The organism is Leisingera sp. JC1 (assembly GCF_001679925.1).
Classification (GTDB): Bacteria; Pseudomonadota; Alphaproteobacteria; order Rhodobacterales; family Rhodobacteraceae; genus Leisingera.
In genome coordinates this window covers 1-43,315 of record NZ_LYUZ01000096.1, presented here as the reverse complement: position 1 = coordinate 43,315, position 43,315 = coordinate 1, and the positions used below count along the sequence as shown (strand labels likewise).

The 43,315-nt window shown below is 61.7% G+C and carries 37 protein-coding genes, 1 tRNA gene and 2 pseudogenes; 22 read left to right on the top strand and 18 right to left on the bottom strand.

What is annotated here, in order from left to right:
* Nucleotides 1-1,620, top strand: a pseudogene (locus tag A9D60_RS14735) (hypothetical protein); the annotation flags it as partial.
* Nucleotides 1,617-2,453: a glycosyltransferase family 2 protein gene (locus tag A9D60_RS14730; RefSeq protein ID WP_065268289.1), complete on the top strand. Its 837-nt coding sequence runs from the start codon at nucleotides 1,617-1,619 to the stop codon at nucleotides 2,451-2,453. The pseudogene A9D60_RS14735 and the gene A9D60_RS14730, both read left to right, overlap by 4 nt.
* 132 nt (nucleotides 2,454-2,585) lie before the next feature.
* Here the strand turns inward: A9D60_RS14730 and A9D60_RS14725 are convergent, their stop codons facing one another.
* Nucleotides 2,586-3,794, bottom strand: a complete 1,209-nt coding sequence (locus A9D60_RS14725; protein ID WP_065268288.1) for a glycosyltransferase — start codon at nucleotides 3,792-3,794, stop codon at nucleotides 2,586-2,588.
* A 236-nt stretch (nucleotides 3,795-4,030) separates the two neighbouring features.
* Here A9D60_RS14725 and A9D60_RS14720 point away from each other — a divergent pair, with 236 nt between their 5' ends.
* Nucleotides 4,031-5,401, top strand: coding sequence for an oligosaccharide flippase family protein (locus tag A9D60_RS14720; RefSeq protein ID WP_065268287.1), 1,371 nt, complete (start codon nucleotides 4,031-4,033; stop codon nucleotides 5,399-5,401).
* A 107-nt stretch (nucleotides 5,402-5,508) separates the two neighbouring features.
* Here the strand turns inward: A9D60_RS14720 and A9D60_RS14715 are convergent, their stop codons facing one another.
* The 3 genes from A9D60_RS14715 to A9D60_RS14705 form a co-directional block, all read right to left on the bottom strand.
* Complete coding sequence (locus A9D60_RS14715) at nucleotides 5,509-6,750, bottom strand: DUF874 domain-containing protein (RefSeq protein WP_065268286.1); 1,242 nt, start codon at nucleotides 6,748-6,750, stop codon at nucleotides 5,509-5,511.
* A gap of 117 nt (nucleotides 6,751-6,867) precedes the next feature.
* On the bottom strand, nucleotides 6,868-7,794 hold the full coding sequence (locus A9D60_RS14710) for a CpsD/CapB family tyrosine-protein kinase (RefSeq protein ID WP_141117931.1): 927 nt from the start codon (nucleotides 7,792-7,794) through the stop codon (nucleotides 6,868-6,870).
* 74 nt (nucleotides 7,795-7,868) lie between these two features.
* Nucleotides 7,869-8,564 (bottom strand): sugar transferase, encoded by a 696-nt coding sequence (locus tag A9D60_RS14705; RefSeq protein WP_141117932.1) that lies wholly within the window; start codon nucleotides 8,562-8,564, stop codon nucleotides 7,869-7,871.
* Nucleotides 8,565-9,352: 788 nt separating this feature from the next.
* Between A9D60_RS14705 and A9D60_RS14700 the strand changes: the two genes are divergently transcribed.
* Nucleotides 9,353-10,204 carry a 2-dehydro-3-deoxygalactonokinase gene (locus A9D60_RS14700; RefSeq protein WP_065268284.1) on the top strand — a complete coding sequence of 284 codons (852 nt, stop codon included), beginning with the start codon at nucleotides 9,353-9,355 and terminating at the stop codon, nucleotides 10,202-10,204.
* Between the two features lie 131 nt (nucleotides 10,205-10,335).
* Here the strand turns inward: A9D60_RS14700 and A9D60_RS14695 are convergent, their stop codons facing one another.
* Nucleotides 10,336-11,145, bottom strand: coding sequence for a TIGR03084 family metal-binding protein (locus A9D60_RS14695; RefSeq protein ID WP_065268283.1), 810 nt, complete (start codon nucleotides 11,143-11,145; stop codon nucleotides 10,336-10,338).
* A gap of 98 nt (nucleotides 11,146-11,243) precedes the next feature.
* Complete coding sequence (locus A9D60_RS14690; protein ID WP_065268292.1) at nucleotides 11,244-12,362, bottom strand: THUMP domain-containing class I SAM-dependent RNA methyltransferase; 1,119 nt, start codon at nucleotides 12,360-12,362, stop codon at nucleotides 11,244-11,246.
* A gap of 267 nt (nucleotides 12,363-12,629) precedes the next feature.
* Between A9D60_RS14690 and A9D60_RS14685 the strand changes: the two genes are divergently transcribed.
* The 9 genes from A9D60_RS14685 (at nucleotide 12,630) to A9D60_RS14645 (ending at nucleotide 21,182) form a co-directional block, all read left to right on the top strand.
* A complete protein-coding gene (locus A9D60_RS14685; RefSeq protein WP_065268282.1) occupies nucleotides 12,630-14,363 on the top strand; it encodes an ABC transporter substrate-binding protein in 1,734 nt (577 codons plus the stop codon).
* 155 nt (nucleotides 14,364-14,518) lie between these two features.
* On the top strand, nucleotides 14,519-15,583 hold the full coding sequence (locus tag A9D60_RS14680; RefSeq protein ID WP_065268281.1) for an ABC transporter ATP-binding protein: 1,065 nt from the start codon (nucleotides 14,519-14,521) through the stop codon (nucleotides 15,581-15,583).
* A gap of 7 nt (nucleotides 15,584-15,590) precedes the next feature.
* A complete protein-coding gene (locus A9D60_RS14675; protein WP_065268280.1) occupies nucleotides 15,591-16,691 on the top strand; it encodes an ABC transporter ATP-binding protein in 1,101 nt (366 codons plus the stop codon).
* The gene (locus A9D60_RS14670; RefSeq protein ID WP_065268279.1) at nucleotides 16,691-17,554 is read left to right on the top strand and encodes a carbohydrate ABC transporter permease; all 864 of its coding nucleotides are present in this window, start codon (nucleotides 16,691-16,693) and stop codon (nucleotides 17,552-17,554) included. The genes A9D60_RS14675 and A9D60_RS14670 overlap by 1 nt, the downstream gene beginning before the upstream one ends.
* 13 nt (nucleotides 17,555-17,567) lie before the next feature.
* Nucleotides 17,568-18,365: a carbohydrate ABC transporter permease gene (locus A9D60_RS14665; protein WP_019298163.1), complete on the top strand. Its 798-nt coding sequence runs from the start codon at nucleotides 17,568-17,570 to the stop codon at nucleotides 18,363-18,365.
* Complete coding sequence (locus tag A9D60_RS14660; RefSeq protein WP_039150888.1) at nucleotides 18,365-18,643, top strand: DUF2160 domain-containing protein; 279 nt, start codon at nucleotides 18,365-18,367, stop codon at nucleotides 18,641-18,643. The genes A9D60_RS14665 and A9D60_RS14660 overlap by 1 nt, the downstream gene beginning before the upstream one ends.
* A 323-nt stretch (nucleotides 18,644-18,966) precedes the next feature.
* A complete protein-coding gene (locus tag A9D60_RS14655; protein WP_019298165.1) occupies nucleotides 18,967-19,383 on the top strand; it encodes a BlaI/MecI/CopY family transcriptional regulator in 417 nt (138 codons plus the stop codon).
* Entirely contained in the window at nucleotides 19,373-20,515 is a 1,143-nt protein-coding gene (locus A9D60_RS14650) for a M56 family metallopeptidase (protein WP_065268278.1), read from the top strand. Before A9D60_RS14655 ends, A9D60_RS14650 begins: the two co-directional genes overlap by 11 nt.
* A gap of 418 nt (nucleotides 20,516-20,933) precedes the next feature.
* A complete protein-coding gene (locus A9D60_RS14645) occupies nucleotides 20,934-21,182 on the top strand; it encodes a calcium-binding protein (protein WP_065268277.1) in 249 nt (82 codons plus the stop codon).
* A gap of 118 nt (nucleotides 21,183-21,300) precedes the next feature.
* Here A9D60_RS14645 and A9D60_RS14640 read toward each other — a convergent pair whose 3' ends face one another.
* From A9D60_RS14640 to A9D60_RS14620, 6 genes are read right to left on the bottom strand one after another with little or no spacing between them, the layout of a single operon-like run.
* Nucleotides 21,301-21,525 (bottom strand): NnrT protein, encoded by a 225-nt coding sequence (locus A9D60_RS14640; protein ID WP_065268276.1) that lies wholly within the window; start codon nucleotides 21,523-21,525, stop codon nucleotides 21,301-21,303.
* The gene (locus tag A9D60_RS26625) at nucleotides 21,522-21,695 is read right to left on the bottom strand and encodes a hypothetical protein (RefSeq protein WP_175392968.1); all 174 of its coding nucleotides are present in this window, start codon (nucleotides 21,693-21,695) and stop codon (nucleotides 21,522-21,524) included. The genes A9D60_RS14640 and A9D60_RS26625 overlap by 4 nt, the downstream gene beginning before the upstream one ends.
* 1 nt (nucleotide 21,696) lies before the next feature.
* Nucleotides 21,697-23,577, bottom strand: a complete 1,881-nt coding sequence (locus A9D60_RS14635; protein WP_065268275.1) for a nitric oxide reductase activation protein NorD — start codon at nucleotides 23,575-23,577, stop codon at nucleotides 21,697-21,699.
* A 4-nt stretch (nucleotides 23,578-23,581) separates the two neighbouring features.
* Entirely contained in the window at nucleotides 23,582-24,376 is a 795-nt protein-coding gene (locus A9D60_RS14630; RefSeq protein ID WP_065268274.1) for a CbbQ/NirQ/NorQ/GpvN family protein, read from the bottom strand.
* A gap of 3 nt (nucleotides 24,377-24,379) precedes the next feature.
* Nucleotides 24,380-25,723 carry a cbb3-type cytochrome c oxidase subunit I gene (locus A9D60_RS14625; RefSeq protein ID WP_065268273.1) on the bottom strand — a complete coding sequence of 448 codons (1,344 nt, stop codon included), beginning with the start codon at nucleotides 25,721-25,723 and terminating at the stop codon, nucleotides 24,380-24,382.
* A gap of 13 nt (nucleotides 25,724-25,736) precedes the next feature.
* Complete coding sequence (locus A9D60_RS14620) at nucleotides 25,737-26,189, bottom strand: c-type cytochrome (RefSeq protein ID WP_065268272.1); 453 nt, start codon at nucleotides 26,187-26,189, stop codon at nucleotides 25,737-25,739.
* Nucleotides 26,190-26,312: 123 nt separating this feature from the next.
* Here A9D60_RS14620 and A9D60_RS14615 point away from each other — a divergent pair, with 123 nt between their 5' ends.
* On the top strand, nucleotides 26,313-26,522 hold the full coding sequence (locus tag A9D60_RS14615; protein ID WP_065268291.1) for a hypothetical protein: 210 nt from the start codon (nucleotides 26,313-26,315) through the stop codon (nucleotides 26,520-26,522).
* 196 nt (nucleotides 26,523-26,718) lie between these two features.
* The gene (locus A9D60_RS14610; protein ID WP_254656703.1) at nucleotides 26,719-28,065 is read left to right on the top strand and encodes a methyl-accepting chemotaxis protein; all 1,347 of its coding nucleotides are present in this window, start codon (nucleotides 26,719-26,721) and stop codon (nucleotides 28,063-28,065) included.
* Between the two features lie 49 nt (nucleotides 28,066-28,114).
* Here the strand turns inward: A9D60_RS14610 and A9D60_RS14605 are convergent, their stop codons facing one another.
* Entirely contained in the window at nucleotides 28,115-28,810 is a 696-nt protein-coding gene (locus tag A9D60_RS14605) for a Crp/Fnr family transcriptional regulator (protein ID WP_065268270.1), read from the bottom strand.
* 241 nt (nucleotides 28,811-29,051) lie between these two features.
* Here A9D60_RS14605 and A9D60_RS14600 point away from each other — a divergent pair, with 241 nt between their 5' ends.
* The 5 genes from A9D60_RS14600 to A9D60_RS14580 all read left to right on the top strand — a co-directional run bounded on the left by A9D60_RS14600 (nucleotide 29,052) and on the right by A9D60_RS14580 (nucleotide 36,447).
* Nucleotides 29,052-30,260, top strand: a complete 1,209-nt coding sequence (locus tag A9D60_RS14600) for an NnrS family protein (protein WP_065268269.1) — start codon at nucleotides 29,052-29,054, stop codon at nucleotides 30,258-30,260.
* A gap of 99 nt (nucleotides 30,261-30,359) precedes the next feature.
* The gene (locus A9D60_RS14595; protein ID WP_083194211.1) at nucleotides 30,360-31,355 is read left to right on the top strand and encodes a cytochrome-c peroxidase; all 996 of its coding nucleotides are present in this window, start codon (nucleotides 30,360-30,362) and stop codon (nucleotides 31,353-31,355) included.
* Between the two features lie 25 nt (nucleotides 31,356-31,380).
* A complete protein-coding gene (locus tag A9D60_RS14590; RefSeq protein ID WP_065268268.1) occupies nucleotides 31,381-33,744 on the top strand; it encodes a response regulator in 2,364 nt (787 codons plus the stop codon).
* Between the two features lie 372 nt (nucleotides 33,745-34,116).
* Nucleotides 34,117-36,051, top strand: coding sequence for an acyl CoA:acetate/3-ketoacid CoA transferase (locus A9D60_RS14585; RefSeq protein WP_065268267.1), 1,935 nt, complete (start codon nucleotides 34,117-34,119; stop codon nucleotides 36,049-36,051).
* Between the two features lie 321 nt (nucleotides 36,052-36,372).
* Nucleotides 36,373-36,447 (top strand) — tRNA-Gln (locus A9D60_RS14580).
* A gap of 610 nt (nucleotides 36,448-37,057) precedes the next feature.
* On the opposite strand, the gene A9D60_RS14570 is transcribed toward A9D60_RS14580, so the two are convergent.
* Nucleotides 37,058-38,578, bottom strand: a complete 1,521-nt coding sequence (locus A9D60_RS14570) for a primase-helicase family protein (RefSeq protein WP_065268265.1) — start codon at nucleotides 38,576-38,578, stop codon at nucleotides 37,058-37,060.
* A gap of 671 nt (nucleotides 38,579-39,249) precedes the next feature.
* Nucleotides 39,250-39,867: a hypothetical protein gene (locus A9D60_RS14565; RefSeq protein WP_065268264.1), complete on the bottom strand. Its 618-nt coding sequence runs from the start codon at nucleotides 39,865-39,867 to the stop codon at nucleotides 39,250-39,252.
* 249 nt (nucleotides 39,868-40,116) lie between these two features.
* Between A9D60_RS14565 and A9D60_RS25540 the strand changes: the two genes are divergently transcribed.
* The gene (locus tag A9D60_RS25540; RefSeq protein WP_254656702.1) at nucleotides 40,117-40,299 is read left to right on the top strand and encodes a helix-turn-helix domain-containing protein; all 183 of its coding nucleotides are present in this window, start codon (nucleotides 40,117-40,119) and stop codon (nucleotides 40,297-40,299) included.
* Between the two features lie 69 nt (nucleotides 40,300-40,368).
* Nucleotides 40,369-42,009 carry an AAA family ATPase gene (locus A9D60_RS14560; RefSeq protein ID WP_083194212.1) on the top strand — a complete coding sequence of 547 codons (1,641 nt, stop codon included), beginning with the start codon at nucleotides 40,369-40,371 and terminating at the stop codon, nucleotides 42,007-42,009.
* Between the two features lie 120 nt (nucleotides 42,010-42,129).
* Here the strand turns inward: A9D60_RS14560 and A9D60_RS26620 are convergent, their stop codons facing one another.
* From A9D60_RS26620 to A9D60_RS26870, 3 genes and pseudogenes are all read right to left on the bottom strand, one after another.
* Nucleotides 42,130-42,303, bottom strand: coding sequence for a hypothetical protein (locus tag A9D60_RS26620; protein ID WP_175392967.1), 174 nt, complete (start codon nucleotides 42,301-42,303; stop codon nucleotides 42,130-42,132).
* Nucleotides 42,300-43,157, bottom strand: a complete 858-nt coding sequence (locus tag A9D60_RS14555) for a tyrosine-type recombinase/integrase (protein WP_254656701.1) — start codon at nucleotides 43,155-43,157, stop codon at nucleotides 42,300-42,302. Before A9D60_RS14555 ends, A9D60_RS26620 begins: the two co-directional genes overlap by 4 nt.
* Nucleotides 43,135-43,315, bottom strand: a pseudogene (locus A9D60_RS26870) (AAA family ATPase); the annotation flags it as partial. The pseudogene A9D60_RS26870 and the gene A9D60_RS14555, both read right to left, overlap by 23 nt.

Below are 43,315 nucleotides of genomic sequence, written 5' to 3'. Positions count from 1 at the left end.
GCCGCAGCCCGCCAGCCCATTGCCATCAACCTTGCGGGCATTGCCGACTGGAGCACCCAAGCACCGTTCCTTGATCATTTTAAAACCGCCCGCCCCTGGATCGGCCATCTGCCTGGACAATGGGGCGGTGTTGATCATGCCAGCCTGATGGCCGCAGGCTATCTGGACCCGGCAGGCTGGCCCACAGCGATCCCACCGGAGCTCAGCTCGATCGGCACGGTGATCCTGACTGATCTGCCCGAGCAGGCGGTGTCGCTGGCGGGCCGCTATGTGCTGCGCTTCGAGGGTGATGGCATCGTCGAGGTTCTGGGCAGGGCAGAGAACGTCCGCTATGGCAAAGGAGAGGTGCGTTTCGGCTTTACCCCCGGCCCAGGCCCGGTAGAGATCCGCATCCAGCGGATGGGCCGCAGCGGCGGCTATGTGCGCAACATCACGGTGGTGAAGGAGGAGCATCTGGCTGCCTTTGACGGCGGTGCGCTGTTCAATCCGCTGTGGCTGAAGCGGCTGGATGGTTTTGCCGCGTTGCGGTTCATGGATTGGATGGCCACCAATGGATCTGAGCAGACAGGGTGGGAAGAGCGGCCGCTGACGTCGGATTACACCTGGGCGCTGAAAGGGGTCCCGGCGGAAGTGATGCTGGCACTGGCCAACACGCTGGATGCCGATCCCTGGTTCAACATGCCCCATATGGCAGATGACACCTATATGCGGCGCTTTGCGCAGCTGGCAGAGCGCGGACTGAACAAGGGCCTGCGCGCCTATGTGGAATATTCCAACGAGGTCTGGAACTGGCAGTTTCAGCAGGCCGCCTGGGCCGATGCCCAGGCCCGGGCGCGCTGGGGCGGCGATGGATTGTGGATGCAGTTCTACGGCGGCCGTGCTGCGGAAGTGGCGCAGATATGGACCAGCGTGTTCGGCCAAGACAGCACACGGCTGGTACGGGTAATCTCGTCTCAAACCGGCTGGCTGGGGCTGGAAGAGCAGGTGTTGACGGCCCCCCTGTGGAAGGCAGAGTGCGCAGACCGCCAGGTGCCTGCCACCTACTTCGATGCCTATGCGGTAACCGGCTATTTCGGCGGCATTCTGGGGCTGGAGGAACGCGCCGGGCAGGTCCGCGACTGGATTGATGACAGCCGCGAGCAGGCACTGGTGCGGGCCGCGGAACGCGGGCTGACGGGCACAGCAGCTGCTGCATTTGCACAGCAGCATCAATATGACGCCGCCAGCGCCCGGGCCGGGGCAGAGCTGCGCGACGGTCTGATCTCCGGCAATCCTGCCGACACGCTGGCGGATCTGCTTGGCCGGGTGCTGCCTTATCACGCTGAGGCCGCGCAAAAACACGGTCTGGATCTGATCATGTACGAGGGCGGCAGCCATGTAGTGGGTATTGGCCCGATGGTTGAAGATGCGGAGCTGACCGGCTTCTTCACCCATTTCAACTACACGGATGAAATGGGAGGCCTGTACCGCGGCCTGCTGGCAGGCTGGCAGGCACTTGGCGGCAGCCTGTTCACCGCCTATGCCGACGTAGGCGCGCCCGGAAAATGGGGCAGCTGGGGGGCCTTGCGCACCCTTAGCGACCAGAATCCGCGCTGGGACGCGCTGGAATCTGTCAAATGACCCCGCGTATCTCCGTTCTGATCCCTGCTCATAACGAGGCAGACTACATCGAAAGCTGCCTGCAGGCAGTCTTTGCCTCGGACCCGTTGCCCGCGGGCATGACGGCAGAGGTGCTGGTGCTGGCCAACGGCTGCAGCGATACGACCGCGGCGCTGGCCCGCAGGGCTGCCGCTCCGACAGACTGGGAGCTGAAGGTGCTGGTGCTGCCGGAGGGCGGTAAGCTGGGCGCGCTGAATGCCGGTGATGCCGCCGCGCGCGGGGAAATCCTGGTCTATCTGGATGCCGACGTGCAGGTTTCACCGGATCTGATCCCGCAGATCGCAGCGGTCTTGGATAGCGGCGCACCGGGCTATGCCAGCGGCCGCCCGCTGGTTTCCCCGGCCCGCAGCCCGGTTACCCGCGCCTATGCACGGTTCTGGATGCGGCTGCCGTTCTTCTCGAGCGGCGTGCCGGGATTCGGCATCTTTGCCATGAACCGGGCCGGGCGCCAGCGCTGGGGCGGCTGGCCGGACATCATTGCCGACGACATCTTTGCCCGGCTGAACTTTGCTCCGCAGGAGCGCATGCGGGTGGCGGCCACCTATAGCTGGCCGATGGTGGAGGGGTTCCGCAATCTGGTGAAGGTGCGGCGGCGGCAGAATGCCGGAGTGGCGGAAGTGGCAGAAACCTACCCGCATTTGATGCTGAACGACGACACACAGCAGGTTGGTCCCGTCAGGATTTTGCGCCTGCTGCTGCGCGATCCGGCCGGGTTTCTGTTCTATGCCGCGGTTGCGCTGGCGGTGAAAACGCCGCTGTTTGCCTCCCGCAGCCGCTGGACCCGCGGCCGCTGACGACCTGCCGCTGTTCGCGGCACTCCCGTATCCGCAGGATGCTCTGGCTTCGCCTGCACACCTTTGGCGGCCACGCCCAACGGGAGCGGTGCATCTGCAGATGCGCCGGCGACGGGCGGGAGGGTACCGCTGCTACTTCCGGATGGAATCGCGGAAATGCCCTGCCAGGCGGGCGGCTTCCTTGGCGCTGTCATGCCGCTCAAGCACCCTGATGCGGCCGGCCTGGCCCATTTCGGAAAGCCTCTCCAGCGGTGATTGCGACAGCGCCAGAATGGCCTCCGCCAGCGCCGTTTCATCGCCTGCAGGAACCAGCCAGCCAGTCTTGCCCGGCTGCACCAGTTCCGGCGTGCCCGCAACATAGGTGGCGATGACCGGCCGGGCAGCGGCCATTGCTTCCATCACCACCATCGGCAGCCCCTCTGCGAAAGAGGGCATCACCAGCGCGTGGGCGCGGTCCAGCTCCTGCCGCACGCCGTCTTCTGCCAGCCAGCCGGTCAGGGTGATATTCCGCTGCAGCCCAAGCTCGGCAATTGCCGTTTCAAGGTCCGGGCGCATTTCCCCGTCGCCGATCAGAGCCAAGTGCAAATCCGGGACGTGCTCAACCAGCTGTGCCATGGCCCGGACCAGCACCATCTGGCCCTTCTGCTCGACGAACCGCCCGATGGCGGCAAGCCGCAGCGCGCCGCCAGGAAGCTGCACCGGGCCGGCAAAGCGCTCTGGTTCGATACCGCAGTGCACAACTTTCAGGCTGTTCCACTTGGCGAACGGCGCCCAGCGGCTCAGCTGGCTCTTTCCGAAACTGCTGACACCCACTGTGAAGGCGGCACGGCGGATCTTCTCGCCAAGCGACAGCGCGTTGGGGGCATCGAACTCTTCCGGCCCGTGCACTGTGAAACTGTAGGCGGGGCCGCCCAGCACATGCGCCAGCATCGCCACCGCCGCGGAATTGGTGCCGAAGTGGGCGTGCATGTGCTGCACGCATTCTGCCTGGCAGCGCTGTTTCACATGGGCCGCTTCGCCAAGGTAGATCAGATGCCGCAGCGCGCCCTTGTCAGAGGCGTGCGCCAGTTTCAGAGCCAATGCCAGCGCCTTTGTGAAACGGTGCGGCGCCGCCAACGCCACCTGCACCAGCGCCGCCAGAAGGCGGCCCGGGCCAGCCTGCAGCACATACTCGGTGCGCGCGGCCTCTGCCTGGTCACCCGGATCGGCCAGCGCCGCATCAGAGGGGCGCATCGCCAGGCGCAGGATCTCCACGCCCTGCTGTTCCAGCGCCTGCAGCTCGCGGCGGATAAAGCTGTGCGAGGGTTGCGGATAGGTGTTCAGGACATATGCGATCTTCAACGCGGCGGCTTCCCGGCAAATGCATGTATCCGCGGCAGGTTAGCGGCGGTTTGGCAGCTTGCCCAGCACCCTGTGACGCTTGTCGCGCGGACGTGGAGAATGCGGCACAGGCAGCAGGATTGTCGCCCCATTTCAGCCGCTTACACTTCTCACAGCCGCCGTTGCCGCCGCAAGATTGACGCCCCTGCCCCGCCCGCCTAGCCTGCACCGCAGGAGTATTGGGGATTTGCGCCGGAATGCAGCGGGTTGCTTCGCTTTTTGCCGGCCAGGGGATGATGGCGCGGGTGCTGCGATCAGCCTCCTGGCTGATGATTGGATACGGGGGCAGCCAGGCCTTGCGGCTGGCCTCGAACCTGATCCTGACGCGTATCCTGTTTCCTGAGGCCTTTGGCCTGATGGCGCTGGTCACGGTGGTGACGGTGGGGTTGTCGCTGTTCTCGGACGTGGGCATCGGACCGTCGATTGCCCAGAACAAGCGGGGCGACGATCCGGCGTTCCTGGACACCGCCTGGACCATTCAGGTGGTCCGCGGGTTCGGGTTGTGGTCGCTGACCGCAATCCTGGCGTGGCCTGCAGCCGTATTCTACGGTGCGCCGGAACTGCTGATCTACCTGCCCATCGCAGGAGCCGGACTGGCCATCGCAGGCTTCAACCCGACAAGGATCGAGACCGCGCACCGGCACCTGCTGGCGGGACGGGTCACGGCGCTGGATCTGGCGGGCCAGACCATCGGGCTGGCGGCGATGGTTCTGTTGGCTCTGGCCACGCAATCGGTGATCGCGCTGGTGCTGGGCGGGGTCATTCAGGCCGCAGCCAAGCTGGCGCTGTGCCACTACGGCCTGCCGGGGGCGGCCAACCGCTTCCGCTGGGAGAAGGCGGCAGCGCGGGAGCTAATCCACTTCGGAAAGTGGATCTTTCTATCCACCGCCTTCTGGTTCCTGACCTCGCAAGGGGACCGGGCGATCTTGGGCAAGTTCGTGCCTCTGGAGGTGCTGGGGATCTACAACATCGGCTATTTTCTGGCGAGTTTTCCGATGCTCCTGGGCCATGCGGTGAACCAGCGGCTGATGATTCCGGTTTACCGTGACAAGCCTGCGCGGGAGGCACCTGAGAACCTGCGGCGGCAGCGGCAGCTGCGCTGCGGGCTGACGGGAGGAATTCTCGGGCTGTTGCTGCTGATGGCCTGGGCCGGGCCGTGGCTGGTCCAGTTTCTCTATGATGACCGCTACCTGCAAGCCGGGCCGATGATTGTGCTGATCGCCCTGGCCCTGGCACCTGCGGTGATCACCATGACTTATGATCAGGCGGCGCTGGCAGCGGGCGACAGCCGCGGCTTGTTTGTGTTTTCGGCCGCGCGGGCCTGCCTTCAGACGGGTCTGTTTTTGGGCGGCGTGGCCTGGTTCGGCTTGGCAGGCGGGATCGTCGCACTGGGACTGGCAATGCTGTCGGCCTATCCGGTGCTGGTGCGGCTGGCGCGCAGGCATCATGTCTGGGACCCGGTGCATGACGCCGGTTATGCGCTGCTGAGCAGCGCTGCAGGCGGCGCGGCACTGAGCTGGCACTGGGCGGAAATCACTGAAATGGCAGCGGCTCTGGGAACGCTTTAGTCGCCGCCTGCAAACCAGGCTGGATTAAAGCCAGAAGACGAGGCACAGCTTTGGGCAGAAGCGGCGCCCATTGGTAACCTGCCGCAAGGGCAGAAACCCAATATCGTCTAGGACTTGCGCCGGAACAGCCCGCGGCGCGGCGGGCGGGTGTCCATCACCGGGATGGAAACCACGGGCACTAGGCCGGTTTCACGCTCCATCTGCGCGGCGGTGCGCAGCACCGGGTGGCGCAGCTCCTGCAGGAAGGCCGCCAGCAAGGCCAGAAGGGCACTGGCTGCTGCGCCCATCAGTGCCTTGGTTTTGCGGGCGCCGGTCACCGGGTAGTCCGGCAGCGGCGCGGGTTCGATCACCGTAAGGCGCTCTGCCTGGTGGCTGGTCTCAAGCCGGAATCCGACCTCAGCCTCGTTGCGGCGGGCAGTCATCTGTGCCAGTTCGCCCTGCAATTGCTCCAGCCGACGGTCATATGCTCCGAGCTGACGCTCGACTTCCGGAGTGGTCTGCAAGGATGCCTCCAGCCCGGCCTTGCGCTGGGTCAGCAGCGCCTCTTGCGCGTCCAGTGTCGCCAGCTGCTGTTCGGCTTCTTCCTGCAGGCGGCGGGCAGTGGCGGCACGTTCTGTCGACTGAGCGCGGTCGGCAGCGCGGCGGATCTCGATCCGCTCGCGGGCAATTTCCAGAAGGCCCTCGTTCATCGCGGCAATCTCAGCCCTGCGGAATTCGATGGTTCCGGGCAGGGTCACGTCATTTGCGTTGCGGTAGGCGGCAATCTCATCCTCCAGGACCGCGACCTGATCTGCCAGGGCGGCTTCCTTTTGAACAAAGAAGCTAAGAGTTTCCCGGGCCTGGTCGATGCGGGTCGACATGCTGAGTTCAATCGTGCGGCGGCCGAACTCGCTGGCAACCTGCTGCGCCTGCTCCGCTGTGGGCATCCGGGCGGTGATGGTCAGCACAGAAATGGTGCCGTCATCGGCAAAACCCTCGCGGGCTGCGGCAATGCCAGTGATCTGCACCGCTGTCCGCAACTGCACCACTTTCTGCAATTCGGTCAGGGAGTCCTGGTCCGCATACAAGCCGAATTTCCCGATAATCTCCAGTAATGTCCCACGGGCCATCAGCCGCTGCTCGATCAGCTGCATGCGCCGCGCCGATGAGCCTTCGACCGTGGATTTGGCAAGTTCGCCGGCAATCTGCGGCTGGGTAATCTGAAGCACTTCCGCCGTTTCATATTCATGCTGCTGGCTGGCGGCAAACCACAGTGACACCAGACATCCCAAGACAAACACGCAAGCGATGGTGAACAGCCTGCGCTGCACCATGTCGAGAAAATCGCCCAGTGTGTAGATCGGCCCCATCAGTCTGCTCTCATGCCGCCGGGTTCCCGGCTGTTCCAATTCGATCAAGCCGCACCCACGGCCGCCGCCCCCGGTTTTACACCATAGCAACCGGGCGAAACTAAGGCGTTTCAGCGGTCAGTTCAGCGGGCTTTCAGACTTGCGCGCGCGGTTCAGAACCACGCCCAAGAGCTCAGTATGGCCGGCAAGCATCTTCTCGCAGGCGGCCAATTGCGCCGCAGTGGTGCTGGTGCCATCAGAGATCAGCAGCACCCCGTCCACCTGAGGCAGAAAGGCGGCGGTGTCGTCATGCTCCAGCACCGGAGGCAGGTCGAACAGCGCGGTGTCAGCGCCGCTGCGCAGCATCAAGTCATCCACGGCTGCGCCGCAGCTTTGGCTATGCAGGATCTCGGCGGCATCCTGATCTGTCGCGCTGTTCAGCCCGACTGCCAGCGATGGCAGCGGGCGCAGCAGCTGGTCTTCCATTTGAACTGCACCGGACAGGTAGGCCCCCATATCAGCAGTAGCCTGGATCCCCATGGCCCGTGCAATTCCCGGCTGGCGGAAGTTCAGATCCATCAGCACGGTGCGGCTGCCGGGAACCCGGGCCAGGCTGAGCGCGAGGTTGACCGCTGAGAAAGTGCTGCCGCAGCCCGAAACCGGGGCGGTCACCGCCACCCGCTTCCAGCCGCGTGCCCTGAGAGTGTGTGAAAGCCGCGTGCGGAGCAGATCGAAGGATTTGGCAGCAGGCGTAGAGCGGAACCGGCTAACCAGGGGCAGCCGCAGCCTTGGCTCCGCTGCGTCCTGGAATGGAACCTGCTGGATCCGATCCCAGGGTTCCGGCAGAGTGGCAGGCAGTTGAGCGGAACCGGATGAAGCAGGCGCGTCCAAGGGGCGTTGCCGCGGCTCATCAGAAGCCGCGGGCTTAACCTCCGCCGGGGCACGGCGTCGGCGGAACCGTTTGAACCCTTGTTCGCTCATGCCGTCTTCGTCATCCTTCTCCAAAATCCGGGTGCCGCGCACCGGGCTGGCGGTGACGGACCCAGATACAGCAAAATGCTTCACAACCGTGCTCCCTGCAATGGCCGAACAGTCTGATGCCGACGCGCGGGGCGCAGGCAGAGCATACCAGAAAAGCGTTAATATCCCGTCCCCTTCAGCACCACGCCGGCAGTTCGCCAAATCAGCGACAGGTCCCCGCCCAGCGACAGCCCGCGCCGGTAATCCGCATCCGCCCGGGCACGGGTTGCAAAACTGCCTTCGTTGCGGACGGACACCTGCCAGACGCCGGTGATCCCTGGCCGCAGGGCAAAATAGGCACGCGCATCACCATAGAGCGGCAGCTGTTCCGGCATCATCGGACGCGGCCCGACCAGGCTCATGTCACCCTTTGCAACGTTCCACAGCTGCGGCAGCTCATCCAATGAGGTGGCGCGCAGGAAACGGCCGACGCGGGTGATCCGCGGATCATTCTTTAACTTCTGGGTCTCATTCCACTCGCGGCGCAGTGCCGGATCCGTAACCAAGTAGTGCTGCRGCAACTGGTCCGCATTGCGCACCATGGTGCGCAGCTTCAAGATGCGGAACGGTCGCCCGCCGCGGCCCAGCCGGGCCTGCGTGTAAAACGGCTGCCCGCCCTCAAACCACAGCGCCGCTGCACACATGGCAACAAGCGGAAGGATGACCGGCAGGCTCGCGAGCACCAGCAGCAGATCAAGGACCCGTTTGCCGGTTGTTGGATAGGCACCGCTGCTTGTGCACCCGTCCGCGCTCCAGTCGGCCTGCCCCGCCGGCGTAAACCTGTTCAAAGCAGAGTTCAAATTGGCCGGTTGCATCTGCAGCGGACGAAGGAAAGCAACAGCCTTGGACGCCCGCCTCGCCTCAACCTCAACCCGCGCAAAGGACAGCGCCGCCCCTCCGGAAGCCGCGTCTCTCATTCCACATCCCCTCACTCCAGCCAGTCCCCACGGCCGGACAGCCGCCTGAAACGGCGGACGTTCACAATTCACACTGACAGTCCGCAGGCCCATGGCCGCGGAATGCCGTTATTGATTTTCAGGTTCGAAACGGGGCGCGCCCCCACGCGCCCGCGCCCATTTCATTCGGCCGCATCAAATACCCGGCGGCGGTGCAATCCTGCACTCCGCCCTAATTAAGACATATTTAGAAAATTGTGTGTAAAATTTACACTTCCCCAAAAAATGCACCGGAAACACGCGCTTCCTCTGAAAACAGGGAAACGATAGCAGGGAAATTCACCAATTGTTTCCCGAAGGTGCAACCTCATCCCGGAATCAAGGCGTCGGCTCTTGTAAGCTTGTTTCTAGAATCTGCACCGGAAAGCCTGGCAATTAGAAAACTTTGCACCTCGAGGTTTAAAGTGGTGGATTTTCTATCCTAAAAATTTGGCCGTGCAGCCGGCAACTCCCAGAAAATGGAAAAACTGCGGCTGACTGTTCGCAGCCGCAAGAGCGGACTTTCGCGGGGCCGCGAACATTTGGAGGCACTAGCACCCTGCGGGTCTTTGCATTTCTGCAGCCCGCCCCGGCAAGGCGGCACACTTGCCGGATCCCGGATTCATGGCCATAACGCACCGCGCAGAAGTATAAGAGGACATAAGGGTATGACGCAGCCTACCGGCAGCGGCGCCAGCTGGCTGGCCGCCAATATGGACGGAACGACACTGACCGCTTGGACTGTCACCGGTGGAACCGCAGGTCCGGCGCAGGTCCAGAGGCTGCAGGACGCCAGCCCTGCTGCGCTGGCCGCCGGATTGCGGCGGGTCCGGTCCAGCGATGCGCAACCCTTGGTTCTCGGCGGCAGCGGGCTGGTGCCGCCGCAGAACGTACCGGCGGAGCCTGCCGGAATGCGCTTGGCAGCAGTGGAACTGGAAGAGCTGACCGTCCATGCCATGCCGGGACTGAGCCAGCCCGCGCCGTGCGGTCTGATACAAGGGGCTGCAGCCCGGCTGCGCGGATTTTTGAAGCTGAACCCGGATTGGGACGGGGTGGTCTGCCTGCCCGGCAGCACTGTCACCCATTGGGTTCAAGTCAGTGCCAGGGAGGCCGTCAGCTTCCAAAGCGCGCTGACCGGCCAGATTGCGGCAGCGGTGATGCAGCCAATGGCACTGAACGCCGATACCAGTTGCGGCAAGGCAGCTCTCACCGCAGCGGCGGCAGATGGAATCGCCAAGCCCGAACTTCTGGCGGCACGGCTGGCAGCGCTCCAGGCAGAAGCCAGGCTGGGGCATCTGCCGGCAGAAGATGCATGCGGCAGACTCTGGGGGCTGCTGCTTGGGCCGGAACTGGCTGCCTCCCGGCCCTATTGGCTGGGTCAGAACGCGGCTCTGCTTGCTGACGCGCCGCTCCAGGCAATCTATACCACCGCGCTGGAAGCCCAGGGGCTGCCAGTTACAGTGGCAGACCCGCAGCGCATGACGCTGGAAGGGCTGACCAAGGCCTGGACCGCGGGCTAGGCCAGGCCCAATTCTCCCGTTGCTCCAGCACAACGTGATCGGGGGCCTCAGCGGCGCACTCCCGCGCCTGCTGGCCCACCGGCTGTGTTAGGCGGAAGCCCCCTGCCTGCGGGGTCGCTGCCCCACCCGGCCTAAGGCTTTGCAGGGCCGGCCCTGTATCGCGTTCCCTTCCGCGGCGGATGCTCTGGCGGGCCGGCAAAGCACTGGGCGATTTGCATCCAGCTTTCGGCGGCGGTGCCTGAGACCTGCAACCCGGTGTCAGCAAAGCTGCGCACCTGGGTGACAACCTGTGCAAACTCCACCGCAGAGCCTTTGACACAATCCTCATCCTGCGGAGCATTCCATTCCCAAACCGCCCCCGACGGCCCGGTCAGCTGCACAAAGGGCGCAGGCTCCGGCACGTCCAGCCCGCGGTTGCGGAAACTCCAGCCATAGGTCGCCACCCCCAGATGCGCGATGTTGCGGATGCGGTCCTGCTCCTGCCGCTCCAGGCCCAGGAGGTCGAACACCTCCTGCCCATGCGCCCAGGTCTCCATCTGCCGGGCTGTGACGGAACTGAGCGCACTCATGTCCGGCCCGATCCATTTCAGCCGCGTCTTGGGAGCTGCCACGGCAAAAGCATCGGCACAGCGCTCAGCCCCCTCCCACCATGCCGAAAACAGCGCACGGCCGCTGAGGCCATCCAGCCATGGAAACTGGCATTCGAGGATGGAGCGGCCTGCCTGCATATCCTGCAGCACCGGCGCAATGAAGGCCGCGAAAGCGTCCTCGCCCCGCAGCGAGGCCTCTGCCGCGGTGTTGAACAGGTGCAGATGGCCCAGCACATGTTCGATGGTCCAGCACTTGAACTGGGTTTCACGGTGGAACTCCGCCTCTGGCAGGTCCTCAAGGATGGCCGCCAGGGCGCGGCTCTCTGCGCGGAAATCTTCGGCCTGCTGCATGGTTCTCCCCTATTACCCCGCCTAGCAGGATAGCCGGGCCGGGTGCAGGCCGGAAACAGGGACCAAACGTCACAAATTAAGCCGCGGCGGCGGCCGCCTCAGGGCAGCGGATCGGTTTTGAACAGGCGGATTTTCAGCCCGCCGTGTGCTACCGGCGCGCCAAACGGTAGGAACGGCAGATTGGTTGCCTTGGCCAGGCTGGTTTCCGAGGTGACGATGCCCACCCGCCAGCCGGAGAAGCGCTCCTTCAGCACCTGGCCCAAGGCGCCGTAAAGCGCAAAGAGCAGCTTCTTGTTGCCGATCCGGGCGCCATAGGGCGGGTTGACGATAACCAGGCCCGGCGGGCCTTCAGGGCGCTGCAGGTCGCTCACTGCCGCCTGTGCAAATCGGGTGCAATCCGCAACGCCCGCCCGGTCTGCATTGGCAGTGGACATCTCAATGGCGCCCGCGTTGCGGTCGGAGCCGTGGAACAGCAAATCGGTCTCGCTCGTCTCGCCTGGCTGCTTCATCTCTGCCCAGGCGTCCGCATCAAATGTTGCAAGCTGTTCAAAGGCAAAGCTGCGGCTGCGGCCGGGCAGCAGGCCCTTGGTGATCTCGGCCGCCTCGATCACAAAGGTGCCGGAGCCGCACATCGGGTCCACCACCGGCTCGCTGCCGTCAAAGCCGCATTCGCGCAGAAACAGCGCGGCGAGGTTTTCCCGCATCGGCGCCTTGCCGACGGCGGACTTGTGGCCGCGCTTGTGCAGCCCCTCGCCCGAGGTGTCGACGCTGAAGACGCAGAGATTATCCTCGATCCGCAGTTTCACGGTCAGTTCGGCGTCTTTGGTGACAGGGGCGCCGAGGGTCTCGGCAATGGCCTTTTCCACCCGCTGGGCCGCGGCGCCGGCGTGGTAGATCTTGGATTTCTTGTTGGTGGCGACCTCCACCTTCACCGGCACATCCGGACGCAGAACCTCGCTCCAGGGAAACTTGCGCGCCCGTTTGTCAAGCTGCGCGAGGTGGAAGGCGCGGAATTCGCCGATCCTTGCCAGCACCCGTGCGGCGCCGCGCACCGACAGGTTGGCGCGCCAGACCTCACTCCAGTTGCCCTGCACCGTGACCCCGCCCGGCACGGCCTTGGGCGCGGCAAAACCCAGCTCCTTGGCCTCAGCCAGCAGCGCCTGTTCCAGCCCCGGCGCTGCGGTCAGGAAAATCTCGAAAGTGGTGTTTTGCGTCATGCTGACCTCCATAGACGCAAAGCCGATCCGCGGCGACAGTTTTTTCAGATCCCGCCATTGGGGAAACTGCCGTAGCGTTACAACCGCAAATGCTGCGCCGCGGCGTGGCGCAACCGCGCAAAAGGAGCTAAAATTACACAACAAATTCAATATGATACTTATTACTAAAAAATTAGTTTGACAACATAATCCAACCTATGAAAGCTCTATGCCAGTCAGGTGCAGCCAACGCGCAACTGGCCTCAAGAGACTTTCAGGGAGGAAGAGATGCGTAAGTATCTTCTCTCCGCAGCAGCCGTTTGTGCGGTGGTTGCGGGATCAATTGGCTATGCCGACGAAATGGCGGCCAAAAAATGGATTGATGAAGAGTTCCAGCCTTCGGCTTTGACCAAGGATGAACAGCTGTCAGAGTTGCAGTGGTTCATCAAGGCCGCGGAACCTTACAAAGGCATGGAGATCAACGTGCTGTCGGAAGGCATTCCGACGCATAGCTATGAATCCGAAGTGCTGACCAAGGCGTTTGAGGAAATCACCGGCATCAAGGTGAACCACCAGATCCTGGGTGAAGGCGAGGTTGTTCAGGCCGTGCAGACCCAGATGCAGACCAAGCGGAACCTCTATGACGGCTACGTCAATGACTCCGACCTGATCGGCACCCACTCGCGCCTGCAGCTGGCGTACAACCTGACCGACATGATGGCAGGCGAGTTCAAGGACGTGACCAACCCCGGCCTCGATCTGGATGACTTCATGGGCACCCAGTTCACCACCGGCCCGGACGGCGACCTGTACCAGCTGCCCGATCAGCAGTTCGCGAACCTCTACTGGTTCCGCAAAGACTGGTTCGACCGCGAAGACCTGCAGGCCGCGTTCAAGGAAAAATACGGCTATGACCTGGGTGTCCCGGTCAACTGGTCCGCTTATGAGGACATCGCCGAGTTCTTCAGCGAGCACGTCAAGGAAATCGACGGCACCGCGATCTATGGCCACATGGATTACGGCAAGCGTGCGCCGGACCTGGGCTGGCGGATGACCGACGCCTGGCTGTCGATGGCTGGTGCCGGCTCGAAGGGCGAGCCGAACGGCGTGCCGATCGACGAATGGGGCATCCGCATGGAAGAGGGTTCTTGCAACCCGGCGGGCGCCAGCGTGACCCGCGGCGGCGCGGCAAACGGCCCGGCGGCTGTTTATGCGATCCGCAAGTGGGACGAATGGCTGCGCAAATACGCGCCTCCGGGTGCCGCGTCCTATGACTTCTACCAGTCGCTGCCGGCACTGGCACAAGGCAACGTGGCACAGCAGATCTTCTGGTACACCGCCTTTACCGCAGACATGGTGAAGCCGCAGTCCGAAGGCAACAATACCGTTGACGGCGACGGCAACCCGCTGTGGCGGATGGCGCCCAGCCCGCACGGCCCCTACTGGGAAGCAGGCCAGAAGGTTGGCTATCAGGACGTGGGCTCCTGGACCTTCCTCAAGTCCAGCCCGCTGGACCGCGCACAAGCTGCCTGGCTCTATGCCCAGTTCGTGGTGTCCAAGACCGTGGACGTGAAGAAATCACACGTTGGCCTGACCTTCATCCGCGACTCTTCCGTGAACCACGAAAGCTTCACCGAGCGCGCACCGAAGCTGGGCGGCCTGGTCGAGTTCTACCGCTCGCCTGACCGCGTGGCATGGTCGCCGACCGGCATCAACGTTCCGGATTACCCGAAGCTGGCCCAGATCTGGTGGCAGCAGATCGGTGACGTGAACTCCGGCGCCTTCACGCCGCAGGAAGCGATGGACCGTCTGGCCGAGGAAATGGACATCACCATGGGCCGTATGCAGCGTGCAGACGAGCAGGCGAATGTCTATGGCGGCTGCGGCCCGCGCCTGAACGAAGAGAAAGACGCGGAGTGGTGGTACGCCAATGGCGGCGCCAAGGCCCCGCTGGAGAACGAGAAGCCGCAAGGCCAGACCGTCAACTATGACGAGCTGGTCGCCCGCTGGGCGACCAACTAAGGCCTCCTCCCGGCCCGGCCAACGATCCCCATCATCTGGCCGGGCTATCCTGGCCCCGGAGACCCTCTTCCGTCATCCGGGGCCATCTTCCCCAAGATCAGAGCGCGCCCCTGCCCCGCGCGCGAACAGGCCGCCTGCCAGAAAGTCAAAGCAAGATGGCACTCGAACTCAAGGGTGTGACCAAGCGCGTCGGCGCCATTCAGCACATCAAGGAAACCTCCCTTTTGCTGGAACCCGGTCACTTCAATGTCCTCCTCGGCGCCACCGGCTCCGGAAAGACCTCACTCATAAAACTGATGGCGGGCCTCGACCCGATGGCCAGCGGCCAGGTACTGATGGATGGCGAGGATGTCAGCCGTCTCAGCACCCAGAAGCGCAACATCAGCCTGGTGCATCAGTTCTTCATCAACTACCCGCATATGACGGTGTATGACAACATCGCCTCGCCGCTGAAAGTGGCTGGAATGGCGAAGTCGGAAATCGAAGGCCGCGTCGAAGAAGCAGCGGAGATTCTGCAGCTGAAGCCGATGCTGCACCGCCGCCCGCATGAGCTGTCCGGTGGCCAGCAGCAGCGCTGCGCCCTGGCCCGTGCAATTGCCAAGGAAAGCCGTGCGGTGTTCCTGGACGAGCCTCTGGCCAACCTCGACTACAAGCTGCGCGAAGAGCTGCGAGACCAGCTGCCCGAGCTGTTCGCAGGCCGCGGCGCGGTGGTGGTCTATGCGACCTCTGAACCCGAAGAGGCGCTGCTTCTGGGCGGCAAAACCGCACTGATGCGCGACGGCCGGGTGACCCAGTTCGGCCCCACCGCGGAGATCTACCGCAACCCCGGCAATGTCGATGCGGCCCGGGTGTTCTCCGACCCTCCGATCAACACCGCCGAGATCACCAAGCAGGGCAGCATGGCCCGCTTGGGCGCTGGCGTCACCTGGGAGCTGGCGGGCGACGCAGCCGGGCTGGCCGATGGCACTTACACCATCGCAATCCGCCCGCACCACGTGCTGCCGCGGCCCCGCAACGGCGCTGATGTGCAGCTGTCGGGCCAGGTGCAGGTGACGGAACTCTCCGGCTCTGAAAGCTCCGCCCACTTCGACATGGGCTCCGGCAGCTGGGTCTCGCTGGCCCATGGCGTCCACCCCTACCAGGTGGGCGAGCTGCACGACTTCTACATGGACCCCGCGCAGGCATACTTCTTTGCCCCCGACGGCAGCCGCGCGGCGTGAGGCATCAATGGCAAAAATAACTCTCTCCAAACTGCGCCACAGCTATCTTACGACACCGAAATCCGACTCGGACTACGCGCTGAAGGAAATCGACCTCGACTGGACCGACGGCGGCGCCTATGCGTTGCTCGGCCCCTCAGGCTGCGGCAAATCCACCCTATTGAACATCATCTCCGGCCTGCTGGTGCCGTCCGAGGGCCAGATCCTGTTCGACGGCAAGGACGTCACCGCCCTGCCCCCGGACCAGCGCAACATCGCCCAGGTGTTCCAGTTCCCGGTGATCTACGACACCATGACGGTCTACGACAACCTGGCGTTCCCGCTCAGGAACCGCGGCCGGGATGAGGCCACCGTGCACCAGCGGGTGATGGCAATTGCCGAGATGCTCGAAGTCACTGAAATGCTGGAGCAGAAAGCCGCGGGCCTCAGCCCCGACAACAAGCAGAAGATCTCGATGGGCCGCGGCCTGGTGCGCGAGGACGTCAACGTGGTGATGTTCGATGAGCCGCTCACCGTGATCGACCCGCACCTGAAGTGGAAACTGCGCTCCAAGCTGAAGGAGCTGCACCAGCGGGTGAAGGCGACGATGATCTACGTCACCCACGACCAGACCGAGGCGTTGACATTCGCCGACCAAGTGGTGGTGATGCAGCTGGGCGAGGTGGTGCAGATCGGCACGCCCGTGGAACTGTTCGAGCGGCCTGCGCATACTTTTGTCGGCCATTTCATCGGCTCGCCCGGGATGAACATCCTGCCTTGCGAGCTGCAGCACGGCGCTGCCGTGTTTGCCGGCCAGCAGATCGCGCTCGAAGGCCCCATTCAAGGCGCGGCAGAAGGCAAAACCGAAATCGGCATCCGCCCGGAATTCGTCTCGCTAGCGGACCACGGCCTGCCCGCCATAGTCACCAAGGTCTCTGACATCGGCCGCCACACGGTGGTGGAATGCGAGGCCGGCGGCTGCCGCATCAACGCCGTGACCGAAGGCGCCGCGCCGGGAAAAGGCAGCGCTGTGCATCTGGCCTTCCGCCAGGACATGACCCGGCTTTACGTGGACGGCTGGCTTGCCACCGCCCCCGCCAATGCCACCGGTGAACAAGGAGCAGCCTGATGAAAACCGAAAACCAGAAAGCCTGGTTCTTTGTCCTGCCGGTGCTGGCGCTGGTCGCCTTCAACGCGCTGATCCCGATGATGACGGTGGTCAACTACTCGGTGCAGGAGACCTTTGGCGACAACGTGTTCTTCTGGCAAGGATTGGACTGGTTCCAGCAGATCCTGCGCTCCGACAGGTTCCACGCCGCCCTTGGCCGCCAGTTCCTGTTCACCTTCCTGATCCTGATCATCGAGGTGCCGCTGGGCATCGCCATTGCTCTGTCGATGCCGCGCAAGGGGTTCTGGGTGCCGGTGTGCCTGGTGCTGATGGCCTTGCCGATGCTGATCCCTTGGAACGTTGTGGGCGCGATGTGGAACATCTTCACCCTGCCCGACATCGGCCTTTTGGGCTATTTCCTGAACCATGTGCTGGGCATCTCCTATGACATGACGCAGAACCCCATTGCGGCCTGGGTGACAATCGTCACCATGGACGTCTGGCACTGGACCTCACTGGTGGTGCTGCTGAGCTATGCCGGCCTGGTGTCGATCCCCGACGCCTATTACCAGGCGGCCAAGATCGACGGTGCCTCCAACTGGGCGGTGTTCCGGTTCATCCAGCTGCCGAAGATGAAAACGGTGCTGACCATCGCCATCCTCTTGCGCTTCATGGACAGCTTCAACATCTACACTGAGCCGTTCGTGCTCACCGGCGGCGGCCCCGGCAACTCAACCACGCTGCTGTCGATCGACCTGGTGAAAATCGCGCTTGGCCAGTTCGACCTCGGTCCCGCCGCTGCCATGTCGCTTATCTATTTTGCAATCACGCTCCTGGTCTCCTGGCTGTTCTACACGCTGATGACCAAGGACGACCTGAACTAAGGGAGGGATCCAGATGCAGAAACGATCCATCGTCCCCATCGTCTATATCCTGTTCCTGATGCTGCCGATCTACTGGCTGGTGGCGATGAGCTTCAAGACGACCAATGAAATCCTGTCGGGCTTCTCGCTGTTCCCGCAGACTTTCACGCTGGACAATTACGCAACCATCTTCACCGATCCCAGCTGGTACTGGGGCTACATCAACTCAATCGCCTACGTGTCGATCAACACGGTGATCTCCATCGCGGTGGCGCTGCCGGCAGCCTATGCCTTCAGCCGCTACCGGTTCCTGGGTGACAAGCAGCTGTTCTTCTGGCTGCTGACCAACCGGATGGCGCCTGCCGCCGTCTTCGCGCTGCCGTTCTTCCAGCTCTATTCCGCGGTGGAACTGTTCGACACCCATCTGGCCGTCGCCCTGGCGCACTGCCTGTTCAACATCCCGCTGGCGGTGTGGATCCTGGAGGGTTTCATGGGCGGCGTTCCCAAGGAGCTGGACGAGACCGCCTTTGTCGACGGCTATTCCTTCCCGCGCTTCTTTGCGACGATCTTCATCCCCTCGATCAAGGCGGGCGTGGGTGTGGCGGCCTTCTTCTGCTTCATGTTCTCCTGGGTGGAACTGCTGCTGGCCAAAACCCTGACCGCTGTTGCCGCCAAGCCGATTGCCGCCACCATGACCAAGACCGCGTCCTCTGCGGGCTATGAATTGGGGCTGCTGGCGGCTGCGGGAACTCTGACAATCATTCCGGGCGCCATCGTGATCTGGTTCGTCCGCAACTACATCGCGAAGGGTTTCGCGATGGGGAGGGTGTAATGCTTTCATGGATGGCCTGGACCTGGCCCACTGCCCTGTTGTTCATCGGTATCTTCAGCGCCATCGGCGTGCTGATCATCGCCGAAATCCGCCACCCCGGCGGCGCGGCCCGCAAAGGCGTGCTCGGCCTCACCACTACCCGCGGCGACCGGCTGTTCATCAGCCTGCTGGGAACCTCCTATATCTTCCTGGCCTGGCTGGGACTGGTGGGGATGCCGCTTTGGTGGCCGCTGGGGCTGTCGATCGCCTGGGGCATCTTCTGCTTCTGGAAGGTCTGATGCCCTGCGGGTCAGTTTCAATGCTGCCACTGCGGGTCAAGGGGGCCAGAGGCCCCGCTGCAGGCGGCTTGCCCTTGACGCGCAATCCCTAAACACAATCGGGACAGGCCTTGAAGGCAAACCTGCCCTTCAAGGCCTTCTCAGCCAAGACCCTGAACCGGCGCGCCAAGCAGTGCCCTTGGGACTGGCCATCACTCCGCCCCCTGCTGAGAAGACTCGCGCGGCAGCGCAAACTTTGACAAAAAAAGTCCCGCCGCCGCGCATCTTCTAAAAAAATAGTTTTCACGGAAGCCTGCTTCCCCTAGCATGACTGGAACGATCACATGAGCCGGACTGCCGAGGCGATGCGCAAGAAACACGACACTTCCCTGCTGACCGAGGTTGAGCTGGAATTCATGACCGTCGTCTGGGACATGGGCGGCGGCACCGTGCGCGATATCCTTGCCGAGCTGAACAAGATGCAGGAACGCGCCTACACTTCGGTGGCCACGGTTCTCAAGATCATGGAACAGAAGGGCTTTCTCACCAGCGAGCGCAAGGACCGCTCCCTGGTTTACCGCCCCGCCGTTCCCAAGGCAGAGTATCAGAAAACATCTCTGAAAAACCTTTCGAGCAAGCTTTTCAACGGCGCGCCCGCCGCATTGGTGGCGCGGCTGGTCGATGATGAGGATGTGACCGACGAGATGCTTGAGGAGATGCGGGCGCTCTTGGAGGAAAGGCTGGGGGATAATGAACGCTGATGTTCTGCTGAATGCCTATATTGATCTGAATATCCTGCTGCTGGCGGGCACCCTGCTGTGGTTTGCCGCACGCAAGGCTCTGGCAAGCAGCCCGCTGGGCCGTGCCTACCGCCCGCAATTGCGGCTTCTGAACGGCATGACGGTGCTGCTGGCCGCCTCGCCCCTGCTGATCCTGGCCTTCACCCGGTTCGTCATCGCCCATCCGCCGAATTTCTCCGACATGCTGGTCTCGCAGTATCTGCAGGGCAATGTCAGCATGAGCGCGGGTACATTCGAAGCAACCCTCGGCCTGCGCGAGGATGCGGTGCGCGGCCTCACCAGCCTGCAGCCGGCCTGGGCGCAAGCCCTTGCCGCAGCCTTTGCCGCCGGGGCTCTGATCTGCCTGGTGCATGTAGCGGTTTCCGTCTTCCGGCTGCGGCAAAACCTGGCAGGTGCCTTTGTCTGGAAACGCATTGGCCGGGTTCAGCTGATGGTGTCCGATGACATCCGCGTGGCCTATTCCACCCGCGGGCCGTTTTGCCGCTATGTGGTTCTGCCCACGCAGCTGCTGAATGACCCGTGCGACCTGCGCCTGACCATCGCGCACGAGCTGCAGCATTTCCGCCAGCGCGACATCGAATGCGAGTTTCTGCTGGAGATGCTCCGACCGCTCCTGTTCTGGAACCCCGCCTTCTACCTGTGGCGGCGCGAGGTGCGGCTGCTGCGTGAATTTGCCTGTGATCAGGCACTGATGGCGAGGCCTTCTTTCGATGTGCGTGCCTATTGCGAATGCCTGATCCGGGCCTGCGCCCACGCCGCCCGCAGCCCTGCCCTGTTCATGCGCCGCAGTCCTGCGGTTGCGCTGGTCGACCGCCGCGAAACCCGCCGCGGCGCATCCCTGCAACGGCGGATCATCGCGGTGACCGCGGTTCAGCCCCGGGGACCGAACTCGCTTGGCTGGGGTGTGGTCTCATTGGCGATGGCCGGGGTGGTTCTGGCAACAGCGATGCTGCTGCAGCGGCCCAGCGACTGGAGCCATGACCGCATCATGCTGTCGACTATCGTCAATCTGGAGCGCATGGCAACGCGCAACAGCGCACCGGAACTGGCTGTCAGCGCCTTGAACGGCGGCTTTGCTGTCCCTTCGCAATAAACCCGCAAGAACCACCTGAATACTGGTCTGGCACACCGGCGGGCAAAATGCCCGCCGCACCCGTGTTTGGCGGCTTCAGCAGCACCTGTTTTTTGCCTTCGACTCACTTGGCATTCATTACATCCGGCCTCTGCTGATTTGGGCAGAAGCCGCAATGACGCCTTCCTTTCTCCAGGGGCCGCCTGAACGGGCGAAAACCCGCAGGACGGGCCAAAGGGCATGAGCGGAGAAAGGACCAGCAGAATTTCAGAGCGGCAATGCGCCGGGCAAACCAGGCCGTTCCGGCAGCCCGGTGCCTGAAACGACCAGCATGCAGCAACAGCGTGGAAGCCGACACCAGCCCGGCCTAGCACTATGCCACGGCACGCGGACAACCGCGGCCGCAGGAAGACCCGAACCCATGACTGGAGTGTCTCACATGAAAACCTTCGCACTGACCGCCGCCGCTTTTGCTGCTTTGACCGCATCACCGCTGGCGGCGATGGACTCCATCACCGAGGCCGATACTGACGGCAATGGCACCTATTCGCTGGAAGAGCTGCAGGCGGCGTTTCCCGACCTGACAGAGGAAACCTTTGCAACCATCGACGCCAATGCCGACGGCGAGGCGGATCTGGCTGAGGTGAAGGCAGCGGAGGAAGCCGGTCTGCTGCCAACAGCCGGCTGATCCCGCGGCAAGGCGGCTCTCCCCCCTAAAACCAGCCGCCTTGCCACTTGTGTTTCCCCCTTATGCCGAACGGTTCAAGGCCCTGCGCTGCAGGGCCTTGCTGCATGAAGCAAAGCGATCAGCCGCCGTTGGCCTGCTGTTTCAGGCGTTCGATGTGGCAGGCGAACACAAACGTAAGGGGTAAGCCCAGCAACAGCCCCCATGCCACCGATTCATAAGGGGTCAGCACCCGCCAGCCGATCCAGCTGGCAATCAGCGAGGCAAAGAAGATGTTCACCGCCGCCGCACCCGCCCCGAACGGGTAAAGCGCCGCCAGCAGCCGCCAGGAGGGCCGCGGTGTCATCGCCGGCTCACCAGGTACTGGACAAACCCCAGGCTGACGATCAGGGCGATGGAGCCCATCAGGAACCAGAACTCCGCGGTTTCGGTCTGCGGCTGCGGGATCGGGCGCTCGAACGTGGCGGCAAAGGCGCTGGAGGGCACCAGCAGGGCGAAGGAGAGAAGGCGTTTCATCTCAGTGCTCCATGGTCAGGGATTGATAGATTTCCGGCAGCGCGCGCGGCAGCCGGTCCGGGTCGGGCAGCAGGGTGAACCCCGCGCGCCCGAAGATGCGGGCAAACCAGTCCTGCCCGTCGGCGTCGATCACCACGCCATGCACCGACTGGCCCAGGGCGCGCGCCTCGCGCACCGCCATGCGGCTGTCCTCGATGCCATGCACGCCTTCGTAGTGGTCCAGATCGTTGGGCTTGCCATCGGTCAGCACCAAGAGAAGACGGCGTTCGGATCCTTCCTCTGCCAGTTGGGCGGAGGCATGGCGGATCGCCGCACCAAGACGGGTGTAGTGGCCGGGCTTGAAGCCGCCGATACGGGCAGTGACCGCCTCGGACATCGGATCCTCGAACCCTTTGGCGCGGGTCAGGAACACCCGGTCGCGGCGCAGGGAGGAGAAGCCCCAGATGCCCAGCCGGTCACCTGCAGTTGCGATGCCGCCGGCTAGGGCCGCCAGGGTTTCACGGGCGGTCTCGATCACCGGGCGGTCGCCAACCGTGGCCTCGGTGGAACGCGAACAGTCCATCAGCACTGCCACACTCAGATCGCGGGCCATCGGGCGGCTGGCCTGCCAGACCCGGTCGCTGCCCTGCTGGCCGCAGGCCAGATCGACATGGGATTTGACCACCGCTTCCAGATCCAGCTCGTCGCCATCCAGCTGCCGCGGCAGCATCACCCGGCGCGGGTGCAGCGGTGCGAACTGGCGGCGCACCCGGGCGACCAGCCGCGGATCGGGCTGGAAGCTGTCGGCGGGATTGCCTTCGGCCTCCAGCACGCGGGTATGGGCGGGCATGTGCTTGCCCAGCCGGTGGTTCCATTCGGGATAGGTGAACTGCCCCGCCAGCCGTTCATGCTCGGCATCCTGCGGCGACAGGTCGAGCGAGATCCGCAGCCGCGACGCCGCGCGCTTCATGTGCTGCGAGAGGGTGAGGTTGTCCTGATCCTCCGCCGCTTTCTGGGCGTTCTCGTTGTCGTCGTCATCGACCATGCGGTTGATGTTCAGGCTTTCGGCCCAGGACAGGATGGATTCAAACCGGTGGACGATGAAGCTGTCCTTGCGGGTGGTCTGATCCTGGTCCTGCCGCTTGGCCGTCTTGCGGGTGGAGACGGCCAGGCCCGGCGTCTTCATCTCCTCATCCGCTTCAGGTGCTGCCCCCCTGCCCGCTTGCGGCACCGGCAGGCGCAGCCAGAACGGCACCGGCTGGTAGGTCCGGTAGCCGCGCGGCGCGGTGCAGGTGCAGGGCTCGGCCACCCGGCAGTCGGAGCCGATCTGATCCAGCACCATCCGCTCGATCCGTGCCTCAAACCTCGGCAAGCCATTGCGTTTGCGGGTTCCGGCAATATGGGCACAGAAAGTCCCATAGGCAGATCGCAGCCCGGGACAAGCGGCAAATACCTTGTCCGCGGCGCGGGCATTGGCGGCGATCTCCAGCTGATCAGCCTGGTAAAGGTCTTCGTTGCGATCAGGCAATTCGATCGAGGCGGCCATTGCAGCCAGCCACAGATAAGCCTTGCGGTTCAGCTCGGGGCTGGGAAAGACAGCCATTTCCGGCGGCAGGCGCAGGCGCTCGCCATCGAAACTGGCCATATGCGCCATCTCGCGCGGAGTGCCGATGCGGCGCAGCCGGACCGGACGATGGCCCGACAGCACCGCAGGCGCCGCCTGGATTTCCACGCCCCCGGCCCCGCCCAGCGCCCGGAACAGCGCCGCCACGCTGGCGCGCATGTCCTCGAACCGGACGGTGTGTTCGGCCCCATCCTCTGCGGCGCCGATCCGTGTGGCCATGCCATGCCACAGGTTGCCAACCGTTTCCTCGGGTTCCAGAAGGTCGAGAGCGTGGATCATGGCATCACCCGTAGACGCTGGCGGCAAGGTCGCGCAGCGCCTGCTGCACGTCACCCTCGTCGCTGAGGGGTTCGATGATGGCGGCCTCCACCGCGCGCTCCACGCCCATGCCCTTGGCAATCAGCGTGGCGGCGTAGATCAAGAGGCGGGTGGAGACGCCTTCCTCCAGGTCCATACCAGAAAGCTTGCGGATATGGCCCGCCAGCCGCACCAGCGCGGCGGAACGCTCCTCGTCCAACCCGCTTTCGGCAACAACAACCGCGGTTTCGGCGGAACTTTCCGGGAAGTCGAAGCCGATCGACAGGAAGCGCTGCCGGGTCGAGGGCTTCAGCTTCTTCAGGATGTTCTGGTAGCCGGGGTTGTAGCTCGCGACCAGCATGAAGGGTTTGGGCGCAGCCAGCTCCTCACCGGTGCGGTCGATGACCAGGCGGCGGCGGTCGTCGGTCAGCGGGTGCAGCACCACCGCCACGTCCTTTCGGGCTTCGACCACCTCGTCGAGGTAGCAGATGCCGCCCTCGCGCACCGCGCGGGTCAGCGGGCCATCCACCCAGACGGTTTCGCCGCCTTTCAGCAGGTAGCGCCCGATCAGGTCGGCGGCGGACAGGTCGTCATGGCAGGCAACGGTGTGGAGGGGCAGCCCAAGCCGGGCTGCCATATGTTCCACGAACCGCGTCTTGCCGCAGCCGGTGGGCCCCTTCAGAAGAAGGGGCAGACCGTTGGCTTGGGCCATCTCGAAGACGGTGCATTCATCGCCTGCGGGACGGTAGAAGGGCACGGAAGGCATGTTCATCGCGTTCATGGCTTACTCTCCCGGTACGGCCGCGGGGCCGGGTTTGATGACTTCGCGGCGGATCACCACCATCGAGTAGATGAACACCAGCGCGCCCAGCACAACCGCCACGCCGGAGCCGAGGCGCATCAGGTAGAAGATCCCCAGCTGGTCCTGCACATCCATGTAGTAGTCACCGACAATGCGCTGCATGTGGGTCTGGATGGTGCCTGCAAAGGTCAGCACGAAGGTCATGAAGGCCATGCCGCCGGTCATCAGCCAGAAGGAGGCCATGTTCAGCACCTGGTTATAGGGGTCGCGGTTCCTGAGCTGCGGCATCGCATAGGTGAACATCGCCAGGTTCAAGGCCACATAGGCACCGAAGAACGCGAGGTGGCCGTGGGCGGCGGTGATCTGGGTGCCGTGGGTGTAGAAATTCACCCCGTGCAGCGTGTGCAGGAACCCCCAGACGCCGGCCCCGAAGAAGGCCACGGTGGAGGACCCGAGCGACCACAGCAGCGCGGCCTTGTTCGGGTGGTTCTTGCGGCCCTTCCAGACCATGATGAAGGCAAAGCTCATCATCGCAAAGAACGGGATCACTTCCAGGGTCGAGAAGATCGAGCCGATCCACTGCCAGTAACCGGGGGTGCCGATCCAGAAGAAGTGGTGGCCGGTGCCGAGGATGCCGGAGAACAGCGCCAGGGCAACGATGACATAGAGCCATTTCTCCACCACCTCGCGGTCAACGCCGGTCAATTTCAGCATCAGGTAACCAAGGATTGCGGCCATCACCAGCTCCCAGGTGGCTTCCACCCACAGGTGGACGACGAACCACCAGTACATTTTGTCGAGCGACAGGTTGTCCGGGTTGATGAAGGCAAAGATCCACAAAAGCGACAGCAACCACAGACCCATCAGCAGGATGTTGGTGATCGCAGTCTTGCGGCCTGCCAGCACGGTCAGGGAAATATTCACAAGGAAGATCACCGCTGCAACGAGGATGCCGAACTTGACCCACAGGGGCTGTTCCAAGAACTCCCGCCCGCCGTGGATGCCGGCCAGGTAGGAGACCACTGCGCCGAGCGTCCCGACAACCAGAATGGCCAACTGGATATAGGCCAGCCTGACCGAGAAGATCTCCCGCTCGCTTTCTTCAGGGATCAGGTAATAGGCGGCGCCGAAGAAGCCCAGCAGCAGCCAGACCACCAGCGCGTTGGTGTGCAGCATCCGCACGATGTTGAACGGCAGCAGCTCGCTCAGCGTGTTGGGCCAGACATAGATCCACCCCGCTAGCAACCCGCCCAGAACCTGAATGGCAAACAGGCCCATTGCCACCATGAAATAGGCATAGGCCACTTTTTGTGATTGATATTTCATTGTTTTTCTCCCCTCAGCCCGCGTCGTTCGGCGGCCAGTTCTGGGTGTCGGTCTGATCCGCCCAGCGCAGGAATTCGGACAAGGCCCTGGTCTCTTCTTCCGTCAGCTCAAAGAACGGCATCTGGCGGCGGCCCTCGACGCCGGAGGGCTGCGATTTCATCCAGCCATCCAGCATTTCATAGGCGCCTTCCGGGTCGTCCAGCACACCCCAGCGGGTCATCACATTGCCCACTTCGGGGGCAAAATAGGCGCCCTCGCCGTGCAGCGTGTGGCAGTTGATGCAGGAGTGGCGCTCCCACACATGTTTCCCCTGGCGCACCTCGTCGGTCAGCTCCATGCCAGCGGTGGATGTTTGGGTGATATAGCGGTGGCTGTGCGCGGTCATGGCCACGAACACGACGACGAAGAACAAGGAGCCTCCGTAGAACACGTTCCTGGCCCGCGACTTAGTAAGTATCTCTGACATATCGCGGTCCTGAGTACAGTTGCGGATGCATTCTGCCTAAACCCGCGCACTGCCGCGGATATTGTCCAAGCGCAAAGACCGCGCCCATTGCTGCACGCAGGATGCAGGAAAAGGAGGATGCCCATGCGCCGCCCTGATTTCGACAATCCCGACCTGCCGCTTTCGGAACTGTTCCACTATTGGCCCGCCTGTGCGGGCGAGTTCATGAACCGCCAGATGCTCTGCCCTGGCTGCCCGATTGCTCCCTTTCACACGCTGATTGATGCCTGCGAAGAATACGGGCTGGAGGAGATGGCGTTCCGGGAAAGCTTGAGGAACGCCGCTAAGGCTTGAAGCCTCACTGACCGGGCGGCAGCTGCAAGGCTGACCAGTGCCTCAGGGCGCATTAACTTTTTTATTCTATTTTTGCGATATGACTTTTGATCCAGAGGAATGAGACCCAGCAATCCTTGGAGTAAAGCTAGTGTTTTTTACGAGAAAAAAGTCGCAATCGACTGAAACAGACGACACCACCGCAATCATTGCCGGAATGGTTGACCGCACACAGGCGACCATTCAGTTCCACCCGGACGGCACGATCATCACCGCGAACCAGAACTTTCTTGGCGCATTGGGATATGGCCTGGAGGAAATCCAGGGAAAACACCATTCCATGTTTGTCGCTCCGGAACTGGTCGCATCCAATGACTACAAAACTTTCTGGTCGGATCTAGCCAGCGGCAGAGTGTTCACGGACCAGTTTCCGCGTGTGACAAAGTCCGGTGAAACAATCTGGATTCAGGCGACCTATGCCCCTGTAGAAAGTGAAGAGGGCAAGGTAGTGAGAGTGGTGAAAGTTGCCTCCGACATCACCGCCCGCCGCCGCGCGTTGGATGAGATCGGAGATGGCCTTCATGAACTCAGCGGAGGCAATCTGACCCACCGGGTTACGGTTTCCGATCTTCCGGATGTCGGCACCCTCGGGAAGACATTCAACCACTCGCTTGAGCAGCTCAGCTCGTCTGTAAGAACGGTCAAGCAAGTGTCCTCCGCGGTCGGACGCACCGCGGAGGAAATTTCGCAAGCCGCAGGCAATCTGTCCCAGCGGACCGAAAGCCAGGCCGCCACCCTGGAAGAAACGGCCGCGGCCATAGAACAGCTGTCAGCAACTGTTAAAGCCTCCGCCGAAGGCGCCCGGAAAGTGGAAGGCATCGTAACAGAAGCCAAAACATCTGCGGAACGCAGCGGCGAGGTCGTGAGCAGCGCAATTGACGCAATGGCGCAAATCGAAAGCTCTTCTGAGCAGATCTCGAAAATCATCGGTGTCATCGACGACATTGCGTTCCAGACCAATCTTCTGGCGCTGAACGCCGGTGTTGAGGCCGCACGGGCCGGTGAGGCCGGCCGCGGGTTCGCAGTTGTTGCTTCCGAGGTCCGCGCGCTGGCCCAGCGCTCTGCAGAAGCAGCGGGTGAAATCAAGCAGCTGATCGGAGAAAGCAACCGGCAGGTTGCCACAGGCGTCGATCTTGTTGGCAAGTCCGGCGAAGAACTGCAGCAGATCATCAAGAGCGTCGCCACGATCTCAGAGCACATCCAGGATATCGCAACCGGCGCTTCCGAGCAGTCAACCGCGCTGACCGAGATCAACCAGGGTGTTTCGCAGCTTGATCAGGTCACCCAGCAGAACGCAGCTATGGTCGAACAGACCTCAGCCGCAAGCCAGATGCTGTCCAACGATGCCGGCCATCTGACCCAAGAGGTTTCCAGGTTCAAGGATGGCAGCGAGGGCGCCGAACCGGCGGTTATGGCAAGAACGCCGACTGCGCCTGTCTCCCGGCCCGAAACGGCTTTTGCAGAGGAAGATCTGCCTATGGCCCAGGGATGGGACAACTTCTGACCGCATCACACGCCGCGGCCGCGGCAGATGATGCGAGGGGCCTGTCCCCCTAGCCTTGCGCCCCGCTCAGAACCACCAGCCTGTGCGGGGCCGTAACCACAATGTGCTTGCGGGTGGAGTGCACGATACCGTCCTTTTCCCAGGCCGACAGCAGGCGGCTCACGGTGTGCAGCGTGGTGCCGGTCATCTCGGAAATATTGCGTCGGGTCACCGGGAAGGCGATCTCGATCCCCTCCTCCACCTTGCGGCCCGATTGGGTCACCATCCGCAACAGCGCCGCCGCCACCCGCTGCTCCACCGCCTGTGTGGCCAGTTCGGTGATGCGGGTCTGCATCTCCCCCAGCCGCTGGCCCAGGGTGTTGTAGCTCTCCGTGGCAAAGCCTTGGTAGTTGGCGGTGAACTCCCCCCACAACCGCACCGGCCAGGACAGCGCCAATGATTCCGAGGCCGCCACAGCGGTCGCCGGATAGGTGTCCCGGTTCAGGGCAGGCGCAATACCGAACAGCTGGCCGGGGGAAATGTGCAGCGCGATGATCTGCTCGCCGCCCTCGGTGGTTTTCACCACCCGGATGTAGCCGTCCAAAAGCAGATGGAACCGCTCTGCGTCATGGCCTTCGTGAAAAATCTCCGCTCCCTCGTCATACCGCTTGGGCAGCGCCTGATCGAGGATTTCACGGATCTGGCTGCGCTCCAGGAGGCTGAAGGGCGGCAGCCCGGTCAGAAGGCTTTCATCGAGCTTGGACAAGAATGCACCGCAAGTTTGCTGAAGGACAAAGAGGTCGCTCTGCCGTTATCGCATAGTGACGCCGGAGGAAACAACCGTGCGGGAAAATCGGAAATCCGGATCCGGGGAGCCTCCCTCTCCCCTGCCCGCCGGTGCTGATCCACGGGGTCCGGCAAAAGATTGCGTCCCTTGCGCCGGACCGGCGGGCGGCACCTGACCAGTGCCGCCCGCCTTTCATCTGCCAGGACGCTGGGAGGCCGTGATGGCTGCGCGAACCGACTACACTGGACCTGTTCTCTTTTCCTTCGGCTTCCGGCCGTTCTTTCTGGGTGCCTGCCTGTTTGCACTGGTGGCAATCCCTGCCTGGCTGCTGATCTGGCGCGGCACTCTGGAGTATTCCGGCCCGTTCCTTGCAACCGACTGGCACATCCACGAAATGATCTTCGGATACGGCGCCGCCGTGGTGGCAGGGTTCCTGTTCACCGCAGTGCCGAACTGGACCGGCCGGATGCCTGCACGCGGGCTGCCGCTGGCGCTGCTGTCCGGCCTGTGGCTGCTGGGCCGGCTCGCGGCGGCGGGCTGGCTGGGGCTGCCCGCGCTGGGGGTGATGGTCGTGGACTGTGCCTTCCTGGCCGCTGTGATTGCCATGATCGCACGTGAGATCATCGCTGGTGAGAACTGGCGCAACCTCAAGGTCCTGGTGCCTGTCACTCTGCTGGGCATCGCCAACGCCTGTTTCCACATCGAGGCCATGACCGAAGGTGCGGCAGATGTCTCGCGCCGTCTGGGCATTGCAGTGCTAATCTTCCTGATCATGCTGATTGGCGGCCGGATCATTCCCAGCTTCACCCGCAACTGGCTGGCCAGACACGGTGCAGAAAAAATGCCGGTGCCCTTCGGAAAATTCGACGCAGTCACGCTGGTTAGCGGCGCGGCGGCCCTGCTGGCCTGGACCGCCGCGCCCTGGGCCGCAGTCAGCGGTGCTCTGCTGCTGGCGGCTGGTGTGCTGCACGCGGTGCGGCTGGCGCGCTGGCGCAGCCTGGCGACCCTGCCGGATCCGTTGCTGCTGATGCTGCACCTGGCCTATGCGCTGGTGCCTGCCGGGCTGATCGCAGCAGCCGGCGTCCCCTATGGATTGCTGGAACCGGCTGCGGCGGCACATATACTTGGCATTGGTGCCATCGGCGGCATGACTCTGGCGGTGATGATGCGCGCCACCATGGGCCATAGCGGCCGGCCGCTGGCTGCCGGCCCTGCCCTGTCCCTAGCCTTCATGCTGCTGCTGGGTGCTGCCGCAGCGCGCGTTGCCGGCAGTAGCGGACTGACTGCAGGACTGGATGGGATCGCGCTCTCCGCTATACTTTGGACCGCCGGGTTCGCGCTGATGGTGCTGAAAGCCGGCCCTTGGCTTGTCACCCGGCGGCTTGGCCCCAAGAAAGTCTCCGGCAAGCCCGCTCCGGCTGCGTCATAAACCGCAGCCGACAGAGCACAGCTCACGATATCTTAACGGCCTTCTCAGATGATGGCTTTCCGGTTAACAAGGTTGCGGGAAACGAGGAGGAGGTCCTGAATGCGGTGGAAAGCTGCTGTCCTGGCACCGCTGCTATTTTGGACTTTCCAAAGCCTGGCCCAGGCGGCCGGGCTTGAAGCGTTCCAGCGCCCGCAAACCGTGCCCTTTCCCGAAGACGCTCCCTACAACCGCGAAATTGCCACCCTTGGCAAAATGCTGTTCTTTGATCCGCGCCTTTCCGGCGGCCAGAATATCAGCTGTTCCAGTTGCCACAGCCCCTCTTTCGGGTGGGAAGTTCCGGTGCCCAAGGCCAGAGGTGCTGCCGGCACGCCGATCCGCCGTCACACACCGACGATCCTGAATGCCGCGTGGATCACGCCGCTGTTCTGGGACGGGCGCGCCACAAGCCTGGAAGAACAGGCCGCCGCGCCGATCACAGCCCCGGATGAAATGAACGCCACATTTGAAGGGATCACCGAACGGCTGTCCGCGGTTGAGGATTACAGAATCTGGTTCGACCGCCTGTTCCCGGGCCAAGGCATCCGCAAGGAAAGCGTGCTGAAGGCGTTAGCCATGTACCAGCGGACAATCGTCAGCGGTGTCGCCAGTTTCGACCGCTGGGTGGAAGGTGATGAAACGGCCGTATCCGACGCCGCCAAACGCGGCTTTGCTCTCTTCACCGGCAAAGCGAACTGCGCATCGTGCCACACCGGCTGGATGTTCACCGACAACCAGATGCATGACATCGGCCTGCCGACCAGTGATCTGGGCGGCGGCGGTCTGGTTCCACCCGACCCCGGCCAGAACTTCCGTTTCAAAACCCCGGGCCTGCGCAATATCGTGCTGCGGGCGCCCTTCATGCATGATGGCACTTTGATTTCCCTGGAAGAGGTGATCCGCCACTATTCCGCTGGCGGCAACGCAGGAATTGCCAGAACTTCAGACATCGAAGGTTTCAGCCTGGAAGAAGGCGACACTGAGGATCTCATCGCTTTCCTGGCAACGCTGACGGACACCGGGACCAACGTGCCAACCCCAATCCTGCCGGCCAACTGATGCGCACGGCTGAGGGACATCACGCATGAACATCAAACGGTCCATCGTGCTGCCGGTACTGGTCATCGCAGGAGCAGCCTTGTTCGCGGCGCTCCTCGTCGGGGGCATGGCCGTCTTTGCATCCGCCCGCAAGGACGCCGCACTGGAATCGTCGCTGGAAGTTATCCGGCGCATCAGCAGCGTCACATCGGGCATAACCGCCGCCGAAGACTATGCTCAGGATGTGCTGGCAATGACCCGGCTGATCCCGCAAGAGGATGTGGCCAGGCAATTCCAGAGCTACCTGAATGCAATCAACAGGGAACTTGCCGCGCTGACGGAGCTGCCGCTGTCCGCACCGCTGCGGGCGGAAGTCCGGGCGCTGGACACGGCCCTGTCGGTATGGTGCGTCAAGGCTGTTGTGCTCCTGGGCATCAAACCCGAACAGGAAATCCCCACACTCAGCGCATTGGTCATGAGCAGTGAGGCCGTAACCCGTCAGGCCGCAATCGTAACGTCGATGGCCGCGCAACATGCGGAACAGGCCGTTGCAGAAACCAACCAGGCGCTGACCCGCATCCTGGTTCTGGGATTGACCGGAACCGCCCTGCTGATGGCCGCAGCCTTGATGTTTTCCATGCGCAGGGCACGCAGCTTCTCGGCGGCAATCCAGCTGGCAGCCCAGCAGCTGCGGCGGCTCGCCAGCCGCGAACAGCCCGCGGCACCGGTCGGCGATGACGAGATTGCCGCCATGTTCACCGCTCTCGACACTCTTGAAATCAGTCTTCAAGAGAAGAAACGGATCGCCGACAATCTGATGCAGGAGAAAGCAAGAGCTGAAGCGGCAACTGAGACCAAGTCCCGCTTTCTGGCCACCATGAGCCATGAAATCCGCACCCCGATCAATGGCGTGCTTGGCATGGCGGAAGTGCTCAGCGAGACCAGCCTGACATCTGAACAGCAATCCTGTGCCAACACTATCCTGACCTCCTCAGAGGCGCTGCTGCGCATTGTCAACGACATCCTCGACTTCTCCAAGCTCGAGGCCGGCAAGACACAGATGCTGGAGCAGCCCTTCAACCTGCGCGACGTGATTTATGACGTGGCTGCACTGATGTCTCCCAGTGCCACTGCCAAGGGTGTAGAGATCTGCATCGACATCCCCGAAGGCACCCCGGCTGTATTCTGCGGCGACAGCGGCCGGGTGCGGCAGATCCTGATGAACCTCGTTGGCAACGCCATCAAGTTCACCATGCGCGGTTTCATCAGCATCACCCTCAACTACGATGCCAGCCACAGGATTCCTTTGTGCATTGACGTCCGCGATACCGGGGTCGGTATCCCCCAGGACAGCTTGGGCCAGATCTTTCACGCCTTCGAACAGGTCGAAAGCACCAACGCCCGCCGCTTCGAAGGCACCGGGCTCGGGCTGGCAATTTCCTCGCGGCTGGCACAGGCAATGGGCGGCCGGATTGATGTCGTCTCAGAAGTCGGCAAAGGGTCCTGTTTTACCGTCTGCCTGACGCTGCCTGTCGCCGTCCCGGCGGCACCGCGGGCGCAACCGCTGGCAGGAACCCGCGTGGCGGTGGTTGCGGATCTGCCCTTCTCCCGTGAAGTGCGGATGCGCCAGCTTGACTATTGGGGTGCGGAAACGCTTGCCCCCTCCAGCCTGGAAGACCTGCTGGCTCAGGTCACCGCGATGACGGCAGAGCAGCGCCGGCCGGATCTGGTGCTGGTGGAAACCAGCCTGCCGCTGGAGCAGGCCAGAGCCTTCTGCCAAGAGCTGCACGCGCTGCCGGGCTGCCGGGAACTGCCCATCGTGTATTGCACCGGCGGCCAGCTGCTGGCCGACTACCAGGTGCTCAAAAGCTGCAAAACCGTGCACGTGCTCTTGAAGCCCGCCCGCGGCAAACTTCTGCTGCGCACGTTGCTGGACGCCTTGAACAGTCCGCTCCTTCCAGCCGCTAGCCAGCCGGCTGCTGCTGAGTTAACCGGGGACAGTTTCGGCCACCTGCGGGTTCTTGCAGCAGAGGACAACCGCACCAATCAACTGGTCCTAAGGAAAATGCTGGCCCCGACCGGCATCAGCCTGACCATCTGCAGCAACGGCCAGGAGGCGCTCAGCACCTTTGCCGCGCAAAGCTTCGACCTGGTGCTGATGGACATGTCGATGCCGGTGATGGACGGGCTGGAAGCCACCCGGCGCCTGCGCGCCTGGGAGCAGGAGAACAACCGCCCGGCCTGCCCTATTCTGGCCCTCACGGCAAATGTGCTGAGCACGGACGAAGCGGCCTGCCGCGCCGCCGGAATGTCTGGGTTCCTGTCCAAGCCGGTTCGCAAGAAAGAACTGCTGGAGCAGATCGCTTGCTGGACAGAGAACACAGCCCAACTCCCCGCTAAACAAGCCTGACGTTTTCGCTGACACGGCCTGCGTTTTAAAAGCTCTCTCCGGCGCTGCGGGTCCGCACAGGCGCAAGGCCGGCAATCCCCTGTTTTACGCCCAGCTATGGGTTCTCCAAGCTCTGTTGCCAGCAGCGGGTGCAAGCCTTTTTCCGCCTATTTCAGCCGGCCGCAGTATACAGGCAGCCCCAATCTGGAAAACACTGCCGCCAATCGGAAACTTCAGCATCGCACCGCCCGGCGCGATGTCGTAACTCCCCTGTCCGCTGACGCAATCAAAGGACAGCAGCGCCGCGGCACCCGCCTAACATCCCTGACCAGATTTCCGTGCGGCTGCAAAGCCCCCGCGGAGGGCAACCGGCATCGGGGAGGAAGCGCCGCCATGAAAGACAAGACAACTACCACCGAACAGGCGATGGCGCTGATCCGTGACGGCGACGTCGTGACCACCACCGGCTTTGTCCAAAGCTGCATCCCGGAAATGCTGCACGCCGCGCTGGAGAAACGCTTCCTGGCAGAAGGCGCCCCCCGCGACCTTACTCTGATCATGTGCGCAGGCGCCGGCGACAGTAAGGGACTGGGCACCGGGCGGCTGCATCACGACGGCCTCTTGCGCCGGGTGATTGCCGGCAACTTCGGCCGCATGCCCAAGGTCGCCCAGGCCGCGCAGGAGAACAAGATCTGCGGCTACAACCTGCCCCAGGGGGTGATCTCGCAGCTCTACCGCGCCTGCGCCGCCGGCCAGCCCGGCCTGTTCTCCAAGGTCGGCCTGCACACCTATGTCGACCCGCGCCACGGCGGCGGCAAGGTCAACAAGGTGACCGAGGAGGACATCGTCCGCTACCACGAAGTCGATGGCGAGGAATGGCTGTTCTACAAGGCCACCAAGATCGACGTCGCTTTCATCCGCGGCACCAGCGCCGACCGATCCGGCAATATCAGCATGGAGCGCGAGGCGCTGACGCTGGACTGCCTGGCCCAGGCAATGGCGGCCCACAACAACGGCGGCATCGTCATCGCCCAGGTGGAACGCATCGTCGAGGATGGCTCGATCAAACCCAAGGACGTGAAGATCCCCGGCCTGCTGGTAGACTGTGTCTGCGTCGCAGATGATCCGGAAATGCACAGGATGAATTACGGCGTGCAGCATAATCCCGCGCTGTCCGGCGAAATCCGGGTGCCGGTCGAGGGCATCGCCAAGATGCCGCTGGACCAGCGCAAGATCATCGCCCGCCGCGCCGCCTTTGAACTGCCGCCCAACGGCGCCGTGAATCTAGGCGTCGGCGCGCCCGATGGAGTTGCGGCTGTGGCAAATGAGGAAAAAGCCACCCCCTATATCACCCTCACCACCGAGGCCGGTGCGGTTGGCGGGGTGCTGGCGGGTGGCTCCAGTTTCGGCTCCTCCGCCAATGCCGACGCCATCATCGACCAGAACCAGATGTTCGACTTCTACGACGGCGGCGGGCTTGACCTCACCTGCCTCGGTATGGCCGAATGCGACGCAGAGGGCAGCGTCAACGCCTCCCGCTTCGGCGGCCGCCTGAACGGCTGCGGCGGTTTCATCAATATCTCCCAGAACTCCCGCGCCGTGGTCTTTGCCGGCACGTTCACCGCAGGCGGGCTGAAGGTTGCGGTGGAAAACGGCGAACTGCGCATCGTCCAGGAAGGCCGCAACAAGAAATTCGTGCGCCTGATAGAACAGATCACCTTCTCCGGGCCTTACGCCTCCAAACGCTCGCAGCCAGTGCTTTACGTGACCGAACGCTGCGTGCTGCAACTGACGCCCAAGGGACTGGAACTGATCGAGATCGCCCCCGGCATCGACCTGCAGCGCGACATCCTCGACCAGATGGAGTTCAAGCCAATCATCGAAAACGTCGCCCTGATGGATGCCCGCATCTTCCGGGATGAGCCGATGGGGCTGATGAACGACCTGTTGAACCTCAACCTCTCCGAACGCGTCACCTATGACGCCGCCCGCCACACCATGTTCCTCAACCTTGAAGGCTGGAGCGTCCGCAAGAAGCAGGACGTCGAGGATCTGGACCGCGTGCTGCGGGATGCCTTCGCCAGAAGCGGCCGGGATGTCAGCATGGTGATGAACCAGAACGGCTTCCGCATCGCCGAGGACCTGCAGGACGATTACGCAGCCTCGGTCGGCCGGACGCTGGAGACCCATTCGGCCTCGATCGCCCACTATACCACCAGCGCTTTCATGCGCCTCAAGATGCAGGGCGAGCTCGCCAGCCGCGGCGTCCAGCCGCATATCTTCGAAAGCGGAGAAGAAGCGCATCAGCAGGCAATCTGGGGCAGCTGAGCGGGGTTTCTGCCGGCGTTTGCAGCAAGCTTTTGCCACAGCTGGCCCCGCCAGAGGCCAGCCTTCCCCGGTCCGGGGCAGCACCCCGTCCCGGGCGCTAAACCGGCGCGCGCATTGCCTCACGAACCGGCTGCCCCGGCACCCAACAATCAGCTCTATCACTTTGAAAACGCGTCATATTGCGCCACCGCCCTTGGTGCCTCCAGCACCGGCTGATGCGGCCGGATGGAGATTTCAGGCGCGGCCCAAAAAAGAACTGCACTTTTTTTCAAAAACCCTCTTGCACCCCTCCGCAACAAACTTTAGACAGCGCCTCACCGATGGGGTGTAGCCAAGTGGTAAGGCAGCGGTTTTTGGTACCGTGTACCGTAGGTTCGAATCCTACCACCCCAGCCATCGGCCTCTTACACAACAATCTAAGGCACTCCCGGGACCCGTAGCACCCGAAATGCCCCAGTTTTCTGCCCCTGCTGGTTGGCGGGCTGTTAGCGCGGTTTGGGTGGCTGCTTCTGGTGATCGGTTCTGCCCCAACCCCCGACGCTTTCATCTTTTGCGGGTATGTCGGGTGTGCCCCTCCCTAGTTGCGGGAGAGGCGTTAGCTTGGTTTCGGTCAAATCATTGCATAGCCACGGCTATAGCTGGCGATAGTCCACCCCGTTAGCCTGCCGATCCCACTCATCCATCAGATTGTCCCGCCGGTCTCCGATGACTAGATGACGCGGGTTCACGCAGCACCTCTTATGGCACCGATGTCTGATGACCTGATCACGGGTGGCGACAAGCCGGTGAGTAATACAGTAAACAAACCGATAAGCACGGTCCTGACCTCCATTGAATCGCAGCTTCCTAGGCTCCTTGGTCGGCGTAACCAAGCAACCGTCATCATCTCTTTCAGCGCTGTTCAGCACTTCCCCTACACGCAGCATTGCCTGATCCAGGTGGTTGTCCAAGATGTCCTGATACCAAACCATGGACCGATCTCGTGCGGTAAACCGGACAGGCGCCCTCATATAAGTTCCACTCCATCTTCACCTTTATCTATTGGCTGATCGTAGCCATTCGGCCCAATCACCCGGCCATGTGCGACCTGGTAATCGGGATGAACCCACACCGCGCGGGCATAGTCAGCTCCTCCCCATTTGACCTTTTCAGCATGCCAACCGAGCTCATTCATGAAGTGAGTGATACGGTTCGGGTTAGCCTTTAGCTCCACGGTGAACAGCTTGCGCAATGTCGTCTGAGCAACGGCGCGCAACTCCCGGCCAGCGAGAAGTTCAACAAGCTCCTGCTGCAGCACTTCCCCAGCACCCGCCGCTAGACGCCGCATGATAGGGGTATCAATTGCCGCCATGTTCATCGACCGCGGGTTAAAGCTGTTCGACTGCCTGTGCTCCAGAAGGGCGTTATACAGACGAGCCAGCACTTCCCGCCGAGACATCTGCTCGTGGAAATGGGTCATGAAGGACTGGAAGTCCTCCGCGTCTGGACCGGAGGCATGACCTGAGTGATTGGCGTCAGCAACATACCAACGGCGATCGTCAGGCTCGATCCAGTGTGGATAGTGGTTCGTGGTCATCACATAAGCAGTGACGTTGTTTACTTGAGTGACCTCCTTTCCTTTCCCTTCTACAGCGACATTGTTTTCGGTGATCAGAGCCTTGATGGCATTGCCCGCGTCCGTGCCAGGCCTCAGCTTGACCTCTTCGCAGCCGACAAACTTCTTGGACATCAGGGTTTGGTTGAACCTAGACGTCAGCTTCTGAATGCCATTGACCGTTATAGAGTTCTTGGCGCCGTAGAGCTGGGCTGCAGTCTGCAGAAGTGTGCTCTTACCGGTTCCCTTGTTCTGGGAATACAGCAAGAACGCCCACACAGGCTTCAGATGCTCGTTCTGAATGCCCGCAGATAGCCAATCTTTGAAGTAGACCCGATCGGTAGGTTGCACGAAGATCCGCTCAAGCAGCTCATCGAACAGGGCGCTATCGGTCTCCTGGATGTCAAGATTCCGGTACGCTGGCGTTATCCATGAGTTGATCGTTGCTGACCCCTTATGCCAGATCACCCCTTCAGACAGACCCGGATTGCACTCCACTCTGCCATCCCAGACTGCAATCGTCTGAGAACGGTCAGAATGAACCTTCTCCACGGCATGCTGAACCACATCACGCCAAAGCTCGTCGGTCATCTCGATGTCCGGAAAGGTATACGGGAGATCGACAGCATAGACACGCTTCAGGTCCGTTGCTGACATGGAGCTACTCGGGTCCTCAATCCGATAGAAGCGCCCCTCTTTCCGGACGAACTTGCTCGCGAGGTCCTTGCACAAGGCTGCCTTCGCTATCTCATGTTGATTTTCCTCTCCTGGCTGATCTTTGGGGTCTTCAACCACTTCCGCTTCAGTGGTCGCGGGCGGCATCGCCTCCTCGCTGCCTCCTGCCTTCTGGCGGCGCCTGCCGGTACTTCTTCTACGTAGCTGACGCTCATCGGTTTCCGACATGCCATCAACAGCCTGTTCATTCACTTTCATGCATTACTCCTTGCACAAAGCACACTCCCCCCTAAGGAGGGTTGACGATTTAGTTTTGGGATCCCGAAACAGGTAGACGCACTACGCAAGCCGATGGCATGGCGCAGGACGAACTAGTCCTCAGATTCCGGGTGGTTCTGGCTAGAGACCGCTAACGATTAATACTGATTTACTCGACGCGTGGATCTCATCACGATTTTTGCTTTCCGATTCAGCATTGTCGTTTCCAGAACCTTCTGCTTCTCATGGAGATGCAATGATTTGACCGAAACCAAGCTAACGCCTCTCCCGCAACTAGGGAGGGGCACACCCGACATACCCGCAAAAGATGAAAGCGGGTGTCGGGGGTTGGGGCAGAACCGATCACCAGAAGCAGCCACCCAAACCGCGCTAACAGCCCGCCAACCAGCAGGGGCAGAAAACTGGGGCATTTCGGGTGCTACGGGTCCCGGGAGTGCCTTAGATTGTTGTGTAAGAGGCCGATGGCTGGGGTGGTAGGAAGCCTTGCGTCCCGATCCGCTTCATCGCCTTAGCCGAACCGCTAGCAAATCTGGGGCAGTTCCTGGGGCGAAACGTAGTGAAGCCTGGGGCAACTCGGTAACTAACGACCCGCCAGCAGACCTCTGGAGGCCCGCTAGCAGTTGATTTCGACCGTGGACGTGGCGCGGTGGTTAGAACCTCTCCCAGCGTCCTCTACCGAAGGCTCCTGGAGAGCTCATTTGGCCCGTGCTTGGATCGTAGACGCATAGCCGGGAGTTCAAAGACTTGCTGTAAGAATTCTCCGGCCATACCACTTCAACCACGATATGCCCGTTCTTTTGCCAACTGCCCGTGGCCTTGGCCGGGCGCTGGGTATTTCGACCATTAAACTCGATGTTCATCCAGCTTGCACACTTGGTTCGGGCAAGCCCAGTTGCATACGCCAAGTTCTCGTCAGCTTCCTTTGCTGACCTCATGTAGGACCAGCCAGAAGCACCCGCTAGCACTAGAACTGCTGCTGCAACCCAGTGTTTCCGCTTGATCTTACCAAGATCCAGATTTGCCAATGCCTTGATGCTGGCAGCGACCTCTCCGGTATCCGTCGAAGCTCCTTCCGCAGCCTTAGACGTTTGACCACTCGTCTGTGCTTTCTCGAACAACCAGCCAGCCAGACCGATCACCGTAAAAGCCACCGCCCAAGCACCAGCAGCGTCCACCGTTTCATTTGCCGGGAACAGAACGACGTACCAGAACCAAGCAAGACAACCCACCAAGCCGACCAAGAACGTTTTCTTAAATGTGCTTCCCATCAGTTTCCTCATTCAATGTTGGATCGATACGTGAATCTGCCCACTTTCCCACCGTTTAGCGCCGCGTAGTTTTGAAGCGGCTCCAAGCCTTCCGACCGTCGTATGTGTTGAGATGATCAAGGCTAGATGGCAGTGCTTCTTGCTCTGAATGTCTCTTAAAACCGGTAGAGCTAAAACCATCAGTGCGCAATAGCATTGAGTGTGAAGAGCACACCGAAAAGCCCACTCAGAGATATCGTTGCGCGAAACATGAGGTTGTTTCGGGCCGAGCGTGGCTGGTCTCAGGAAAGGTTGGCTGCAGAGGCTGGGCTTAACCGAACTTATCTGAGTGCAGTCGAGCGTTCAGAGCAGAACATTTCTATCGACAACCTGTACCGCGTAGCAGAAGGCCTGGGTATCGAGAGTTGGCGGCTGCTTCGATCTGAAGAATAGTTCAGCACATTCAAGCTGGAAGCATCGAGCCAAAGATTTGGGATTGCTTGGGTATGGTTGATCTATGAAATGAATAGTATTGATGGCAGAACTTATTGCTTCAAAAGGTGTGCCGTGCGCGTTTCTCAAATAGAATTGAAAAAATTTCGTCGCTTCTCGGACCTCAAGATACAAGGCATACCGCAGTCAGCCAAGCTGGTCGTACTCGCAGGTCCGAATGGCTCAGGCAAGTCTTCATTGTTTGACTCGTTGCTACTTCAATACCGTATGGATGCTGGCTTAGGCTGGAGCCAAGACGCGAAGTACTATGATCGGTCAGACGAAGCAGAGGCCGCTCTAAAACAACGCATAAAAGTCGCGACCCATTGCGGAGGGAAGCTCACGCGCGGATCCGTCTACATGAGGACCGCTTACCGGAACGACCCTGAGTTCACGACACGCTCTCTGACCCAACAAGACAACGTTCTGGACACACTTCATCTCAACCGTCTGATCGACCCTGACGCGACAGTCTCAAAAAATTACCAACGCTTGGCATCTCAAGCGATGGAAGATGTTTTCGTCAAAGAAGATTCAGGCACTACGATTGGCGATTTTCGGGACAAGCTCATTGGGCAAATCCGCGAACCATTGATGCGCCTCTTTCCTGATCTTATTTTTGTGGGCGTCGGCAACCCACTTGCAGAAGGCAGTTTCCAGTTCGATAAGGGCGTATCGAAAGGCATTGACTATAAGAACCTTTCAGGTGGCGAGAAAGCTGCCTTCGATCTGATACTAGACTTCGTCGTAAAGCGTACGAGTTATCCGGATGCCATATATTGCATCGACGAACCAGAAGCCCACATGAACACACGACTGCAAGCTGCTTTGCTTTATGAGCTTGTAAACCTACTGCCAGGTGACTCCCAGTTATGGGTTGCGTCTCATTCGATAGGTATGATGCGGAAAGCGCGAGAGCTATACTATGCAGATCCGGCCTCGGTCGTGTTTATCGACTTTGGCGGAAAGGATTTTGATCAGCCTGTTGTTCTCAATCCATCTAAGCCAACCCGCTCATTTTGGGCCAGCGTGCTTAACGTGGCGCTCGATGATCTGGCCGTTTTGGTGGCACCTTCGGAAGTAGTCATTTGCGAGGGCAATCCGAGAGGCACAGTTGCAGGTAAAAACGCCGAGCATGATGCCCAGATCTACAAAAAAATCTTCGGTGACGACTTCCCTGACACCACATTCATCTCGGCGGGTAATTCCAAGGAAGTCCAGTCAGATTTCGTTGGCCTTGCTACTGTTCTTCCGAACATAGCCAGCGGCATAAAGATTTCTCGACTAATCGATCTGGATGATCACGCACCAGACGATGTGGCGGACTTCAAGTCAAAGGGAATAAATGTTCTGAGTTCGCGTCATTTAGAATGTTACCTCTACGACGACGAAGTACTTAGCGAGTTATGCTCCTGGGCTGGACATCCTGAACTTGCTCCCGACTTGATAGCCATTAAAGAGAAAGCAATCGAGAAAGTTGTGGCGAACGGCTTCCCTGCTGATGACCTGAAAAAGGCAGCAGGTAACATTTACGTTGAAGCCAAAAAACTGCTATCTCTAAAACAAGTGGGTAACGACGCACCTGCATTCGCACGGCAGACCCTTGCAAACCTAATCAAGCCAGGAATGGGCGTATACGAAAGGCTCAAACAGGACGTTTTTGGCCGGTAAGGCCCGGGTCCCGCCAAATCCAAAACTGGCTACGTTCATTGAGTACTTAGCTTTGTAGTTTCGCCCCGCAAGAAAAAAGCAGAGTGCTCCCCGGCCAGCACGAAGCCAGCCGGGGTGTCTCTACGGTATCTTGCGGGTCAGCACGTATTCGGCCAGCCAACGCCAGTAGTCTTCAGCGTCAGCGAAGCCCTGCGACCGGGCCGCCAGATCTTCAGCCGCCCTACGAGAAAGACCGCCATCGTATTCAGCGATAGCGGCCCTCTCCTCGAACTCCTCAATGTTGGGTGGTCTCACCCCGGCACCGGGAGCCGTATTTGGTCAACTATGGATCGTTTCTGCTCGTCACTGATCCCTGCGGAATAGATGCCGTAGGTGATCCCGTTCTCTGACCGTGCTGACTTATGCCCCACCAGAGACGCCGTGAAATGCTCCGGAACGCCTGTTCGCTCGCACTTAGTGATGAACCACTTGCGTGTCGAGTGAAACACCAGACCCGGACGCTCAAGGTTCAGCTGCCGACGAAGAACAGCAAACCCCTTCGTGATCCGGTTAACGGTCAGGTTAGGAAACAGCGGCCCGTGGCCCGGCAACTCCCGAAACAGATCATCCAGGACCGGGTGAGCCGGAACCTGTCTCTCCGCAGCATCGGTCTTCAGCAGGCGCAGCTCATTGGGGCGAACGTGGATGAACGTCCCGAGATTGCCCTTGGTTACGAGGTCTTCCCGAAGCAGTCCCGCCGCTTCCCCCGCCCGCATCCCGGTCAGCAAGCACGTTACCAAAGCAGGATGCAGATCAGGGTCCTGAACCCGCAGCAGTTGGACCACCTCCTGATCCGTCAAAACCGCATAGGGCCGAGGCTTGATCTTCTGGTCGAACAGAACCGATTTGAAGGGATTGGCTTCCAGATGACCCTCGTAGACGCACCACTCGAGGAAATGATTTACTTGCGACCAGATACGCTTCTGGGTTCGCACCGTGATCTTAACGGCGCAGTTCTCTGAGAACGAGAGCAGAGCGTTGAGCCCCAAGCCACGGGTTTTCTCCGATTTGCCGATCAATGTAAATGCTGGATTGAATTTCCCCGGAAGTGCTGGCGCAAATTTCCCCACCTCGCGGGTTCGGCGATCAGCCGCGATGGTGATCGGCACCTCCGTTTTTTGGTGGCCGGCCGCGCCGTTTCGGCGGGAGCGGCGGTGCAATGTTGGCATGGGCGCGGGTGTGCTCGGGGATCAGGTCAGCATGTTTGCGCAACCGGTAGCTGGCGCCCTCGATCTGGACCACAACGGCATGGTGCAACAGTCGGTCC

Coding starts and splice junctions, on each gene's coding strand:
- A9D60_RS14730 (WP_065268289.1), top strand. CDS start 1,617: ATGACCCCGCGTATCTCCGTTCTGATCCCTGCTCATAACGAGGCAGAC.
- A9D60_RS14720 (WP_065268287.1), top strand. CDS start 4,031: ATGCAGCGGGTTGCTTCGCTTTTTGCCGGCCAGGGGATGATGGCGCGG.
- A9D60_RS14715 (WP_065268286.1), bottom strand. CDS start 6,750: ATGGGGCCGATCTACACACTGGGCGATTTTCTCGACATGGTGCAGCGC.
- A9D60_RS14700 (WP_065268284.1), top strand. CDS start 9,353: ATGACGCAGCCTACCGGCAGCGGCGCCAGCTGGCTGGCCGCCAATATG.
- A9D60_RS14695 (WP_065268283.1), bottom strand. CDS start 11,145: ATGCAGCAGGCCGAAGATTTCCGCGCAGAGAGCCGCGCCCTGGCGGCC.
- A9D60_RS14690 (WP_065268292.1), bottom strand. CDS start 12,362: ATGACGCAAAACACCACTTTCGAGATTTTCCTGACCGCAGCGCCGGGG.
- A9D60_RS14685 (WP_065268282.1), top strand. CDS start 12,630: ATGCGTAAGTATCTTCTCTCCGCAGCAGCCGTTTGTGCGGTGGTTGCG.
- A9D60_RS14680 (WP_065268281.1), top strand. CDS start 14,519: ATGGCACTCGAACTCAAGGGTGTGACCAAGCGCGTCGGCGCCATTCAG.
- A9D60_RS14675 (WP_065268280.1), top strand. CDS start 15,591: ATGGCAAAAATAACTCTCTCCAAACTGCGCCACAGCTATCTTACGACA.
- A9D60_RS14670 (WP_065268279.1), top strand. CDS start 16,691: ATGAAAACCGAAAACCAGAAAGCCTGGTTCTTTGTCCTGCCGGTGCTG.
- A9D60_RS14665 (WP_019298163.1), top strand. CDS start 17,568: ATGCAGAAACGATCCATCGTCCCCATCGTCTATATCCTGTTCCTGATG.
- A9D60_RS14660 (WP_039150888.1), top strand. CDS start 18,365: ATGCTTTCATGGATGGCCTGGACCTGGCCCACTGCCCTGTTGTTCATC.
- A9D60_RS14655 (WP_019298165.1), top strand. CDS start 18,967: ATGAGCCGGACTGCCGAGGCGATGCGCAAGAAACACGACACTTCCCTG.
- A9D60_RS14650 (WP_065268278.1), top strand. CDS start 19,373: ATGAACGCTGATGTTCTGCTGAATGCCTATATTGATCTGAATATCCTG.
- A9D60_RS14645 (WP_065268277.1), top strand. CDS start 20,934: ATGAAAACCTTCGCACTGACCGCCGCCGCTTTTGCTGCTTTGACCGCA.
- A9D60_RS14640 (WP_065268276.1), bottom strand. CDS start 21,525: ATGACACCGCGGCCCTCCTGGCGGCTGCTGGCGGCGCTTTACCCGTTC.
- A9D60_RS26625 (WP_175392968.1), bottom strand. CDS start 21,695: ATGAAACGCCTTCTCTCCTTCGCCCTGCTGGTGCCCTCCAGCGCCTTT.
- A9D60_RS14635 (WP_065268275.1), bottom strand. CDS start 23,577: ATGATCCACGCTCTCGACCTTCTGGAACCCGAGGAAACGGTTGGCAAC.
- A9D60_RS14630 (WP_065268274.1), bottom strand. CDS start 24,376: ATGAACGCGATGAACATGCCTTCCGTGCCCTTCTACCGTCCCGCAGGC.
- A9D60_RS14625 (WP_065268273.1), bottom strand. CDS start 25,723: ATGAAATATCAATCACAAAAAGTGGCCTATGCCTATTTCATGGTGGCA.
- A9D60_RS14620 (WP_065268272.1), bottom strand. CDS start 26,189: ATGTCAGAGATACTTACTAAGTCGCGGGCCAGGAACGTGTTCTACGGA.
- A9D60_RS14615 (WP_065268291.1), top strand. CDS start 26,313: ATGCGCCGCCCTGATTTCGACAATCCCGACCTGCCGCTTTCGGAACTG.
- A9D60_RS14610 (WP_254656703.1), top strand. CDS start 26,719: ATGGTTGACCGCACACAGGCGACCATTCAGTTCCACCCGGACGGCACG.
- A9D60_RS14600 (WP_065268269.1), top strand. CDS start 29,052: ATGGCTGCGCGAACCGACTACACTGGACCTGTTCTCTTTTCCTTCGGC.
- A9D60_RS14595 (WP_083194211.1), top strand. CDS start 30,360: ATGCGGTGGAAAGCTGCTGTCCTGGCACCGCTGCTATTTTGGACTTTC.
- A9D60_RS14590 (WP_065268268.1), top strand. CDS start 31,381: ATGAACATCAAACGGTCCATCGTGCTGCCGGTACTGGTCATCGCAGGA.
- A9D60_RS14585 (WP_065268267.1), top strand. CDS start 34,117: ATGAAAGACAAGACAACTACCACCGAACAGGCGATGGCGCTGATCCGT.
- A9D60_RS14570 (WP_065268265.1), bottom strand. CDS start 38,578: ATGAAAGTGAATGAACAGGCTGTTGATGGCATGTCGGAAACCGATGAG.
- A9D60_RS14565 (WP_065268264.1), bottom strand. CDS start 39,867: ATGGGAAGCACATTTAAGAAAACGTTCTTGGTCGGCTTGGTGGGTTGT.
- A9D60_RS25540 (WP_254656702.1), top strand. CDS start 40,117: ATGAGGTTGTTTCGGGCCGAGCGTGGCTGGTCTCAGGAAAGGTTGGCT.
- A9D60_RS14560 (WP_083194212.1), top strand. CDS start 40,369: ATGAATAGTATTGATGGCAGAACTTATTGCTTCAAAAGGTGTGCCGTG.